Origin of the sequence: Kitasatospora sp. NPDC085464, assembly GCF_044541955.1 — a bacterium.
Lineage (GTDB): Bacteria > Actinomycetota > Actinomycetes > Streptomycetales > Streptomycetaceae > Kitasatospora.
On sequence record NZ_JBITTM010000057.1, the window covers coordinates 1 to 55,816 of the forward strand.

28 protein-coding genes are annotated in these 55,816 nt (G+C 74.0%); 25 read left to right on the forward strand and 3 right to left on the reverse strand.

Annotated features, from left to right (window positions below):
* The first annotated feature begins 95 nt into the window (after positions 1-95).
* The 11 genes from ACIGG8_RS36080 to ACIGG8_RS36130 all read left to right on the forward strand — a co-directional run bounded on the left by ACIGG8_RS36080 (position 96) and on the right by ACIGG8_RS36130 (position 31,721).
* Positions 96-305: an MbtH family protein gene (locus tag ACIGG8_RS36080; protein ID WP_396552850.1), complete on the forward strand. Its 210-nt coding sequence runs from the start codon at positions 96-98 to the stop codon at positions 303-305.
* A gap of 91 nt (positions 306-396) precedes the next feature.
* The gene (locus ACIGG8_RS36085; RefSeq protein ID WP_396552851.1) at positions 397-5,769 is read left to right on the forward strand and encodes an amino acid adenylation domain-containing protein; all 5,373 of its coding nucleotides are present in this window, start codon (positions 397-399) and stop codon (positions 5,767-5,769) included.
* A complete protein-coding gene (locus tag ACIGG8_RS36090) occupies positions 5,766-7,085 on the forward strand; it encodes a cysteate synthase (RefSeq protein ID WP_396552852.1) in 1,320 nt (439 codons plus the stop codon). Before ACIGG8_RS36085 ends, ACIGG8_RS36090 begins: the two co-directional genes overlap by 4 nt.
* A 2-nt stretch (positions 7,086-7,087) precedes the next feature.
* Positions 7,088-8,809, forward strand: coding sequence for a condensation domain-containing protein (locus tag ACIGG8_RS36095; protein ID WP_396552853.1), 1,722 nt, complete (start codon positions 7,088-7,090; stop codon positions 8,807-8,809).
* A complete protein-coding gene (locus ACIGG8_RS36100; RefSeq protein WP_396552854.1) occupies positions 8,806-13,494 on the forward strand; it encodes an amino acid adenylation domain-containing protein in 4,689 nt (1,562 codons plus the stop codon). Before ACIGG8_RS36095 ends, ACIGG8_RS36100 begins: the two co-directional genes overlap by 4 nt.
* A complete protein-coding gene (locus ACIGG8_RS36105; RefSeq protein WP_396552855.1) occupies positions 13,491-20,009 on the forward strand; it encodes an amino acid adenylation domain-containing protein in 6,519 nt (2,172 codons plus the stop codon). The genes ACIGG8_RS36100 and ACIGG8_RS36105 overlap by 4 nt, the downstream gene beginning before the upstream one ends.
* Positions 20,010-20,088: 79 nt before the next feature.
* Complete coding sequence (locus tag ACIGG8_RS36110) at positions 20,089-20,898, forward strand: hypothetical protein (RefSeq protein WP_396552856.1); 810 nt, start codon at positions 20,089-20,091, stop codon at positions 20,896-20,898.
* Complete coding sequence (locus tag ACIGG8_RS36115; protein ID WP_396552857.1) at positions 20,895-22,187, forward strand: MFS transporter; 1,293 nt, start codon at positions 20,895-20,897, stop codon at positions 22,185-22,187. Before ACIGG8_RS36110 ends, ACIGG8_RS36115 begins: the two co-directional genes overlap by 4 nt.
* Positions 22,162-23,271, forward strand: a complete 1,110-nt coding sequence (gene vioD / locus ACIGG8_RS36120; protein ID WP_396552858.1) for a capreomycidine synthase — start codon at positions 22,162-22,164, stop codon at positions 23,269-23,271. The genes ACIGG8_RS36115 and vioD overlap by 26 nt, the downstream gene beginning before the upstream one ends.
* Positions 23,272-23,315: 44 nt before the next feature.
* Entirely contained in the window at positions 23,316-24,347 is a 1,032-nt protein-coding gene (gene gntD / locus ACIGG8_RS36125) for a guanitoxin biosynthesis L-enduracididine beta-hydroxylase GntD (protein WP_396552859.1), read from the forward strand.
* A 51-nt stretch (positions 24,348-24,398) separates the two neighbouring features.
* On the forward strand, positions 24,399-31,721 hold the full coding sequence (locus ACIGG8_RS36130; RefSeq protein WP_396552860.1) for an amino acid adenylation domain-containing protein: 7,323 nt from the start codon (positions 24,399-24,401) through the stop codon (positions 31,719-31,721).
* A gap of 166 nt (positions 31,722-31,887) precedes the next feature.
* Here ACIGG8_RS36130 and ACIGG8_RS36135 read toward each other — a convergent pair whose 3' ends face one another.
* Positions 31,888-34,428, reverse strand: a complete 2,541-nt coding sequence (locus ACIGG8_RS36135) for a penicillin acylase family protein (RefSeq protein WP_396552861.1) — start codon at positions 34,426-34,428, stop codon at positions 31,888-31,890.
* Positions 34,429-34,968: 540 nt separating this feature from the next.
* Here ACIGG8_RS36135 and ACIGG8_RS36140 point away from each other — a divergent pair.
* Positions 34,969-35,928 (forward strand): GNAT family N-acetyltransferase, encoded by a 960-nt coding sequence (locus ACIGG8_RS36140; RefSeq protein ID WP_396552862.1) that lies wholly within the window; start codon positions 34,969-34,971, stop codon positions 35,926-35,928.
* A 66-nt stretch (positions 35,929-35,994) separates the two neighbouring features.
* Here the strand turns inward: ACIGG8_RS36140 and cas3 are convergent, their stop codons facing one another.
* Complete coding sequence (gene cas3 / locus ACIGG8_RS36145) at positions 35,995-39,054, reverse strand: CRISPR-associated helicase Cas3' (RefSeq protein WP_396552863.1); 3,060 nt, start codon at positions 39,052-39,054, stop codon at positions 35,995-35,997.
* Positions 39,055-39,181: 127 nt separating this feature from the next.
* Here cas3 and ACIGG8_RS36150 point away from each other — a divergent pair, with 127 nt between their 5' ends.
* The 12 genes from ACIGG8_RS36150 (at position 39,182) to ACIGG8_RS36205 (ending at position 53,418) form a co-directional block, all read left to right on the forward strand.
* Entirely contained in the window at positions 39,182-40,798 is a 1,617-nt protein-coding gene (locus ACIGG8_RS36150) for a type I-E CRISPR-associated protein Cse1/CasA (RefSeq protein ID WP_396552864.1), read from the forward strand.
* Entirely contained in the window at positions 40,795-41,511 is a 717-nt protein-coding gene (casB, locus tag ACIGG8_RS36155) for a type I-E CRISPR-associated protein Cse2/CasB (protein ID WP_396552865.1), read from the forward strand. Before ACIGG8_RS36150 ends, casB begins: the two co-directional genes overlap by 4 nt.
* The gene (locus ACIGG8_RS36160) at positions 41,508-42,935 is read left to right on the forward strand and encodes a type I-E CRISPR-associated protein Cas7/Cse4/CasC (protein WP_396552866.1); all 1,428 of its coding nucleotides are present in this window, start codon (positions 41,508-41,510) and stop codon (positions 42,933-42,935) included. The genes casB and ACIGG8_RS36160 overlap by 4 nt, the downstream gene beginning before the upstream one ends.
* Positions 42,932-43,780 carry a type I-E CRISPR-associated protein Cas5/CasD gene (gene cas5e / locus ACIGG8_RS36165; RefSeq protein WP_396552867.1) on the forward strand — a complete coding sequence of 283 codons (849 nt, stop codon included), beginning with the start codon at positions 42,932-42,934 and terminating at the stop codon, positions 43,778-43,780. Before ACIGG8_RS36160 ends, cas5e begins: the two co-directional genes overlap by 4 nt.
* Positions 43,777-44,490 (forward strand): type I-E CRISPR-associated protein Cas6/Cse3/CasE, encoded by a 714-nt coding sequence (locus ACIGG8_RS36170; protein ID WP_396552868.1) that lies wholly within the window; start codon positions 43,777-43,779, stop codon positions 44,488-44,490. The genes cas5e and ACIGG8_RS36170 overlap by 4 nt, the downstream gene beginning before the upstream one ends.
* A 609-nt stretch (positions 44,491-45,099) precedes the next feature.
* A complete protein-coding gene (locus ACIGG8_RS36175) occupies positions 45,100-45,918 on the forward strand; it encodes a DUF6424 family protein (RefSeq protein WP_396552869.1) in 819 nt (272 codons plus the stop codon).
* 4 nt (positions 45,919-45,922) lie between these two features.
* Positions 45,923-46,237, forward strand: coding sequence for a hypothetical protein (locus tag ACIGG8_RS36180; protein WP_396552870.1), 315 nt, complete (start codon positions 45,923-45,925; stop codon positions 46,235-46,237).
* A gap of 47 nt (positions 46,238-46,284) precedes the next feature.
* On the forward strand, positions 46,285-47,775 hold the full coding sequence (locus tag ACIGG8_RS36185) for a S8 family serine peptidase (RefSeq protein ID WP_396552871.1): 1,491 nt from the start codon (positions 46,285-46,287) through the stop codon (positions 47,773-47,775).
* Between the two features lie 416 nt (positions 47,776-48,191).
* Positions 48,192-50,327: a SpoIIE family protein phosphatase gene (locus ACIGG8_RS36190; RefSeq protein WP_396552872.1), complete on the forward strand. Its 2,136-nt coding sequence runs from the start codon at positions 48,192-48,194 to the stop codon at positions 50,325-50,327.
* A gap of 215 nt (positions 50,328-50,542) precedes the next feature.
* The gene (locus ACIGG8_RS36195) at positions 50,543-51,304 is read left to right on the forward strand and encodes a MerR family transcriptional regulator (RefSeq protein ID WP_396552873.1); all 762 of its coding nucleotides are present in this window, start codon (positions 50,543-50,545) and stop codon (positions 51,302-51,304) included.
* A gap of 231 nt (positions 51,305-51,535) precedes the next feature.
* Positions 51,536-52,990, forward strand: coding sequence for a SagB family peptide dehydrogenase (locus ACIGG8_RS36200; RefSeq protein ID WP_396552874.1), 1,455 nt, complete (start codon positions 51,536-51,538; stop codon positions 52,988-52,990).
* Positions 52,991-53,064: 74 nt separating this feature from the next.
* Positions 53,065-53,418 carry a hypothetical protein gene (locus ACIGG8_RS36205; RefSeq protein ID WP_396552875.1) on the forward strand — a complete coding sequence of 118 codons (354 nt, stop codon included), beginning with the start codon at positions 53,065-53,067 and terminating at the stop codon, positions 53,416-53,418.
* 84 nt (positions 53,419-53,502) lie between these two features.
* Here ACIGG8_RS36205 and ACIGG8_RS36210 read toward each other — a convergent pair whose 3' ends face one another.
* Positions 53,503-54,432 carry a JmjC domain-containing protein gene (locus tag ACIGG8_RS36210; protein ID WP_396552876.1) on the reverse strand — a complete coding sequence of 310 codons (930 nt, stop codon included), beginning with the start codon at positions 54,430-54,432 and terminating at the stop codon, positions 53,503-53,505.
* A 248-nt stretch (positions 54,433-54,680) separates the two neighbouring features.
* On the opposite strand from ACIGG8_RS36210, the gene ACIGG8_RS36215 reads away from it, so the two are divergent.
* Positions 54,681-55,769, forward strand: coding sequence for a phosphotransferase enzyme family protein (locus tag ACIGG8_RS36215; RefSeq protein ID WP_396552877.1), 1,089 nt, complete (start codon positions 54,681-54,683; stop codon positions 55,767-55,769).
* Positions 55,770-55,816: the final 47 nt, after the last annotated feature.

The following is a 55,816-nucleotide window of genomic DNA, read 5'->3' on the forward strand; positions in this document are numbered from 1 at the left end:
CTGGGGTCGGAATTCTCTCCGAGCCCCGGGCGATCGATGCCCTGAGTCGGTCGATCTCCTTCTGATCCTGAAATCCCTCTCATTCGGAGCGGACTTTGAGCAATTCTGACGATTCCCGTCGTTACCGTGTCGTGATCAACGACGAGGAGCAGTACTCCATTATTCTGACGGACCAGTCGAATCCGCTGGGCTGGCGCAACGAAGGCATTTCCGGAACCAAAGAGGAATGCCTCGCGCACATTGACCGGGTGTGGACGGACATGCGGCCGCTGAGCCTTCGGTCGAAGGTGGACGGCGCCGTCTAGGCGCATTTCCCGGAGAAGTTTGTCCAGGGGTTGACCGGCGCGGCCGGGCCGGCCTGCTTTTTCCCCAATGTGCGAAGGTGTCGTCGCAGCAGTGACCGAGAACTGGATCGATGTCGTCGCCGGGGCGGCGGCGCGATGTCCCGACAAGCCGGCGTTCGAGTACGGCGGCGAGCAGGCGGACCGCCTCACCTACGCAGAGCTCGACCGGCGGGCCCGGGCGATCGCCGCCAACCTCCAACGGCTGGGGTACACGGACAAGCCCGTCCTGCTCGTCCAGCCGCCGGGCCTCGACTTCCTGGCGACCTTCCTGGGGTGCCTCTACGCGCGGGTGATCGCCGCGCCGGCCAGTGTGCCGTCCGGCCCCCGGCGCGGAGTCGACCGCCTTGCCGGCATGGCCCGGGACAGCGGGGCGGTCGCCGTCCTGACGACGCGTCGAGTCCTGGCGCGGTTGGCCACGCTGACCGCCGGTGCGGGAGAGCTGGCGGCCCTGCCCCTGGTCCCGGCCGACGAGTTCCCGACCGCCGACGCCGCGGGCTGGGAGCGCCCGTCGGTGGGGCCCGGGACGACCGCGTTCCTGCAGTACACCTCCGGGTCGACGGCCGAGCCCCGCGGCGTGGTCGTGACCAACGGGAACCTCCTGCACAACTCCCGTCTCATCCGCCGGGCGTTCGGCACCTCGGGCGAGACCCGGGCGGTGTCATGGCTTCCGCTTTACCACGACATGGGACTCATCGGCGGCGCCCTGCAGACGATCTTCAGCGGCGCGACCTGCACGCTGATGGCCCCTTCGGCGTTCGCGCGCGATCCGCTGGAGTGGATCCGCGAGATATCCCGGACGCGGTCGACGGTGAGCGGCGGACCGAACTCCGCATTCGATCTCTGTGCCAACCGCGCCGCGGAGGCGACCGACCTGGCATCACTCGATCTGAGCAGCTGGAAGGTCGCGTTCACCGGTGCCGAGCCGGTGAACGCCGACACCATGCGGCGATTCACCCGGGCCTTCGCGCCGTACGGCTTCCGTGCCGAGGCGTGGACGCCGTGCTACGGCCTCGCCGAGGCATCGCTCATGGTCGCCTCCACCTCGCACGACGAATCCCCGGTCGTCGAGCTGGTCGACCCGGCGTCACTCGCCCAGGGACGTCCCGAACCTGCGGACGGCCCGCACGCGCAGGCCGTGGTCGGCGCGGGGCGGGTGTGCGCCGGGCAGCGCCTGGAGATCGTCGATCCGGCGACCGGCACGCCGAAGGCCGACGGAGAGGTCGGCGAGATCTGGCTGACCGGGCCGAGCGTGGCGCAGGGCTACTGGGGCCGGCCCGAGGAGAGTGCCCGGACCTTCGACGCCGCCCTCTCCGGCGAGCCGGCGACGCGCTTCCTGCGGACCGGCGACCTCGGATACCTGAGGGGTGGCCAGCTCTTCGTCACCGGACGGGCCAAGGACGTCATCATCGTCCGCGGCGCCAACCACTATCCGCAGGACATCGAGCGCACGGCGCAGTCCGCGCACCCGGCCCTCGACGGGCTCGGCGGTGCCGCCTTCACCGTCGACCAGGACGGCGGGCAGCGCCTGGTGGTCGTCCACGAGGTGCCGCGCCACCACCCGGCCGAGGAACTGGCCGGGCTGGCCGGGCTGATCCGCGCCGCCGTCGTGCGCGAGCACGAGCTGGCGGTGCACGCGGTCGCCCTCATCCGGGCCGGCCTGCTGCCGCGGACCTCCAGCGGCAAGGTGCAGCGCTTCGCCTGCCGGGACGGTTACCGCGCGGGTGAGCTGGCCCTGCTCGCCCACGACACCGGGGGGCTGCCGGCCTTCGGGCCCCGGTCGGCTGACACGGTGCCGGTCGACCCGGCGGCCGATCCGGTCCGCGCCCAGCTGGCGCTCGTCACGGGCCGGCACGACCTGCCCGTCGACGTGCCGCTGATCCAGCTCGGACTCGACTCGCTGTCCGCGGTCGAGCTCTCCCACCGCCTGGAGAAGGCGCTGGGGATGACGCTGCAGAGCGTCGACCTGTTCTCCCGCAGCATCGCCGAGCTGACCGAACTCGCCGCCGCGACCGCAGCGGCCGACACGGCACCGGCCGCGACTGCACCGGCGGACGCGTCGAACGGGCCCGCCGCGGACCGCGCGCCGCAGAGCGGGGACTTCCCGCTCTCCTTCAACCAGCGGGGGATCTGGCTCAGCGAACAGCTGGCACCCGGAAGCCCGGCCTACCTCATCTCCGCCGCAGCCCGGGTCCACGGGCCGGTCGACCCGGCCGCGCTGCGGCGGGCCCTGGACCGCCTGGCGGACCGGCACGCGGCGCTTCGCACCACCTTCCCGATGGTGGACGGCACGCCGGTGCAGCGCGTGCACGGGTGCCTGAGCCCGGTGCTGACCTGCCAGGACGCCACCGGCTGGGCGGACGACGTCCTGCAGGCGCGCGTCGAGGCGGCGGCCGTCGAGACCTTCGACACCGCCGGCGAGCCGCTGCTCCGGCTGACGCTGTTCGGCTGCGGTCCGGACGACCACCGACTCGTCCTGTCGGTCCACCACCTGGTGGCGGACATGTGGTCGCTCTCGGTCCTGACCTCCGAGCTGGACGTGCTGTACACCGCCGAACTGGCCGGTGACGGCGAGGCCGCACAGGCCGCCCTGCCGCCGGCCCTGCCGTACCCGGAGTTCGCCCGGCGGCAGTCCGACCTGATCGAAGGCCCCGGCGGTCAGCTGGACTGGACGTTCTGGCAGGAGCGGCTCGCGGACGCCCCCAAGGAACTCGAACTGCCGACCGACCTGACGCGCCCGGCGGCGCGGAGCCTGCGCGGGGCCGGCGTGCCCGTCACCGTCGCCCCCGAGGTCACCGCGCGCCTCAAGGCGATCGCGGCCGAGAGACAGGCCACCCTCTACCAGGTCGTCCTGGCCGCGTTCCAGCTGTTGCTCTGGCGGCAGAGCGGGCAGCGCGACGTCGTCGTCGCCAGCCCGGTGCACGGCAGACAGCGCGCCGATCTGGCCCGCAGCATCGGCTGCTTCGTCAACACCGTCGCCCTGCGCACCCGGATCGAGCCGGCCGAGGACTTCCCGGGCCTGGTCGCCCGGGTCCGGGAGACCAGTGACACCGCCTTCCGGCACGCGGACTTCCCCTTCACCCGGCTGGTCGAACTGCTCCAGCCCGACCGGGACGCGACCCGCTCGCCACTGGCCCAGGCGATGTTCACCTTCCACCAGCCTCCCGGGGAGTCGGGCACCGGACTGGCGGCCTTCTTCGCCGGACGGGCCGATGCCGCCCTGGCCGTCGGGCCGATGACGCTGCGGCCGCTGCCGCTGCCCACACGCGCCGCGCAGTTCGACCTGCACCTGCACCTGGTCGAGTACGGCGACGAGCTGACGGGTGAACTGCGCTACGGAGAAGAGCTGTTCACTCCGGCGGGCGCAGCCCGGCTGGGCCGCCAGCTGACCACCCTGCTGGGCGCGGTGGCCGATGCGGCGGACCGGCCGGTCGCCGAACTGTCGCCGCTCGCGGCCGACGAGTGGACCACCGTGCTCGACCGGTGGAACGCCACCGGACTGGCCTACGACCGCGACGGGTTCGCGCACCGGCTGTTCGAGGCCCAGGCGCGGCGCACGCCGGACGCCTGCGCCATCCGCTCCCAGGACGGCGGCGGCGAGCTCGACTACGCGGAGCTCGACCGGCGGTCGACCCGGGTCGCCCACCGGCTGGTGGCCCTGGGCGTGGTGGCGGAGACGGTCGTCGCCGTCCACGTGTCCCGCTCGCCCGGGATGGCCGCGGCCGTCCTGGGCGTGCTCAAGGCGGGTGGCGTGGTGCTCCCGCTCGGTGACGGCCTGCCCGCTCGGCGCGTCGAGCTCATGCTCGCGGACGCCGGTGTCACGGTCGCGGTCACCGACCGGGCGCACCGCCCGTACCTGCCCGCCGACCTCCGGGTCGTGGACGTCGACGGGCCCGACCCGGACGGGACCGGTACCGACGGTCCCGAGAGCCGCGAACTCCCCGACCCGGGGACGGACGCCGACCGCGCCGCCTACCTGATCTACACCTCGGGCTCCACCGGTCGGCCCAAGGGCGCCGTGCTCACGCACCGCAACGTGGTCAACTTCCTGGCGGGCGCACGGGAGCTCTTCGCCCTCAAGCCCGGCGACCGGTGGCTCGCCGTCGCCACGCTCTCGTTCGACCTGGCCGTCTTCGAACTGCTGGCACCGCTCACCAGCGGAGCGACCGTGCTGGTCGCCGGCCGGGAGCTCGCCGTCGACGGCCGGGCGCTGCGGGAGGCACTGGAGGACGGCGGTGTGACGCACCTCCAGGGGACCCCGGCGACCTGGCAGCTGCTGCTCGACGCCGGCTGGGAGCGGGCACCCGGGCTCACCATGATCACCGGTGGTGACGCACTGCGGGCTGCCGTCGCCCGAAGGCTGCTGGACACCGGCGGCAGCCTCTGGAACATGTACGGGCCCACCGAGACCACCGTCTACTCGACCGGCGGCCCGGTGGACCCGGGAGCCGGGACACCCCGGACGATCCTGCCGCTGGGCCGGCCGATGGCGAACCAGACCGTCTACCTGCTCGACCAGGACGGCCGGCCGGTCGCCCCCGGGGCGATCGGCGAGATCCACATCGGCGGCGACGGCGTCACCCGCGGGTACTTCGGCCGGCCCGGTCTGACCGCCGAGCGCTTCGTGCCCGACCCGTTCTCCCCGGTGCCCGGACGGAGGCTCTACCGCAGTGGCGACCTCGGCCGGCACCGGCCCGACGGCACCCTGGAGTTCGCCGGCCGGGCCGACAACCAGGTCAAGCTCCGCGGATACCGGATCGAGCCCGGCGAGATCGAGGCGGTGCTGCGCGACCTCGACGGCGTCGCCCGCGCCGCCGTCAAGGTGTTCGGCACCGAACTGCTGGCCCGCCTGGTCGCCTACGTGGAACCGGACGGGGAGCCGGTGCCCCGCACGGCGGAGCAGCTCCGGCGGGCCCTGGGCGAGCGGCTGCCGTCCTACATGGTCCCGTCCGTCATCCAGGTCGTCGACCGGATGCCGATGACGGCGCGCGGCAAGATCGACCGGAGCGCGCTCCCCGAACCGTACGGCGAGGCGACGGACCGGGTGGCCGACCGGGACGCCATACCCCCGGCATCCGCCACCGAACGTGCGCTGGCCGAACTGGTGGCCGGGATGCTGGAGATCCCGGGCGTCGGCCGGGACGAGGACCTGTTCGCCCTCGGCGCGCACTCGCTGCTGATGTCAAGGCTGGTGGCGAGGATCCGGGAGGACTTCGGGACGGAGCTGCCGCTGAGCCGGCTCTTCACCGCACCCACCGTCGCCGGGATCGCCGAACTCGTCGACCGCGACCGCGCTTCCGCCGACCGGGCGGCCGTGGCGGCCCCGGTCGTCCGGCGGGCCGACCGCTCCCAGTACCGGGCCGACCGCGGCCGCAGCGGTGCAGCGCCGATCCCCGGCGCCCGGCAGAAGAACGAGGACGAGGCATGAGCGGTACCCACTACGAGCTGGTCTGCACCCTGTGCGGAGCGCGCCACCCCGACGACGGGCTGAGGCTCGACTGCTCCGAGCCCCACGCACCGGCGCTGCTGCGCACCGACTACACCGCCAAGACGATGACCGTCCAGCCCGACGACGGGATCTACCGGTACCGCCAGTGGCTTCCGGTGGCCCGTTCGGTACCCGGCGCCGGCCGGCCGGCCGTCTACCGCAGCACCGGCCTCGGCCGTGCGCTGGGCCTGGAGGACCTGTGGGTCGCCTTCAGCGGCTACTGGCCGGAGCGGGGGGCGGACCTGCCCACGGGCACCTTCAAGGACCTGGAGGCGTTCACCCTGCTCGGGCGGCTGCCCGAGCAGGCCCCGACCCTGGTGCTCGCCTCGGCCGGCAACACCGCCGCGGCGGTCGCACGCGCGTGTTCCCGGTACCGCCGGCCGTGCCTGATCGTCGTGCCGCAGGCGGCATTGCCGAGCCTGCGGTTCGCCGGGGAACTCGACCTGTGCGTGCGCGTCGTGGTCCTCGACGATCCGGCGGACTACGCCGACGCGATCGCCCTGGCCGACCGGATCTCCCGGCTGCCCGGCTTCGTGGCCGAGGGCGGCACCCGCAACGTCGCCCGCCGGGACGGTCTCGCGACCGCGATGCTGCTGGCGGCCGACACCATCGGCGCCCTGCCCGACTGCTACGTGCAGGCGATCGGCAGCGGCGCCGGCGTCCTCGCCGCGCACGAGGGCGCGGCCCGCATCGCCGCCGCCACCGGCGAGCGGCTGCCGCGGATGCTCGCCTGCCAGAACCTCCCGTTCGCGCCGGTGCACGAGGCCTGGCAGGCCCGGTCCGCCGTGGTGCGCGAACGGGACCCGCTGGACGCGATGCGGGCGGTCCGGGCGACCGCGGCGGGCGAACTGACCAACCGCCGACCGGCGTACTCGATCCGCGGCGGACTCCATGACGTGCTGACCGCCACCGGGGGCGACGTGCTCGTGGCGGACAACGAGGAGGCCCGGGAGGCCTGCGAGCTGTTCCGCTCGGTCGAGGGGATCGACGTCGAACTTCCCGCCGGTGTGGCGCTCGCCGCGCTCCGCCGTGCGGTGGCCGAGGGCCTCGTCCCGTCCGACGCCGTCACGCTGCTGCACGTCAGTGGCGGAGGCCGGGCAGCACTCGGGCGCGCGTGCGCGTCCGTCGTCGTGGAACCCCACCTGCGGGTGGCCCACGGCGACCTGGAGTCCCCCCACGTGACCGATCAGGTCCTGGAGCTGTGCGCCGACCTGGCGCCGAGCGTGAACGTCCCTGCCCTCCGAGCCGAGCGGTGACCATGGCTGCCGATCACTACGTTTTCCCTGCCACGCACACCCAGCGACAGATGTGGTTCGCCGAGCGGATCACCCCGAACACCTCCGCCTTCCACCTGCCGTTCGCGGTCCGCCTCGTCGGCCCGGCCGACGAGGCGGCGCTGACCGCCGGTCTCCGGGCCGCCGTCCGACGGCACGAGGCGCTGCGCACCACCTTCGACGAGGTGGACGGCGAGGTCGTGCAACTGGTCGCGCCGTCGGGCACCGTGGACGTGCCGGTGCACGACCTCACCGGCGCCGACGAGGCGGCCCTGGCCGACCGGCTCAGCGAGGACGCCGCCCGACCCTTCGACCTCCGGAACGGCCCGCTGGTCCGGTTCGCGCTGCTGCGGCTCGGTCCGCAGGAGCGCGTGCTCGCGGTGACCGCCCACCACCTGGTCTTCGACAGCTGGTCGGCCGGCGTTCTCCTGCACGAGCTGGCCGGGTTCTACGCCGCGGACGCCGCCGGGCGGGAGGCCCTGGCAGCCGGAGCGGACCTGCAGCTCGCCGACTACACGATCGCCTCCCACGAGGCCCTGGACGGCGAGGCGGGCGAACGCTCGCTCGGCTACTGGCAGGACCGCCTGCACGGCCTGCCACCCGCGCCGGCGCTGCCGCTGGACCGGCCCCGGCCGACGGTCCCCTCGCTGACCGGCGGATCGGTCCCGGTGCGACTGTCGCCCGAGCTGAGCCAGGCCGTGACCGGCACCGCCGGTCGGTACGGCGTCACGCCGTTCGTCGTCCTGCTGGCCTCGCTCCAGGTGCTGGTCGGCGGGTACGGGAACACCGAGGACGTGGCGATCAGCACCGCGGTCGCCGACCGGCCGGCCGGCACCGAGGCGGTGGTCGGGTGCCTGGTGAACGAACTGCTGCTGCGCACCTCGCTGGCCGACGACCCGTCCGTCGCCGAACTGCTCCGCCGGGTGCGGACGGTGATGCTGGGGGCGATGGACCATCAGGCAGTCCGGCTCGACGAGGCGGTGGCCCGGGCGCTGCCGGGGCGGGACCCGTACCGTGCTCCGCTCACCGAGGTCGCGCTCGTGCAGAACGCCTCGCTGAAGGTCCCGGCGCTGCCCGGTCTGACGGCCAGCCGGGTGGACGTCGCCCGCCGGGCCGCCCAGCTCCCGCTGAGTTTCCAGCTGTGGGAGGAGGACGGCCGCTTCGTCGGTACGGTCGAGTTCAGTGCGGACGTCCTCGACGCAGCAACGGTCTCCGGCCTGCTGGAGGACTGGCTCGCCCTGCTGGCCTCGGTGGTGGCCGACCCCACGCTGCCGCTCTCCCGGCTGACCAGGCCCGCTGCCGTGCTCGGGGCGCACCTGCCGGGCGAGGGCGAACGCGGCACCGGCGGCCGGCCCGCCTCCGAACCGCCGGTCGGCCCCGTCGAGACCACGCTGGCGGCGCTGTGGCAGGCCCTGCTCGGCCTCGACGACGTGGGCCGGGACCAGAACTTCTTCGAGTCGGGAGGCAACTCCATCCTCGCGGCGCGCATGATCGCGCAGATCCGCGAGGTGCTCCAGGTCGAGGTCGAACTCCGCACCCTGTTCGAGGCGGTGACCGTCGCCGACCTGGCCGCGGAGATCCGGCGGCAGGCGCGGGAGACCGGGACCGACGTCGATCTGATCGCCGAGACCGCGATGCGACTGCTGTTGATGGACGAGGACGAGGTGCGCGCCGAACTGGCCGCGCGGGAGGCGAACCGAGCGTGAAGCAGGCTTTCTCGGCGGACAAGGTCCGGCTGCTGGCCGAACTCCTCAAGGAGCGGGGAGTGGCGGCGCAGGGGCCGACGCCCATTCCGAGGCACCCGGACGAGGGCCCCGTCCAGCTGTCCTTCGCCCAGCAGCGGCTCTGGTTCCTCCAGCAGATCGAGGGCGGCGCGCTGTACAACATCCCGGCGGTGGTCCGGCTGCGCGGCGTCCTGGACACCGGGGCGCTGGAGGCGGCCCTGGGCGAGATGGTCGCCCGGCACGACGCGCTGCGCACCGCCTTCACCGTCGGCGAGGACGGCTTGCCGCGGCAGACCGTCGCCGACCGGGTGGACCTCACACTGCCGCTGACGGACCTCTCGCAGGTGCCGGCCGACGAGCGCGAGCGGGAGGTCACGCGGATCGCCCGGGCGGACGCGCACACCTCGTTCGACCTCGCCGAGGCACCCCTGCTGCACATGCGGCTGCTGCGGCTGGCCGCCGAGGAGCACGTCCTGGTCTTCGTCGTCCACCACATCGTGGCCGACGGCTGGTCGTTCGACGTCCTGCTGCCCGAGTTGGCCCGGGCCTACCACCGGCTGGTCCGCGGCCTGCCCCTCGACCTCCCGGAACCACCCGTCCGCTACCGGGACTTCGCGCTGTGGCAGCGGGCCGGAATGCAGGGGGAGCGGTTCGAGGCCGAACTCGCCCACTGGCGCGCCGAGCTCGACGGGGCGTCGCCGTACGTCAGCCTGCCGACCGACCGTCCGCACGCGCACCGGCGCACCTTCCGCGGCGCCATGCGCACCTGGGAGCTCCCCGCCGACCTGCTGGAGCGGCTCAAGGAACTCGGCCGGGCCGAGGACGCCTCGCTGTTCATGGTCCTCATGGCGGGCTTCAACGCCCTGCTCCACCGGTACAGCGGCCAGACCGACATCGTGGTCGGCTCCCCGGTCGCCAACCGGAGCCACCCGGACCTGGAGAACCTGGTCGGGTTCTTCGTCAACACCCTGCCGATCCGGACCGATCTGAGCGGACGCCCGAGCTTCCGCACGCTCCTGCGCAGGGTGCGCGGAACCACCCTCGCCGCGTTCGAGCACCAGACCGTCCCGTTCGAGCGCATCGTCGAGGAGATCGCGCCCGAGCGGGCCGCCTCCGGCCACACCCCCCTGTTCAACGTCATGCTGGTGCTCCAGAACACCGCGCGAGGCCAGGCCGAACTCCCGGACCTGGCGATGGAGATCGAGCCGGTCGACAGCGGCACCGCGAAGTTCGACCTGCACCTGCAGATGTGGGAGACGGACCACGGGCTGCGCGGCATGGCCGACTTCAGCACGGAGCTGTTCGACGAGCCGACCGTGCTGCGGATGCTCCGGCACTTCGAGGAGCTGCTCGGCGGCGCCGTCGCCGACCCGGACGCTCCGGTCGACGCCCTGCCGCTGCTCACCGGTGAGGAGCGGTCCGCGATCCTGGGCGACTGGGCCGCGCGCCGGGTGGTGGAGCCGCAGGCCGCGAGCCTGTTCGAGGCGTTCGCGGCCCAGGTGCGGCGGTCCCCGGACGCGGTCGCGCTGCGCTTCGAGGGGCGTGGCGTCAGCTACGCCGAACTGCACGACCGGGCCGTCCGGCTCGCCCGTGGCCTGCGGGCCAAGGGCGCCGGCCCCGAGGTTCCCGTCGCCCTCTACGCGGAACCGTCGGTCGACCTGATCGCGGGGATCCTCGCCGTCCTCGCCACCGGATCCGCGTACGTGCCGATCGATCCCCGGTACCCCGACACCCGGCGCGACTTCGTCCTGGCGGACAGCGGATGCCGGCTGGTGCTCGCCGGCCGGGAGCAGGTCGTCGCCCTGGCCGACGCCGATGCCGAGGTGCTCGACCTGGACGGCGCGTGGTGCGACGAGCACCGGGATCCGCCGCTGCCCGCCGCCGCCGCCTCGGCGGACAACCTCGCCTACGTCATCTACACCTCGGGCTCGACCGGAACGCCGAAGGGCACCCTGGTCACGCACCGCAGCGTGCTGCGCCTGTTCGCCGCCACCGCCGACTGGTACGGCTTCACCGAGCGGGACGTCTGGGCCCTCTGCCACTCCACGGCCTTCGACGTCTCCGTGTGGGAGATCTGGGGCGCGCTGCTGCACGGTGCCGCGCTGGTGGTCGTCCCGCACGCCGTGAACCGGGCGCCGGACGAACTGCACGCCCTGCTCCGGGCCGAGGGCGTCACCGTGCTGAACCAGACTCCGTCCGCGTTCCAGAACCTCGTGCACGCCGACAGCCGCCACGACGGCGCGGGCCGCCTGGGCGTGCGGCACGTCGTGCTGGCGGGCGAGGCGCTCCAGCAGCAGCTGCTCAGGCCCTGGTTCGAGCGGAACGGGGCGGACCGGACCCGGCTGACCAACATGTACGGCATCACCGAGACCACCGTCCACGTGACCTGCCACGAGGTCGTCCCCGAGGACCTGGACGGCTCCCGCAACCTGGTCGGACGGGCCATGCCGGACCTCACCGTCCACCTGCTCGACGACCGCCTGAACCCCGTCCCGGTCGGTGTCCCGGGCGAGATCCACGTGGGCGGGCCGGGGCTCGCACGGGGCTACCTGGGCCGGCCGGGCCTGACCGCCGAGCGGTTCGTGCCGAACCCGTTCGCCACCGAGCCGGGCGACCGCCTGTACCGCAGCGGCGACCTGGCCCGGTACCTGCCCGACGGCAGCCTCGAATACCTCGGCCGGATCGACCACCAGGTCAAGATCCGCGGCTTCCGGGTGGAACCGGCGGAGGTCGAGGAGGCCCTGCGGCGGCACCCGGCGGTCCGGCACGCCGCGGTCATCGGCCGTGAGGACACGCCCGGCGACCGCCGCCTGGTGGCGTACGTCGTAGCCGAGACCGACAGCGACGCGGTCACCGGGACGGACGGTGAACCCGCCGCGGTCGAGGAGCGGGTGGCCCAGTGGCGCGAGGTCTTCGACGCCGCCTACGCCGGCCGGGCGGAGGCGTCCGGGGCGCCGGACCGCTCCGCCACTCCGGTCTTCGAGACCGCCGGCTGGAACAGCAGCTACACGGGCGAGCCCATCCCGCAGGAGGAGATGGGCCGCTGGGTCGACGACACGCTGACGGCGATCGGCGACGCCCGGGCGAAGCGCGTGCTGGAGATCGGCTGCGGCACCGGCCTGCTGCTGTTCCGGCTCGCCCCGGACTGCGAGCGGTTCGTCGGGACGGACATCTCGGACGAGGCGCTGGAGCACGTCGCAGGACACCTGCCGGCCGACTGGACGCACGTCTCGCTGGCACGCCGGGCCGCGCACGAGCTGGACGGCTTCGCGGACGACGAGTTCGACCTGGTCGTCCTCAACTCGGTCGCGCAGTACCTGCCGGACGGCGACTACCTGGCCGGGGTGCTCCGCGAGGCCGTCCGGGTCGTGGCCCCCGGCGGGCGGATCTTCGTCGGGGACGTGCGCCACCTGGGGCTTCTGGAGGCCTTCCACGCATCGGTGCAGGCCGCGCTCCTCGACGAGGAGGGCACGGCGGCCGAGCTCCGGCACCGGACGCTGCAGGCCATGGCGCAGGAGGAGGAACTGCTGCTCGACCCGGCCTTCTTCACCGCCCTGGCTGCCGCGGTCCCCGGTGTGGCCGGCGTCGAGGTGCGGCCCAAACCGGGCCGCGACCGCAACGAGATGGTCATGTTCCGCTACGACGTGGTGCTGACCATCGGCCCCGCCGCCGCGGCGGAGCCGGAGGGGTCCTGGGAACGCTGGGACCGGCACCGGCCGGACGCTGCCGCGATCGGCAAACACGTGGCGGGGCTGCTCGGCGGGGCGTCCCCGACCGCGGTCGGCTACACCGGCGTCCGCAACGCCCGGGTGGACGACGCCGTCCGGACCGCGGCCAGGATCCTCGGTGACCAGGCCCCGGAGGGGACTCGTGATCCGGATGTCGACGCCCCGTCGGCGGTCGACCCGGGAGAGCTCCTGGGGTTCGCGGACGCGCTGTCCTGCTCGGTCGAGCTGAGCTGGGCCGCCGGTCACCCGGACGGTGCCTTCGACGTCGCGTTCCTGCCCCGGCCGACCGACGGCCGGCCCGGGCCGACGCCGGTGTTCCCCGCACCCACCGAGGGTGGCTCCGCACCGCGGGCGCTCGCCAACGACCCGGGCACCGGCCGCCGACTGCGCCGTCTGGTCCCCGAGTTGCGCTCGGACCTGAGTGCGCGGCTGCCCGAGTACCTCGTCCCCGACGCGTTCGTGCTGCTGGACCGGCTGCCGCTGACGTCGAACGGGAAGCTGGACCACCGCGCCCTGCCCGCGCCGCACGGCGTGCGGCTCTCCGCCGGGGTCGGCTACGTCCCGCCGGCGGACCCGGCCGAGAAGGCCGTGGCCGACGTCTGGTCGACGGTCCTCGGCGTGCCCCGGGTCAGCATGACCGACGACTTCTTCGTCCTGGGCGGCCACTCGCTGCTGGCCGTCCAGGTCATGAGCCAGGTCAACGCGTCGCTCGGCACGGACCTGCCGCTCCGGGCGCTGTTCGAGGCCAGGACCGCCGCGGGGCTCGCGGCGACCGCGCGCCGGGCGGCCGCCGACGGCGGCGGGTCGGCCGCTCCCTCGGCCGGTGCCGCGGTGACCCGCCGGGAGCACACGGCGGTACCGCTCGACCAGGTCGTCGGCGGCTTCGACGACCTCACCGCGGAAGAACTCACTGCACTGATGGACGGGATCGAACCATGATCGCTGGCAGCAGCCCGACCGAGTCCTCGGGCGCGGCCCCGACCCCGTCCGGGACGACCGGCGCCGGGGCGCCGCAGGTCCGCATGATCCCGCTGTCGTCGGCCCAGGAACGCTTCTGGCTCCTCCAGCGGATCTCGCCGGAGTTCGCGGTGTCGAACATCGCGGTGGGCCTGCGGCTGCGGGGCAGGCTGGACGTCGACGCCATGCGCGCGAGCCTGCAGGAGCTGGTCGACCGCCACGAGGCCCTGCGGACCGTCTTCCCGTCGCGCGGCGGCGAGCCGGTCCAGCTGGTGCTGCCCCGGCGCGCCGTCGAGCTGCCGCTCGTCGACGTCGGCCCGGGGGAGGAACGCTGGGTCCGGCATGCCCGGCAGGTGATCAACCAGCCGTTCGACCTGGGCCGCGGGCCGCTGCTGCGGGCCGAACTGCTGCGGCTGGGCCCGGAGGAGCACCTGCTGGTGCTCGCCGTCCACCACGTCGTCGCGGATCGCTGGTCGCTCGGCGTGCTGATGCGGGACCTCACCGGCGGGTACCTGGCGCGCACCGGCGGGTACCTGGCGCGCACCGGCGGGCCCGGCGCCACCGGGGTGCGGCCCGCCGCGCCGTCCGTCGGCGTCGCGGACTACGTGGCCTGGGAGCAGGAGCGCTGTGCGGGCCCCGACGGGGAGCGGCTCACCGCGTACTGGCGCAAGCAGCTGGAGGCGCTGCCGGGCGACCTGCAACTTCCCTTCGAGCGCACCCGCCCGGCCGCACGCTCGTACCGCGGGGCCGAGGTGCCCTTCGACCTGCCGGCGGCGCTGTCGAGGGCCGTGCGGGAACTCTGCCGGAACGAGGGCGTGACCCCGTACATGGCGTTCCTCGCCGCCTTCCAGGCGCTGCTGGGCCGCTACACCGGTTCCGACGACATCGTCGTCAACACCAGCCGCGCCACCCGACCTGCGGGCACCGAGGACCTGGTCGGCTGCCTGATCAACACCCTGCTCATGCGGACCTCGCTGGCCGGCGACCCGACCTACCGTCGGCTGCTCGGACAGGTCCGCCAGGTGGCGCTGGAGGCGTTCGAGCACCAGGACCTGCCGTTCGAGCGGGTCTGGGCCGCGGTGGCGTCCCCGGAGCGCCAGGGCAACCCGCCGCTCCAGGCCGGGCTGGTGGTGCAGAACGCTCCGCTGCCCGCGCTGGAACTCGACGGCCTGGAGGTCGAGCCGGTCGCCCTGCCCTACGAGTGGGCCCACATGGACCTCAACCTCGAACTCTGGGAGGACGGGGACGGCTTCTCCGGGCGCCTGGAGTACGACCGCGACCTGTGCGACGCCACCGTCGCGCAGCGGGTGGTGACGCACTGGCAGACCCTGCTGGCGGCGGCGGTGGCGAACCCTGACGCCCCGCTGGCGCGGCTCTCGCCGCTGCCCGAGGCCGAGCGGCGCCGGCTGCTGGAGGACTGGAACGACACCGCCGTCGAGCTGCCCGCCGTGACCACGCTGTCCGGCCTGTTCGAGCAGCGGGTCGCGCGGGGCCCGGACACGGTCGCGCTGGTCCACGACGGCGGCGAGGTGTCGTACGGCGAGCTGAACTCGCGGGCCAACCGCCTGGCGCGGCGGCTGGTCGGCCTCGGGGTCGGGCCGGAGACGGGCGTCGCGCTGCTGATGCACCGCTCCGTCGACCTGGTGGTGGCGATCCTGGCCGTCGTGAAGGCAGGCGGGTTCTACGTGCCGCTGGACTCCCGCTACCCGGCCGCCCATCGCAGGCTGATCCTGCAGGAGACCGCGGCCAGGGTGCTGGTGACCGACCGCGGGTCGGCCGAGGAGGCCGCGGAGCTGGTCCAGGACGGCACCGTCCCGACGCTGTTCGCGGACGACGAACACGACCTGCTCGCCCTCGACCCGTCGGACCTCGGTCTCGCCCACGACCCGGACGCCCTCGCGTACGTGATGTACACGTCCGGCTCGACCGGCCGGCCCAAGGGGGTGGCGGCCACCCACCGGGGTGTCGTCGCGCTGGCCACCGACCGTCGTTTCACCGGCGGCGGGTACGAGCGCGTGCTGCTGCACGCGCCGTACTCCTTCGACGCCTCCACGGCGGAGCTCTGGGTGCCGTTGCTGGGCGGCGGACAGGTCGTGGTCGCCCCCGACGGCGTCCTCGGCGCCCGGGAGATGGACCGCCTGCTCGCCGAGCACACCGTGACGGGCGTGTTCGTGACGGCCGGTCTGTTCGCGCTGATCGCCGAGGAGAACCCGGCCTGCTTCCGCGGCGTGCGGGAGATCCTGACCGGCGGTGACGTCGTCTCCCCGGTCGCGGTCGCCCGGGTCCGGGAGGTCTGCCCCGATACCCGGGTCGTCGTCGGCTACGGCCCGACCGAGGTCACCATGCTCGCCACCACGCACGCGGTCGAGGGCGGCGAGGCGCGGCACGGCGCCCTGCCGATCGGCCGACCGCTCGACAACACCCGGGTCCACGTGCTGGACGCCGCTCTGCAGCCGGTGCCGGTCGGCGTCGTCGGCGAACTGTACGTCGCCGGGGTCGGGACGGCCCGGGGCTACCTGGACCGGCCCGGACCCACCGCCGAGCGCTTCCTGCCGGACCCGTACGGTCCGCCCGGCTCGCGGATGTACCGCACCGGTGACCTGGTGCGGTGGCTGGAGGACGGTGCGCTCGCCTTCGTCGGGCGGGTGGACACGCAGGTGAAGATCCGGGGCTTCCGGATCGAGCCGGCCGGGATCGAGGCCGTGCTGGCCGGGCACCCGGCGGTCGCCCAGGCGGTGGTCGTGGTCCGCGAGGACCGGCCGGGCGACAAGCGGCTGGTGGGCTACGTGGTTCCGGCGCCCGGCGCGGTGTTCGACGCGGCGCAGCTGCGCGGCCACGTGGCGGCGGCGCTGCCCGAGTACATGGTCCCCGGCGTGCTGGTGCGGCTCGACGAACTGCCGTTGTCGCCCAACGACAAGGTGGACCGCGCCGCGCTGCCGGCGCCGGAGCCGGTCGGTGCGGACCGGCCGGCTCCCACCGACCCGCCGGCCACCGAGCTGGCGGTCCGGCTCGCCGAGGCGTGGACGCAGGTCCTCGACGTGGCCGCCGTCGGGATGGACGACGACTTCTTCGAACTGGGCGGGCACTCGCTGTCCGCCAGTCGGCTCGCGGCGCGGATCAAGGACGCCGTCGGCGTCGACGTCCCGTTGCGAGTGCTCTTCGAGGCGCGGACGCTGGCCGCCCAGGAGGACGCCGTCCAGGAGCTGCTGACGGGTGCGCCGGCCGGCCCGGCGTCGCCCGCGCCGCGCCGCGTCGAGCGGGGCGAGCGGGCCCCGCTGTCCTTCGCCCAGCAGCGGATGTGGTTCGCCGACCAGCTCGAACCGGGCAGCGCCGTCTACCACGTCCCCCTGCCGGTCCGGCTGGCCGGTCCACTGGACGCCGACGCGCTGCGCGCAGCGCTCGGCGCCCTGGTCGCGCGCCACGAGATCCTGCGCACGGTCTACCGCCTGGACGGTGACCAGCCCGTTCAGCAGGTCCTGCCGGCCGCCGACGTGGCCCTGCCGCTGATCGACCTGACCTCCGCCGGATCGGACGCCGAGCGCGATCAGGCCCTGCGGGACCGGGTCGCGGCCGCCGCGACCCGGCCGTTCGACCTGGCCGCCGAGCCGCCCGTGCGGTGGGAGCTGGTCAGGCTCGGGCAGGAGGACCACGCCCTGCTGGCGGTGCTGCACCACATCGCCGTGGACGGCTGGTCGACCGGTGTCCTGCTGCGGGAGCTGGCGGAGTTGTACCCCGCCGTGGGCCGGCCCGGCGCGCTGCCCGAACCGCCCCTCCAGTACGCCGACTACGCGCTCTGGCAGCACGAGCTGGCGGACTCCGGGGCCCTGGACGAGCAACTGCGGTACTGGCAGGACCGGCTGTCCGGGGTTACCGAGCTCGACCTGCCCACCGACCGGCCGCGGACGGCCGGCGCCTCCTTCCGCGGAGGCCAGGTCGATCTCGTGATCGGCGCCGAACTGGCCGCCCGCGTCCGCGCACTGGCGGCGTCGGGCCGCACCACGTTGTTCACGGCCGCGTCGGCCGCCTTCCAGGTCATGCTGGGGAAGCTGTCCGGCCGGACGGACGTCGCGGTCGGCACCCCGGTGGCGGGCCGTTCCCGATCCGAACTGGAGGGGCTGGTCGGCTGCTTCGTCAACACCGTGGTGCTGCGCGCCGACCTCGCCGCGGACCCGCGCTTCCGCGACGTCCTGGCCGCGGCAGGGGCGGACGCACTGGCCGCGTTCGCCCACCAGGACGTGCCCTTCGAGCGGGTGGCGGACCTGGTGGCCGTCGACCGGCACAGCACCCGCACTCCGGTGTTCCAGGCGATGTTCGCGCTGCAGAACGCCCCGATGCCCGAGCTGGCCATGGGGGCGGTCCGGATCGCTCCGCTGGCGGCCGGCACCTCGACCTCGCTCACCGACCTGGTCTGCACCGTGGTGGAGCAGGGTGACGAGCTGGCAGTCACCTTCGAGTACGACGCCGACCTGTTCGACGCGTCGACGGTCGACGGCTTCGCCCGGTGCTACCGCCACGTCCTGGACCAGGTCAGCGCGGACCCGGAGATCCGCCTGTCGGGCGTCGACCTGCTCGACGCGCAGGAGAGGCACCGGGTCCTGGTGGAGCTCAACGACACGGACCGGCCCGTCCCGGAGCTCCCGGTGCACCGGCTGATCGCCGAACTGGCCCACCGCTCGCCGCAGTCGGAGGCCGTCGACGGCGGGAGCACCGTCCTCAGCCGGGCGCAGCTCGACGATCGCGCCGGGGCGCTCGCCCGGAGCCTGTCCGCAGCGGGCGTCGGCCGCGGCTCGGTGGTGGCACTGGTGTCGGCGCCCACGGCCGACCTGGTGGTCGCGATCCTCGCCGTCCTCAAGGCCGGCGCCGCCTTCCTTCCGCTGGACCCGGCGTACCCGGCGCAGCGGATGCGGCGCATCCTGGAGCACTCGCGCGCCCGGCTCGTCCTGGCCGATGCCGGTTCGGCGCCCGCCCTCGCGGACGCGGTGCCCGATCCGGGGATGATCCGTCCGATCGACGTCACGGACACCCGGGCCGACCGGGTGGAGGAGCCCGACGTCGACGGCGACGACCTGGCCTGCGTGTTCTACACCTCCGGTACGACGGGCGTGCCGAAGGGCGTGGCGGTGACCCACGGAGCCCTCGCCAACTACACCCGCACCATGGTCGACGCGATGCGGCTCACCGCCGACGACCGGTTCCTGCAGCTGGCCTCCATCGGCTTCGACGTGCTGCTGGAGGAGGTCTTCCCCGCGCTCGCCGCCGGGGCGACCGTGGTGATGCCGGGCGAGCCCCTGCTCGCCCGCGGCGCCGACCTGGCCGAGCACGTGGAGGCCCGCCGGGTCACCTGCCTGGAGCTCACCACCGCCTACTGGCACGCCTGGGTCGAGGAGTTGGAGGTCTCCGGCCGACGTCCGCCGCAGTGCCTGCGGCTGATCGCGATGGGCGGAGAGCGCGTCCTGCCCGACCGCCTCGCCACCTGGCGCGGCTTCGGGGTGCCGCTGCTGCACGTCTACGGGCTGACGGAGGTCACCTGCACCTCCACCGTCCACCTGGTCGAGGGCCCGGCCGCGGACGACGACGTGCCGTCCGCCGGGCTGCCCATCGGCCGGCCCGTGGACAACACCCGGATCTACCTGCTCGACCGCGACCTGCGGCCGGTGCCGCCCGGCGTGCCCGGCGAACTGTGCATCGGCGGCCTGGGACTGGCCCGCGGCTACCTGCACGACCCGGCCCGGACGGCGGACCGCTTCGCGCCCGACCCGTTCAGTGCCGTGCCGGGCGCGCGGATGTACCGCACCGGCGACCTGGCCCGGCTGCGGCCGGACGGCACGATCGACTTCATCGGCCGCGCCGACAACCAGGTGAAGCTGCGCGGGTTCCGGATCGAACTCGGCGAGGTGGAGGCGGCGATGGCTGCCCACCCCGAGGTCACCGCGGCGGTGGCGGTGCTGTACGGCGACCGGCCTGCCGACCGGCGACTGGCCGGGTACGTCACGTTGGCCCGTACGTCCTCGACCGAACCCGTCGGCACGGCCGAGCTGCGGTCGTTCCTCCGGGACCGGCTTCCCGGCTACATGGTGCCCTCGGTCGTCGTGGTGCTGGACGCCCTCCCGCTGACCGCCAACGGGAAGATCGACAAGGCGGCTCTCCCGCACCCCGGCGGCGGGGGCGACGCCACCGGGCCCGGCCGGGCCCCGCAGACGCCGGTGGAGGAGCGGTTGGCCGAGCTCTGTGCCGAGCTCCTCGGCACCGGCCCGGTCGGGATGGACGACGACTTCTTCGAACTCGGCGGACACTCCCTGCTCGCGACCCGGTTCATCACGAGGGTCCGGGCCGAGTTCGCGGTCGACGTCCCGCTGCGGGCCTTCTTCGAGGCGCCGACCCTCGGCGAACTCGCCGTGAACGTCGTCGCACTCCAGGCGGCGGCCTTCGATCTCGACGAACTGACCGCCCTGATGGCCGAACTGGGCGTTCCCGAGCCGGGCGCCGATCAGCCGTGACGGCCCTCTCGCGGCGGTCCGCCGCCCGCCCACCGCACCGACCGAACGCACGGCCGCACCGGCCGAGGAGGAACGACCGATGAAGACCAGGACAGCGGACTTCACCATCACCGTGGACCTCACCAACGACGGGTTCCTCCGGACCCCGCGCGAGGAGCAGCACAACTGGCTCGTCGGCCGGGCGACGGAGGAGCTGGCCGCCGACCTCACCCACCTCGACACCGTTGCCCGCCGCCTGGTGACCGGTACCGACCGGCCGGCCATCCGCAACACCTGGTCCGACAGCCGGGCCGAGTACGACGACTCCCAGCTGATCATCGAGGACCAGCAGGTGATGCAGGACTGGGAGACCCCGCTGATGGCGGCGATGGCCCGCTGCGTCACCCGCGGCGGCGGGGACGTGCTCGAACTGGGTTTCGGCATGGGCATCTCCGCCACCCGCATCCTCCGGGAGGGGGTGCGCTCCTACACCGTGATCGAGGCCAACGCCGACGTTCAGGAGCGCTTCGCCGACTGGGCGGCCGCCCGCCCCGGCCAGGAAGTCCGGCTGGTGCCCGGCAGGTGGCAGGACGTCCTGGACGGGCTGGGAGAGTTCGACGGCATCTTCTTCGACACCTATCCCGCGGACGAGGAGGAGTACCTCGCGTACGTCGTCGACGACGTGACCTTCGCCGCCCACTTCTTCCCGCACGCGGCGGCCCACCTGCGCCCGGGCGGCGTCTTCACGTACTACAGCAACGAGATCGACTCCCTGGGCCGCGGTCACCAGCGGGCGTTGCTGGAGCACTTCAGCTCGTTCTCCGTCGAGGTGGTCCGGGACCTGAAGCCGCCGGCCGACTGCCACTACTGGTGGGCCGACTCGATGGTCGTCGTCAAGGCCATCAAGTGACCGGCGGCGCGGCCCGGGCCCGGGGGCTGGGGGCGGAGTTCCACCGGCTCTGGGCGGCCGGCGCGCTGTCGGCCGCCGGGGACGGGGTCACCCTAGCCGCCGCACCGCTGCTGATGGTGCGGCTGACCTCCGACCCGCTGGTCGTCGCCGGCGCGGTGTTCGCCCAGCAGGTGCCGTGGCTGCTGTTCTCCCTGATCAGCGGCGTGTACGTGGACCGGCTCGACCGGCGGAAGCTGGTCGTCCTGGTCAACCTGGCGCGCGCGGTGCTCATCGGGGCGCTCGCGGCCGCGGTCTGGACCGGGTCCGTCGGCGTCCTGACCGTGTACACGGCACTGTTCCTGCTCGGGACGGCCGAGACCCTGGCCGACGGCGCGGCCAGGGCGCTCGTCGTGGGATCGGTGGCGCCGGACGACCTGACCCGGGCCAACTCCCGGGTCTCCGGGGCGGCAGTGGTGGGCAGTCAGCTCATCGCACCGTCCCTGGGGGTCTGGCTCTTCCTCCAGGGGGCCGGGCTGCCGTTCGCCTTCGACGCCGCCACCTTCCTCGTGGCGGTCGCGCTCGTCCTGCGGCTACGGCCGCGGCAGGGCGTCGCGCGACCGCGGCGCAGCCTCGGTGCGGACGTCCGGACGGGCGTGCGCACGATCCTGGGACACCCGGCCCTGCGGCTGCTGACCTTCTCGCTCTGCCTGATGAACGCCACCTTCGCCGCCATCGCGGCGATCTTCGTGCTCTACACCCGGCAGCGGCTCGGGCTCTCCGACTCCGGGTACGGTCTGCTGCTGTCGGTCGGAGCGGTCGGCGGCGTAGCCGGCGCCGTCGCGGCCCCCGCGGTCCAGCGACGGCTCGGCGACGCGGCCGTCCTGCGGATCGGACTGCTCGTCGAGTGCTGCGCGCCGGCGGCCTTCGCGGCCGTCCGGCAGCCCTGGCTCGCCGCCTGCGTCATGGCCCTGTTCGGTGCACACACCGTCGTGTGGGCCGTCGTGGCGACGACGCTGCGCCAGCGGGCCCTGCCGGACGCCCTGTACGGCCGGGCGAACAGCGTGCACATGGCCCTGGGAGTGGGCGGCTCCGCCGCCGGCGCGCTGCTCGGCGGCCTGTGCGCCCGCGGGCTCGGCGTCACCGGTCCGCTCTGGTGCGCCTGCGCGGCCATGACCGTCTTCACCGCCGTCACCTGGTCCCGGTTCTCCGCCGGGACCCTCAGCCTTCCCGGCGTGCCGGACCCAGACCTCCCCCCACCCACCCCTCCGACCTCGGGACGCACCGATGACCATCACGCCCGCACTGCTTGAGGACTGGCTCCGCGAGCGGTACTTCACCACCACCTTCGACATCAGCAGCAGCGGCGTCGAGAACTACACCGTGGACGAGGTGCTCGCACTGGCCGGCACCAGCGCCGCCTCGCTCGGCGGCATCATGTTCCGTGACAGCCACTCCCTGGGCGGCGAGCCGCTGCGGGCCGCCCTCGCCCGGCGCTACGGCGTCGACCCGGGCTCGATCATCGCCACCCAGGGTTCGAGCGAGGCCATCTACCTGGTCATGCACGCCTTGCTGGAGGCCGGCGACGAGGTCGTCGTCCAGGCCCCCGCCTACCACGCGCTGGTCGAGGTGGCCGCCTCCGTCGGCGCCCGGATCGTCCCCTGGGCGATGCGCACCGAGGACGGGATCGTCACCAACGAGGACGAGCTGATCGCCCTGATCGGACCGCGCACCAAGCTGGTCGTCGTCAACTTCCCGCACAATCCGACCGGGGCCACCGTCACCCCCGGCCAGCAGGACGCCATCATCGAGGCCTGCGCCGCACACGGCACCCGGCTCGCCTGGGACGGCGCGTTCCGCGAACTCGTCTACGACCGGGAGCCGTTGCCGGATCCGGTGCTGCGCTACGAGCGGGCCGTCTCCTTCGGCACCCTCTCCAAGGCGTACGGCCTGCCCGGTCTGCGGGTGGGCTGGGCGTTCGCCGCACCCGAGGTGCTGGCCGGCTGCGTCCGCCGCCGTGACTACCTGAGCCTCGCACTGTCGCCGCTGGTCGAGGCGGTCGCCACGCACGCCGTGGAGCACGCCGACGAACTGCTGCGCCCGCGCCTCGCCCAGGCCACCGCCAACCGGAAGCTGCTGGCCGACTGGCTGGCCGCGCACGCCGACCGGGTCGCCGGGGACCTGCCCGCCGGCGGGGTCACCGCGTTCCCGGCCCTGACCACCGTGCCGGACGTGACCGCCTTCGCCGACCGGCTCGACCGCGAGCACGGCGTCCTGGTCGTCCCCGGGAACTGCTTCGGCCGCCCGGAGCACGTCCGGGTCGGCTTCGGCGGCCCCGCCGACGAGCTCACCGCAGGCCTCACCCGGCTCGGTGACCTGCTGCCGGACCCCAGCTGAACCCCGGTACGCCACGACCTGCCCGACCACCCGAGGTGACATCGATGCACGCCCTGACCCTCGACCACCTCGACGCCCTCGCCGTCGAGGACCTGTTGGACGAACTGACGGAACTCCACCAGGACGTCGAGGACGCCGAGTTCCAGCGCGAGATCGCCGTGCAGTCGCACCGACTGCCGATCGCGTTGCGCCGCTTCCTGACCGACTTCAAGCTGCGCGAGCCCGCCGGCGCCTGCGTGGTCTCGGGCTACCGGCTCCGGGAGGATCGGATCGGCCCGACGCCGGCGCACTGGCGCGAACGCGACGGCGTCTCCCCGGCTCTGCGCGAAGAACTCTTCCTGCTGCTCTGCTCGGCCCTGCTGGGTGAGCCCGTCGCCTGGTCCACCCAGCAGGACGGCTACCTCGTGCACGACGTCCTGCCGGTCAGGGGACACGAGCACGAGCAGATCGGCACCGGCAGCGAGCAGACCATCTGGTGGCACGTCGAGGACGCCTTCCACCCGTACCGGGGCGACTACGTCGGCCTGATGTGCCTGCGCAACCCTGATCGGGTGCCGACCACCTTCGCCTCGGTCACCGACCTGGAGATCGCCCCCGAGGACCGCCGGGTCCTCGCCGAGTCCCGCTACTTCATGCTGCCCGACAACTCCCACCTGCAGATGCTGGACAGTGGGCCCGGCCGTCCGCTGGAGGGCGCGCCCGAACTGCTGGACGCCGCCCACGGGCGGCTGAAGCGGATGCGCGACGCCGCCGAACCGGTCCCCGTGCTGTTCGGCTCGCCGACCGACCCGTACATCTGCCTGGACCCGTACTTCATGGACCTGGACCGGCTCGACCCGGAGCCCCGTGCGGCGCTGGAACGGCTCTCCGCCGAGATCGACCGCAGGCTCGGGGGCGTCAGCCTCGCCCCCGGTGACATCGTGTTCGTCGACAACTACCGTGCCGTGCACGGCCGCAGTCCGTTCAAGGCCAGGTTCGACGGCACCGACCGCTGGCTGAAGCGGGTCAACGTGGTCCGCGACCTGCGCAAGTCGCGCGACGCCCGCTTCAACGCCGAGTCCCGCGTCCTGTTCTGACCGGCGCCCCGCGTCGTCCAGCAACGCCTCCACCCCTCCGGAGAGAACATCGTGAACATCCCGACCAGCGGCACCGGCGCCGCACAGCCGTCCGACCGGGAGGCCGAGGTCGCCCGGATGATCGCCGCCCTGCCGCCCCAGCAGCGTGCCCTGCTGGAGGCCAAGCTGCGCGAGCGCCTGGTCGGGCGGGCCCCGCAGGCTGCCGCAGGGGTACGGCCGCGAACCCCTGGCGTCCGCGTGCCGCTGTCGGCCGGCCAGGAACAGATCTGGCTGGCACAGCAGTTCGACCGGGCGTCGGCCGCCTACCACGTCCCGGTGGCCGCGCGGTTCGAGGGCGAACTCGACCCCGCGCTGCTGCTGGAGGCCTTCCGTACGGTGATCGCCCGGCACGAGGCGCTGCGGACCACGTTCACCGTCTCGGACGACGGCGTGCCGCACCAGGAGGTACGGGCCCGGATCCCGTTCGAGCTGCCGGTCGTCGACCTGCGCCGGCTCGAACCGCACGCCGCCGAAGCGGAGGTCCGGGCCCGGCTGGCGGCCGAGGCGGCCGAGCCGTTCGACCTCGTCGACGGCCCGCTGCTGCGGGCGCGGCTGCTGCGCACGGGGGACCTGGACCACGTCCTGGCCGTGACCCTGCACCACATCGTCTGCGACGGCTGGTCGATGAACGTCCTGCTGGAGGAGGTGAACGAGGCCTACCGGGCCGCGTTGCTGGGCCGGCCGGCCCGACTGCCGGACCTCCCGGTGCAGTACGGCGACTACGCGCTCTGGCAGCGCGACAGGATGTCCGGCCCGGCCTTCCAGGAGGGGCTCGACCACTGGCGCGAGCGCCTGCAGGGGATCGAGGACGCCGCGCCGCTGCCCGAACGCACCGGCCCGCCCGTCCTCGGCGCCGGCAGCGGGAAGAGCAGCGTCCGCCGCCTGCCGGACGGCCTCACCGCCGGCCTGCGGGCGCTCGCCACACGGCACCGCACCACCCTGTTCACCGTCGCCCTCGCCGGACTGCAGACGCTGCTGCACCGCTACACGGGCTCCACCGGGCCGGTCGTCGGCACGCCCGTCGCCGGCCGGGAACGGATCGAACTGGAAGGCCTGATCGGCTGCTTCGTGAACACCCTGGTGCTGCGCGGGGACGTGTCCGGCGACCCGGGCTTCGGTGAACTCCTCGACCGGGTCCACGAGGCGAGCCGCCGCGACCTCCAGTACCAGGAGGTGCCCTTCGACGCCGTCGTCCGTGCCGTCCGGGCCGACCAGGACGACCGCACCGCCCCGCTGTTCCGCACCATGCTGGTGTTCGACGAGGGCACCGCGCCGGCCCCCGGCTCGGCCGACGGGCCGGTGCTGCGCCCGCTCGACGGCCCGCGGTCCCTGGACGTCAAGCGCGACCTCACCTTCACCCTTTCGGAGGAGGCGGACGGCCTCAGCGTCACCCTGAGCCACCGCACCGACCGTTACGAGGACGCCGTCGCCGAGCGCATGCTCGACCACTACGTCAACCTGCTGGCCGCGGCGGTCGCCGACCCGGACCGCCCGATCGGCCTCCTGCCGCTGCTCACCGAGCAGGAGCGCCGGCTGGTGCTCGACGAGTGGAACGCCACCGACCTCGACACCGGGCCCGCCGACACCTTCCACGGCCGCTTCGCCGCCCAGGCCGCGCGGACCCCGGACGCCGTCGCCGTGGTCGGCGTCGACGGCCGGTACACCTACGCGGAACTGGACGCGCGGGCCAACCGGCTCGCCCACCGGCTGATCGGGCTCGGCGTCGGCCCCGAAACCCCGGTCGGCATCTGCCTGGAACGCAGCGCCCGAACGGTGGTGGCCCTGCTCGGCGTGCTGAAGGCGGGCGGCTGCTACGTCCCCGTCGACCCGGCACAGCCGCGCGAACGGCTGGCGCTCATCCTCGGCGCCACCGGCGCACCCGTGGTGGTCAGTTGCACCGGGCCGGCCGACCGCCTTCCGGACGCGCCGGTGAAGGTGCTGCTGGACGAGCCGGAGCCGCAGTTGCCGGACACCGCCCCGCCGACGACGGTGACCCCGGACCGGGCCGCGTACGTCCTGTTCACCTCGGGCTCGACCGGGCGCCCCAAGGGCGTGGTGGTCGAGCACCGTCAGGTGCTCAACTACGCCGCCGCCGTGGTCGACGCCCTGGACCTGGCCGCGGGTGCGAGCTACGCGATGGTGCAGCCGTTCACCTTCGACTCCTGCGTCACCTTCCTCTGCGCTGCCCTGCTCGGTGGCGGCACCCTGCACATGGTGCACCCCGACACGGCCGCCGACGGTCGTGCCCTGGCGGCGTACTTCGCCGAGCACCGGATCGACTACCTCAAGATCAGCCCCTCGCACCTGGCCGCGCTGGAGGGCCCTGGCGCCGAGTGCGACGTCCTGCCGCGTCGCGGGCTGGTGATCGGCGGCGAGGGTTCGGCCGGCGAATGGGTACGCGGTCTGCTGGCCCGGGCCGGCTGCACCGTCGCCAACCACTACGGCCCCACGGAGACCACGGTCGGCGTCACGACGCACCCGCTCAGCGCCGCCGAACCGCCGACCACCGCGATCGTGCCGATCGGCAAGCCGCTCGGCAACACCCGCACCTACGTGCTGGACGGCAGGATGCAGCCCGTCCCGCCCGGCGTCCCGGGCGAGCTGTTCATCGGCGGCGCCAACGTCACGCGCGGTTACCTGGGCCTGCCCGCGCTCACCGCCGAGAGGTTCGTCCCGGACCCGTTCGCGACCGTCCCGGGAGCGCGGCTGTACCGCACCGGCGACCTCGTCCGGCACCTGCCGGACGGCGCCGTCGAGTTCCTCGGCCGGCTGGACGATCAGGTGAAGATCCGCGGCTTCCGGATCGAACTCGCCGAGATCGAGGCAGCCCTGCTGGCGCAGGACGAGGTGTCGGCCGCCGCCGTGGTGGTCCGCGAGGACCGGCCCGGCGACCGCCGGCTGGTCGGCTACCTGGTCGGCGCGGCGGGCATCGCACCGGACCCCGTCCGCCTGCAGGACCGGCTCGCCGCCGTCCTGCCGGCCTACATGGTCCCCACCGCGCTGGTGGTGCTGGACGAACTTCCGCTGACGGCGCACAACAAGCTCGACCGACGCGCCCTGCCCGTGCCCGGCCCGGTGGTGTCCGGGCCACGCCGACCGCCGAGCGGCCCCCGCGAGGAGGCGCTCGCCGGAGTGTTCGCCGACCTGCTCGGGCTCTCCGACGTGGGGGCCGACGACGACTTCTTCGCCCTCGGTGGGCACTCGCTGATCGCGATGCGGCTGGTCAGCCGGGTCCGTGCGGTGCTCGGCGCGGAGCTGTCCGTCCGCGACCTGTTCGAGGCGCCGACCGTCGCCGGCCTGGCCCGACTGCTGGACGGCGCCGCGGTCGCCCGGCCGGCGCTGCGGCCGGTGCCCAGGCCGTCCCTCGTGCCCGCCTCTTACGCGCAGCGCCGACTCTGGTTCCTGGAGCGGCTGGAGGGACCGGGCGCGACCTACCTGATGCCGTTCGCCGTGCACCTCTCCGGCGCGGTGGACGTGCCCACGCTGGAAGCCGCGCTGCACGACGTGACGATCCGCCACGAGGCGCTGCGCACGGTGTTCGTCGAGGGAGCGGACGGCCTCCCGTACCAGACCCTGATGGACGCTGCCGAGCTGCCCCCGGCGCTCACGGTCACCGAGACCTCCGAGGACCGGCTGACGGCCGCCCTGGAGGCGGAACTCGATCACGGCTTCGACCTGGCGGCCGAACCACCGCTGCGCGCACGGCTGTTCGTCCTGGGGCCGGAGGAGTCCGTCCTACTGCTCGTGCTGCACCACATCGCCGGCGACGGCTGGTCACTGGCCCCCCTTGCGGACGACGTCTCGGCTGCCTACGCGGCCCGCCGCCGCGGCACCGCGCCGTCCTGGCAGCCACTGCCCGTGCAGTACGCGGACTACGCGCTCTGGCAGCGGGAACTGCTGGGCAGTGCCGAGGACGGCGACAGCCTGCTGGCCCGGCAGGTGGACTTCTGGCGCGGCGCGCTGGCCGGGCTGCCGGAGGAGCTCGCCCTGCCCACGGACCGCCACCGTCCGGCCCTGCCGAGCCATCTCGGCGGGACCGTCCCGGTCACGATCCCGGCGGAGCTGCACGGGCGGCTCGTCGAACTGGCCCGTGCCCACGGGGTGACGCTGTTCATGGTGCTCCAGGCGGGCCTGGCCGCGTTGCTGGCCCGCTCCGGTGCCGGCACCGACATCCCGATCGGCACCATGTCCGCCGGCCGCACCGACGAGGCGGTCTCCGAACTCGTCGGCTTCTTCGTGAACAGCCTGGTGCTGCGCACCGACGTCTCCGGCGACCCGAGCTTCGTCGAACTCCTCTCCCGGGTACGGGAGACGGACCTGGCGGCGTTCGCGAACCAGGATGTCCCGTTCGAGTACCTGGTGGAGACGCTGAACCCGCCGCGGGCCCTGGCCCGGCACCCGCTGTTCCAGGTGCTGCTGATCCTCCAGAACAACGCCGCCGCCACCGTCGACCTGCCCGGCGTCACGGTCACGCCGAGGCCGCTGGGGACGGCGACCGCGAAGTTCGACCTTCTGGTGGGCGTCGCCGAGGCCACGGACGAGGACGGCGCCCCCGCCGGGATCCACGGCGGCGTCGAGTACGCCGCCGAGCTGTTCGACCGGGGCACGGTGGAGGCCTTGGTGGCCCGCTGGGTGCGGCTGCTGACGGCCGCGGCGGCCGGCCCGGAACAGCCGGTCGGGCGGCTCGACCTGCTCGACCCGGCGGAGTCGGCGTGGCTGCTGACGACCTGCAACGACACGGCACTGGAGATTCCGGACGCGCTGCTCCCGGAGCTCTTCCGGCAGCAGGCCGCCGACTCGCCCGACGCGATCGCCCTGGTGGCCGACGGAGCCGAACTGTCCTACCGGGAGCTTGACCGGCGGGTGAACCGCCTCGCCCGGTTGCTGATCGCGCGGGGTGTCGGCCCGGAGACCGTCGTGGCCCTGTGCCAGGACAGGTCCGTGGAGCTGGTTGTGGCGATGCTGGCGGTGGTCCAGGCCGGCGGCGCCTACCTGCCGGTGGATCCGGAGCACCCCGCGGAGCGCATCGCCTACGTGCTGGCGGACTGTGCGCCCGTGCTGGTCGTCACCGACAAGGCGACCGCGGACCGCCTGCCGGCCGGCTCCGACCTGCCCCGGCTGGTGGTCGACTCGACGGAGACGGCCGCCGCGCTGGCCCTCCTGCCGGCCGAGGCGGTCGAGGCGGAGGAACGCACCGGCGTCCTGCAGCCGGCCCACCCCGTGTACGTGATCTACACCTCGGGGTCGACCGGGGCGCCCAAGGGCACGGTGGTCACCCACGCGGCGTTCGCGAACCTGCTCGCCGCAGTCCGGGAGCACGTCCCGACGGACGAGCGGGACCGGCTGCTGGCGCTGAGCACCGTCGCCTTCGACGTGGCCGCGGTGGAGCTCCACCTGCCCCTCGTCACGGGAGCCGCGGTGGTCCTGGCCCCCCAGGGGACGGCGCAGGACCCGGCCGGGCTCGCGGCCCTGATCCGGCGGACCGGGGCCACGGCGGTCCAGGCCACCCCGTCGCTATGGCGGGCTCTGCTGGCGGACCGGGCCTTCACCGCCGACAGCCTGCCCGACCTGCGGATCCTCGTGGCGGGCGAGGCGCTCGGCTCCGAAGTGGCCGCATCGCTGCGGCGCCTCGGCACGGTGACCAACCTGTACGGGCCCACGGAGGCCACGGTCTACTCGACGGCCGCGCGGCTCGACGACCCGTCCGACGGCACCCGGCCCACGATCGGCCGCCCGGTCGCGAACACCCGGGCCTACGTCCTGGACGCCGCCCAGCGGCCCGTCCCCGTCGGCGTTCCTGGCGAGCTGTACCTCGCGGGCGCCGGGCTCGCCCGCGGCTACCTCGGCCGGCCGGGACTGACGGCGGAGCGCTTCGTGCCGGACCCGTTCGGGCCCGCCGGGTCCCGGATGTACCGGACCGGGGACGTGGCGCGCTGGACGGCGGCGGGGGAGCTGGACTTCCTCGGCCGCGCCGACGACCAGGTCAAGATCCGCGGGCACCGGATCGAACCGGGCGAGGTCGAGGCCGTACTGGCCCGCCACCCCGGGATTCGGCAGGCGGTGGCGGTGCTGCGGAAGGACCTGCCGGGCGGCGCCGGGCTGGTCGGCTACGTCGTGCCGGCGGGCGGGCGGGTGGACCCCGCCGAGGTGCGCCGCCGGGCCGCGGCCTTCCTGCCCGAGTACATGGTGCCGGTGGCCGTGGTGGCACTGGAGGCCCTGCCGCTGACACCGAACGGCAAGCTGGACCGCTCGGCGCTGCCGGCGCCCGACTTCCTGACGCCGAGCGGAGGACGGGCGGCGCACGGCCCCGGGGAGGAGGTGCTGGCCGGCCTGTTCGCCGAGGTGCTGGGCCTGCCCGCGGTCGGCGCCGAGAGCAACTTCTTCGACCTGGGCGGCCACTCCCTGCTGGCCGTCGCCCTGGTCGGCCGGATCCGGGCCGTCCTCGGACGGGACGTGACGGTTCGCGACGTGTTCCGGCACCCGACGGTGGCGGCCCTGGCCGAGCGGTCGGCCACCGGGGGCGACGGCACCGGATCGGACGGCCTGGAGCCCCTGTTGGCCCTGCGCACAGGCGGTGCGGGTGTGCCCCTGTTCGCCGTGCACCCGGTCGGTGGCCTCGGCTGGTGCTACTCGGGCCTGGTCCGGTACGTCGGACAGGACCGGCCGGTGTACGCGCTCCAAGCGGGCGGCCTGGCCGGGGACGCGGAACTCCCCGCCGGGGTCGGCGAGATGGTGGACGACTACGTACGGCGGATCCGCTCGGTGCAGCCGTACGGCCCCTACCAGCTGCTGGGCTGGTCGTTCGGGGGCGCGGTGGCTCACGCGATCGCGTGCCGGCTGCAGGAGGAGGGGGAGAAGGTGGCCCTGCTGGCGATGCTCGACTCCCGTCCCACCGGCCCGGGGCGGGACGAGGAGCCGCTCACCGCGACGGAACTCCTCTCGCTCGCACTGGACGGACTGGACCTGCCGGAGCCGGACGGAGCGGTGAGCGAACTGGGCGCCGGCCTGCCCTCGGCCGCGCAGGTGTCGCAGGCCCTCCGGGACCAGGGCAGCGTGCTGGCCGGGCTCGACACCGACGCGCTGGCACGCCTGGTGCGGGTGACGGCCAACAACCTCGCGCTGACCGACCGGGAGGTCCCCGGCCGGTTCGACGGCGACGTGCTGCTGTTCGAGGCGCTGCCCGGCCGGCGGGGCGACGTCGCCCTGTCCCGGTGGTGGGAGCCCTTCGTGGGGGGCGAGGTGTCGGACCGTCCGCTGGACGTACCGCACCACCGGCTGACCGGCCCCGAGGCGCTCGCGGTGATCGGTCCGGTGCTCGCCGACCGGCTGCTCTGATGTGCGGCGACGAGCCGATCCGGTGCTCGTCGACGGATTGATCCGGTCCGGTTCGGTCCGGCGGCTCAGGCTCAGGTTCAGGCCGCGGTCAGGGAAGGCGAGAGGTGCGTGGGTCCGGCAAACCGCCGGACCCACGCACCTCTTCGTACGGGCCGTGCTCAGGGGGTCAGGGGGTCAGCCGGAGCTCGTCCTTCCGGCCCGCCTCGACGGCGGCCGGCCCGAAGGCCCACGGCAGGGTCTCGCCCTTGAGCCAGCGGGCGGTCTGGTCGGTGTAGGTGTCGGCCGTGGTGTGCCCCGACGCGCCCGTGAGGTTGATCCAGCGGGAGCGTTCCAGGTCCGCGAGGTCGACGACCATGCGCATCGACGGCACCCAGATCACCTGGAAGCCCTTCTGCGGGTCCCAGCTGTTCGCGTTCACGCTGTCCGGGCCGCCGCCGACCTCGTAGGAGTCGCTGTTGAGCAGCCACTGCACGGGGGCGGGGCCCGCGGTGCCCAGGGTCTGGTTCTCCAGCGTCAGCGTGTGCAGAGCGCCCCAGCGCCACGACTTCGGGTCGGCGCCCAGCCGGTCCTTCAACGTGGCGGCAGCCCGTTCCATCGCCTGGCGCAGCATGGCGTCGCGGCCGTGGACCGACGGATCGGCAGTGCTGGTCCACCACGTGTCGTCGGGGCGGTCCAGCAGACCGCGCACGACGTCCCACCAGCGGCCGCCGGCATCCGGGTACGCGTAGGCCTTCAGACCCGCGCGGGAGAGCCGGTCGGTGAAGGCGCTCTGCTGCAGTTCGCGCCACACGGCGTTGAAGTACGCGGCGGGCGCGGAGTCCGCCGGCTGCTGGAAGTCCCAGCCGCGCAACAGGTCCTGGGCAGCCTTGGCCTGCGGGCCGACCTCGGTCCGCAGCAGGTAGGGCACGAGCGTGGCCGCGTTACCGCTGTAACTGTCCTGGGTGATCCGCTCCATGGCGGCCTCGTCGAGCTTGCCGCCCTTCTCGATGAGGTCGGCGATGCGCCGGCTCCGGTAGCCGGTGCCCCAGTCCTTGCTGATCAGGTGGGGGTAGTCGGGGCCGACGACCGCGTTGTTGGCGGTGACGATGTACCCCTCCGGCGGGTTGAAGGCGGTGGGCAGTTCGTCGAAGGGCACGTAGCCCGTCCAGTCGTAGTCGCCGGTCCAGCCCGGCACCGGGTAGGTGCCGTCGCCCGCCTTGCGGACCGGGATCCGGCCGGGCGTCTGGTAGCCGATGTTCCCGGCCCGGTCGGCGTAGACCATGTTCTGCACGGGTGAGGTGAAGGTTTCGGCGGCAGCCCGGAAGGTCGCCCAGTCGGAGGCCTCGTCCAGGGCGAACAGCGCGTTCATGGTGGGGGCGGGGTCGAGGGCGGTCCAGCGCATGGCCACGGCGTAGCCGTCACCGTGCTCGGGGACGTCCGGCTCCTTGCCGTCCGTGGACACCTGCTGGGCGGACGGCAGGGTGTCCGAGATCAGCGGACCGTGGACCGTCGACCGCACCGCCAGGGAGACGGTCCTGCCCCCGGCGACCTTGATCTCCTCCTGGCGCGTGGTCAGCGGTACTTGGCGCCCCTGGTACTCGTAGGAGTCGCCCTTCACCCGCTCGACGTACACGTCCGAGTCGGCCGCGCCGAGGTCGGTGAAGCCCCAGGCGATGTCGGCGTTGTGGCCGATCACCACGCCCGGCATGCCGGCGAAGGTGAAGCCGGTGACGTCGAACGGGCAGTCGGTGCTCGGCTTGGTGCAGTGCAGCCCGACCTGGTACCAGATGCCGGGGAGCGAGGGTGCCAGATGCGGGTCGTTCTCCAGCATCGGCTTTCCTGTGGTGGTCCTACTGCCGGCCACCACCCACGAGTTGGAGCCGATGCCGGTGCCCGTCTGGCCCAGGACGGCGGTCAGCGCGGCGCGCACGGACGCGGTGCCGGCCAGCGCGGGGGCGGCCTCGGCCGGCAGGGCGGGCGCGGGCGCGGGCGCGGGCGCGGGTGCGGTGGCGGTCGCGGCAGGTGCGGCGGGCGCCGTGGCCGGTGCCTGTTGTTCGCCCGCGGGGTCGTGGACGATCGGCGCCCAGCGGCCGTAGTCGTAGCCCGGGAAGAGCTCGGCCGCCGCGTCCGGCGGAAGCTTGGCGGCGAGCATCGCGTGCTGGAACTGGTCGATCATGCTGGTGTTCAGGTTCCAGGCCATGGCCTTGAGCCAGGAGACCGAGTCGGCCGGCGTCCACGGGTCGGGCTTGTAGCCATCGGCGACGAAACCGAGGACGGCGTACTCGACCGAGAGGTCGGCGCCGCTGTGCCCGGAGAGGTAGGCGTTGACACCGTCGGAGAACGCCTGCAAGTACTCGCGGGTCTGCGGGGACAGCATCGTCACCTCCTGTTCGGCGACGTGGTACCACCCCATGGTCCGGGCGGTCTTGTCCGTCTTCACCTCGTCGGGGCCGAACATCTCGGCCAGTCGGCCCGCGGTGATGTGCCGTTGGGTGTCCATCTGCCAGAAACGGTCCTGCGCCTGCGCGTAGCCCTCGGCGGCGAACAGATCGTGCGCGGTGCCGGCGTAGATCTGGGGGATGCCCGCGGCGTCACGCACGATCCGGACGTCACCGGACAGCCCGGGGACCTTGACCTGCCCGGACAGTTGGGGCAGGGACGCGCGGACCGCCCAGAACGCGTATCCCGCGGCGCCGCCGGAGACGACCAGGACGAGTGCCAGCAGCACCACGGCGGTCCGCAGGAGGCGCCGCCGCCAGCGTCTTGGCCGGCGCGGGCCGGTCTTCGTGTTCCCGGCGGTGCCGGTGGTCCCGTTCCCGTCGGACTCCGGTGCTTCGGCACCGCCCTCCGTCGTGTCGGCCTCCGCCGCACCGGTCGCCGCGGGGACGGGGGTCGGGGGCTCCGGGTGCTCCGGTGCTGGGACCGAATCGGTCGCAGGGTCCATCCTGGTCTCGCTCTCTTGGCACGGCCACCCGGTTCGCGGTGGCGGGACGGGACATGGCCGGCCGCGACGCGCAGCGGTGTGTGGCTGCGCGTCGCACGAGGTGAAGGCTGTGGCGGGCCGGTCCCCCTCCGGCTGTTGGTGATCAGCCTAGGGCCCGGCCCCACCACGTGATCAAGAGGTTCGGCGTGTGATTCGATCCTGGACACCGCCCCGTTCCGGAAGCGGAAGGGCGACGTAGAATCGTGCCGGTGCTCCCGCGGGCGTCGGAGTCGCCGACCGCTCCGGACCGGGCTGCGCCTCCAGCTTCACCGCCCCGGAGGCACCGTGATCTTCCGCCCCACCGTCGAGGCCGACCTCGACCGCCTTCTCCCGCTCCTCGGCACCGACCCGGTCGGCGGCCCGACGGCCGACACCTACCTGGCCCGGTTGGCCGACGGCGGGTACCGGCCCGACCGGACGTGGATCGCCGAGGACCCTTCCGGTGCCGCTCCGCTCGCGCTCGCCGTCTGGTGGGGCGAACCGGGCGCCGATCGGCCCGCCGCGCTCGACGGCGTGTTCGCCCACCACTCGGTGCGGTCGACCGCCGACCGCACCACCCTGGCCGCCGAGTTGCTCGCCGCCGCGCACGCGGCGTACGCCGACGCCGGCGTGAGCGTCGCCCCCGAGTACCACCTCCCCCTCCCCGGCGACTGGCACGACCGGCCTGACACGGTGGCGGCCGTGGCCTGGCGTCAGGAGGCGGCCCGGCGCGCCGGGCTCCCCACGAGTCGCGAGCGACTGCGCTACGAGTGGACACCGCAGGCCGGACGCCCGGAGCCGTCGGAGCGACTGTCCTTCCGTGCCGAGCCCGACGACGAAGTCTTCGTCGACCTGTTCCGCCGGGTCTTGACGGGCACCCTAGACGCCGCGTCGCGCAGGGAGGCCGACCGGATCGGCGCCGACGCACAGGCACGCTACGACGTCGCGTTCTACCGCGAGACGATGCTCGGGGAGCGCTCCTGGTGGCGGACCGCCCGGAAGCCGGACGGAGAGGTGGTCGGCTTCGGCGTCCCGTCGCGCAACCACGCGTCCCCCGTGGTCGGTTACCTCGGGGTGCTGCCCGAACACCGGGGCCGCGGATATGCGGACGACATCCTGTCCGAGATCACCCGGATACTGGCGTCCGAGACCGACCCGGAGCAGGTCCGCGCCGACACCGACCTGACGAACACACCGATGGCCACCGCCTTCGAGCGCCTCGGTTACCGCAACACCGCCCGTCGTCTGGTGCTGTCCGCCCACTGATCCGCGGACCGGTGGTCCTGTCCGCAACGGCCCCGCCGCCCTGCCGCCGTTCCGTCCCGTCCCCGGCTACCGGCGAAGGCCCTCCTCCGGGGTGTAGGTGATGCCGTGCGGCCCGCTGGTGCACCGGCCGGTCGCGGGGTCGAGGAGGGCGGTGAAGCGGTGGCGCAGGGCGGGGCGGTCGGGTGGTGTGGGCCAGGTGCTGGGCCGCGGGACGCCGTGGCGCTCCGACACCCAGGTCACCGGGATGGACAGGGTGTTGAGGAGGAAGTCCTGCTGCTGCCTCCGGCGCTCGCCGCTGTCGCCCGGGTGGTGGCGGGTGTCCGCGAACAGCGTGCCGGCGCGGTCGTAGGTGAGCGCCCCGTCGGGCTGTCGGTAGAGGGCGAGGAAGTCGATCGACGGCGTGCCGAGACGGGAGAGGGCGGCGATGCCCGGGGCGCCGATGTCCCGGCCGCCGCCGTGGGCCCTGCCCGACGCGAGGTCCGGGGCGGTGGCGGGGGTCCGGCCCCGCCGGCCGTACGGGCGGAGCGGGCGGGCGGTCGTCTCGCCGTACTCGTCGTCGAGCGCGGCCCGCCAGTGCTCCCCGGTCCGGGCGAGGAGTCGCCCGAGCGCGCCGGGTCGCGGGTCGGCGGGGCCGTGGTCGGCGGGTCCGTAGACCTCCTGGACGAGGTCGCCGTGCTCGCGGGCGTCCAGGGCGAACCGGCCCGCCCCGCCGCCCCGCCGGTCGAGCGCGTGCCAGGTCGCGGCCAGCGTGTACGGCGCGTAGACGGTGCCGTCGGGGTTTCCGTACGGCCTCCCGCCGGCCGGGTCCGGCGGGTCGACGACGGGCAGCCCGGCATCGTCGGGTTGCCACAGCACGGTGAGGGCGGGCTCGCGGAACCACGGAGGCCGGGCGGTGTCGCGGTGCCGGTGGAGGCGTCCGGCGCGCTGGATGAGCAGGTCGATCGGGGCGAGGTCGGTGAGGAGCCGGTCGAAGTCGACGTCGAGGGACTGTTCGATGATCTGGGTGGCGATGACCAGGAGTCGGCGGGGGCGTTTCGGGTTGGGCCCGCCGCCGTCCGGGCCGGGGCCGAGCGCGTCGACCAGCCGGGTTTCGAGGGGGAGGCGGTCGCGGCCCATCAGCCGGCCGTGCAGCAGGACGATCTCGTCCGCCCGCCACCCGTTCCGCCGCCCCAGATCGCTTGCGGTGCGGTGCAGTTCGACCGCGGAGGCGACCCGGTTGCGGACCACCGCGGTGACGCCGCCGCCCGCGGTCTCGCGCAGCAGCCGGGTGGCGAGGCCGGTCGGTCCGGGCAGCGGCCGGAGGCGGACGTCCGGACCGGCGCGACGGGACGGTCCGGCGGCCACGGTGTCGTCCTCACCGGCGCGGCGTACGGTGCCGCGCTCGTCGACGACGGTGACGGGGCCGGCGCCCCCGGGATCGCGGAGAACGGTGCGGTGCCCGGTGCACCAGGCGTGGACGAGCGCCTCCCGCACCGCCGTGGGGAGCGTCGCGGAGAGGACCACCACCGACGCCCCGGCGTCCGCGAGCCATTCGACCGCCGCGCCCAGCATGCCCTGCTGGAAGAGCTGGTACGCGTGGGCCTCGTCGATGACGACCGTCTTTCCGGCGAGCCCGAGCAGGCGCAGCATCCAGTAGCGGTTGCGCTGCGGGGTGAGGACGACCTGGTCCACCGTGCCGACCCCGAACGTCGAGACCAGGCCGAGGCAACTGCGCAGGTACCAGGGGTTGAGGACGACCTGGTCGGGCTTGCCGCCGCCGGGCGTGCCGCCACCCGATCTGCCGCCGCCGGGCCTGCCGGGCTCACCGGAACCGCCCCCGCCGGAACCGCCCCCGCCGGGCTCGCCGCTGTCGTGCGAGGCCGCGGCGACGGAATCGGACAGCGAGCGCAGGGCGTTCTGCTGCCGGGTGGCCGAGGCGTCGATCAGCCGGTGGACCAGCTCGGTGGCCCCGGCGGCGGCGTGGACGACGGCGAGGTTGCCGGTGGTGGCGCCGTCGGTCGAGCACCCGATGAACTTCTCAAGCTCGCCCGCCGCCTGGTTGGTGGCGGCCCGGGTCGGCAGGGCCATGAACAGGCCCTGGTGGCCGCAGGTCCGGGCGAGGTGGTGGGCGACGGCGAACGCCAGCCGGGTCTTGCCGGAGCCGGTGCCGGACTCGATGACGACCAGGGCCGGGCCGTCGGTGGGCAGGGCGGCGAGGGCGGCGCGCTGGAACGGCCGGGGTGCGGTGCCGGGGAACAGTTCGGCCCAGGCCCGGGGTTGCGGACGCCACCGGTCGAGCGCCACGGCGGAGACCGCGTCCCGGGCCTGGCACAGGGACGCCGCCCACCAGTCGGCCGGCGGGGTGTCGAGCCGTCGGTAGGTGAAGTGGTCCTCGTCGGAGGCGATCCAGTCGGCCAGGATCACGAGACCGGTGAACAGCGGTAGTACGGAGGGGCGTTCGGGCCTGACGAGGGCCGGCAGCGCCGTGAGGTCGACGCCGACGAGTCCGGCCGCCTCCGTGACGAGGTCGCGGTGCACGGGCTCCCACGCCTGCGTCGGGGCGGCACCGGCGGCCCGCTCGACGGTGTCCGCGTCGGGGATGTGGCCGTGGTGGCCGCCCAGCAGCAGGGCGACGGCGTGCAGGCCGGGGAACTCCTCCCCGCCCCCGCCGCAGCGCTCGCAGCCGCAGCCGAGGATCCGCGGCAGGTGCGCCGCCGTGATGTGCTCGTGCCGGGCGTCGACCTGTCCGTCGGGGTGGGCGTCGTACGGGAGTCGGGCCGCGGCCGCCCGGGCCCGCCAGGCGTCGGCCTCGCGGCCCCTGAGCAGCGGATCGTCGTATCGGCCCGTGCCGAAGGAGCGCAGGAAGCAGCCGGAGGCCTTGCCCAGGTCGTGCAGGCCGGCCAGCAGCATCACCGTGCGGCGCGCGGTCTCCTCCTCGCCGGCCCCGAACGCCTCCGCGAGCCGCAGCCGCACCCCGGGCGTGAGGTAGCGGTCCCACAGCTGCCCTGCGCACGCGGCCGTGTCGAGGACGTGTGCCGTCAGCGGGTTCCAGGCCGGACCGCCGGTGCCGCGGGATCGGCGCCGCCGGTCGGTCTTGCCCCAAATCACTTGGTGCGCAGGCGTGTTGTAGAACTGACGATCTGTCAAGACCCACCTCCAGGGCCTGCTAGTGTCGTGCCGCGACGACGGGCCCAACGGAGTATGTGGGGCCGGTGACGTCGCCCGTGCGCCGCTTCGCCGGTGCGGCGCGACCTCGCGGAGGGGAGGAGCGGACATGCCATGGGATCCACGCCACCAAGCATGCATCCCGGTACTGACAATCCACGGCGGCCCGGTCCGGCCGGGCCCCGCGGGCGGGGGAGAGCAGCCGCCGGCCACCCCGGCGGACGAGGGCGAGCCGGCCCGGCCGGGGCTCGCCAAGGTCTCCGTCGTCCGGGCGCTGCGGGACGCCGACCGGATCGCCACCGTGTACGGGAGCACACCGGGAGAGACCGTCGCACTGCTCGAATGGCTGCTCGGCGTGCTGTACGCCGCCGGGTGCCACCCGGAGTCGCACGGCGAGTGGTCGGCCTGGGTGGAGGAGCGCCGACCGCTCACCGATGCCGCGGACTGGCTCGCCGACCACCCGGGCGTGTGGGACCTGTTCGACGCCGAGCGCCCGCTGGGCCAGAACGCCGCCCTGCTGCGGCACGTGGACGAGTTCGGCGTCGGGCCGGCCCAACTGGTGATCGAACACGCCGGTGACTACAACCAGCACTTCGACCACCGCCACCTCCACCACCCCGAGCCGCTCCCGGCCGATGCCGCCTGGCGCGCCATGCTGACCCAGCACGCCTTCGGCCAGGGCCGCCGGGCCCGGATCCCCGCCAAGGAGATGGGCCTGCCCGCTCCGTTCACCAACCTCTCCACCTGCCGCCTGGGTTCGCGCATCCGGGTCCTCGCGCTCGGCCCCACCCTCGGCGACACGCTGCGGCTCAACCTCGCCCCCTGGGACGGTGACGATCCGGGTACCTTCAACCTGACCTGGGGCGACCGTTCCTGCCGCCGGTCGTTCCACCGCACCGGCGCCCACGAGGTCCGCCGTCCCGACGGCCCCGCCGACCTCCACACGGTCCTCGGCCGCTCGGTCGCCCTGCGCGCCGCGGCCCTGCCGAACGGCGAGCCGGGAGTCGACCGGGTCCTCGTGGGCCCGGGGGAGACGCTCGTCGAACTGCCCGACGTCTACCGCCAGGACGAGGTCATGGTCCTGCGGGCGGGCAAGCCGGTGACGCTCAAGCCGCAGGCCTCCCGGGAGCTGTGGCGCGAGTCGCACGCGCTGTACGCCGCCGTCGCCGAACGCGTCAAGGGCAACGACCTGTACGGGCGCCTCGCCATGCTGCGCAGCGTCCGCCCGGAGCTGTGGGCGGTCGGCCTGCTGGCCGACAAGGGCAACCCGATCGCCTGGGTGGACGACCGCTTCCCGTTCGTCCCAGGCCGCGAGGCCGGCCTCCGGCAGGCCTCCGAGCAGGGATCGGCGGTCGCCGAGTACGCGGCGGCCGCACTCCGCGCCGCCGCCGCGACCGCCTGCGAGCACGTCTACCCGAACGCCAGACCCACCGACCGCTCCGCCCAGTCGGCCCGCTTCGACGGCGAGCCCGAGTTGTGGGCGGGGGCCGGCACGGAGTTCCACGCCATGCTCGACGCCGTCGCCGACGGCCACCCGGTCGGGCCCGCGCTGGACCGCTTCGGGGCCGCGATCAGGGCGCTCGCCACGGACGCCCTGAAGGCCAGGCTCGACAGCCTCCGCCTGGCCGGCCGCGAGCTGAAGGCGCACACGATGGCCCTGAAGCGCCTCCAGGACGTCCTGGACCACCCCGACGCGCCGAACCCGCTGAAGGAGACCGCCGCGTGACCGACTCCGTGACCGACCTCGTGACCGGCTCCGTGACCGACCTCGTGACCGGCTCCGCGCCGCCGCCCGGAGGCCCGCCCGCGGGCCCGACCGCCAGCCCGCCCGCCGGGACGGAGGGCCCCGCCGAGCCGTCCGCCCGGCAGCCGGCCCCTGCGGACCCGACCCCGGGGAAACAGCTCACTTCCTGGCTCTGCGGCCTCGTCCGCGCCCGGCAGACCGGGCAGTTGGCCGACCTCCGCCGCCCGGCCGCCGTGACGCGGGCCCGCCTCGACGCCGCGGACTTCGCGCCGTCCGAGGAGACCCGGCCGGTCTTCGAGCACGTCGCCTTCCTCTTCGCCCGCTACCACGCCGGGCGGCTGGATCCGTCCCCGGGCGCGGGCGACATCGGGGCCGCGCTCCGGCGGATCGGCTCGGGAGAGGGCCGGGGCCCGGCCAACCCGGGCGCGGTACGGCTGCTGGACCGCGTCGTGGCCTCCCGCAGGGTCCCGTGGCGCCACCTCCAGCACGTGATCGAGCGAGCCCGGTCCTGCGACACCGTCCCTCCCTCCTGGGCGGTCCTCGCCGAGGACCTCGCCGGATGGTCCGGCCGGGGGCGGCCGGTCCAGTACCGGTGGGCCCGCTCCTTCTACACCCCGACCTTCACACCGGACACCCGGACCCCCGTACCCGGGTCGCGCGGGACCGAAGCCGACCCGATCGGAGACAGCAAGTGACCAGCCCTGCAAGGCCCATGCCCACCGAGGCCGCCTCCGTGGACAGCGCCGCCGCCCCCGATTCCAGCGCCCCGCAGTACCTCTCCCTGCACCTCCTGGAGACCATGGTCGCGGTGCTGCCGGTGCGCGACGAGAACGGCATGCCCAAGGCGATCAGCCTCGGCGGCGACCTCCGTACGATGATCACCTCGCAGGCCCGCCGACGCGCGGAGCGCACCTACTCCCGCAACCGTGCCAACAGCGGGGACGGGCCCCTCGCCGGTCACACGATGGGCCTGCGTACCCGCGAGTGGGCGAAGATCACCGCCGCCGCGCTGGAGGCCGGAGGGTGGGAGCCGGGGACGGCACTCGCCACCGCCAAGGCCGTCCTGAGCGGCATCGGGCTGAAGTTCGGGGACAAGCCCAACACCGCCGACCTCACCAAAGTGCTGCTGTTCGCCCCCGAGAACGCCGGGAAGGTCCTCGCCGACCGGCTCCTCGAACACCGCGCGGACGTCGCCGAATGGGCCGACGCCTACCTCACGGCGCAGGACGCCGCGGCGGAACGGAAGGCGAAGGCCGCCGCCAAGCGCCGCGCCCCGGCCAAGGACCGCAAGGAGGGGCGGGCGCCCGCCGACGAACCCAGGGAGACCGGCGGCGAGACCGCCGACGAGAAGCTGCCCGGCCTGCCGAAGGAGCTGCGGTCCGCCGTCCTCACCGCCCTGGCCCCCGGTGACGCGATCGACATCGCCCTCTACGGACGCTTCCTCGCCGAGATCGCCGACTCGCCCAACGTCGACGGCGCCGTCCAGACCGCGCACGCCTTCACCGTCCAACCCGCCGAGCACATCGACGACTTCTACTCGGCCGCCGACGACGCCAAGCTCGACCGCAGGAACCGCTCGCGCGCCAACGCCCTGGACCACCTGGACGCCGCCGAGGACTCCGGCGCCGGCATGACCGGGTACCAGTCGCTGATCTCCGGCACCTTCTACCGCCACGCCGTCCTGGACCGCCACAAGCTGCGCGCCAACCTGAAGGCGGCCGGCATGACGGCCGAGCGGATCGAGGCCGCGGCGGCCGCGGCCGAGCTGGAGGTGGTCGACGCCTTCGTCAACTCCCAGCCCCGCGCCAAGACCAACACCACCGCCTCGACCGGCTCCCTGCCGAAGCTCGTGATGGCCTTCGACGGCAAGCGCCCGTTCAACTACGGCCTGGCGTTCGAGAACGCCGTCTTCGAGGAGACGGACGGCCCGGCCTCCCTGGCGGCCACCCGCCGCCTCCTCGCCCAGCACGCCCTCGTCCTGCGCAAGCGCGACGACATCAGCCCGGCCCGTCTCCTCACCTACGACCTCGCGGTCGAGCGGCTGCTCGGCGAGGAGGCGGCGAACGACCGGCTGCCCGGCGTCGAGGTCGACACCGTCGAGGAGCTGACCCGCCGGTGACGGAGTCCGTCCTCCTCGTACGGCTCGCCGCGCCCCTCCAGTCCTGGGGGAGCGGCTCGCACTTCGACCGGCGCGACACCCGGCTGCACCCCACCAAGTCGGGGTGCGTCGGGATGGCCGCCGCCGCCCTCGGCCTCGACCGCACCGACGACATCGGCCGGCTCGCCGCCCTGCGGTTCGGCGTCCGCGCGGACCGGCCCGGCAAACCCGTCCACGACTACCAGGTCGTCGGTGGCGGACCGATGCCGCTCCGGCCGCGCGACCTGATCACGGACCACCGGCGCGCCGAGGCCGCCGCCGCACACCTCGACGACGAGCGCGGTCCGAGCTTCGGCCGGGCCGCCGGCACCGCGCTCGCCGCCTGGTACGGCGCGCCGAAGGAGATCGCACCGGACGAGCGGACCGGTGCCCTCACCGCCGGGAACGTCCGCCGCGACCCGATGCAGACCCACCGCTGGTACCTGGCGGACGCCGCCTTCGTCGCGGCGTTCGAGAGCCCGGACCGCGCCCTGCTGGAGCGGATCGCCGACGCGCTGGAGCAGCCGAGGAGGCTGCTCTGGCTCGGGCGGAAGTCCTGCCCGCCGTCCGGCACCATCACCGGCGGGGTGCACCCCGGCACGCTGGAGACGGTCCTGCCGTCCACCGCCCTGCTGCCCAACGCCACCACGCGGACGCCGTGGCTCTGGCGCGAGGTCCCGCCGGGCACCCGCGGCGCGAGCCGGACCACCGACCAGCCCGTCACCTTCGCCCCCGAACACCGCATGCACGCGGCCCGCTGGGAGACCCGCACCCGCCTCACGCCCGACCCGGAACCCACCATCCGCTGGGAGGACCTGATCCCGTGACGGCCCGACTGATCACCTGCCACAGCATCATCGCCCTGGACACCCGGCACCCCGTCGCCGCCCGCAGCCTCCTCGACGCCCAGGACATGCACCGCCTGGTGATGAGCGGCTTCCGCGGCTGGGTGGAGGACGGCGACCCGGACCCCCGGGCACAGATGGGCATCCTGTCGACGTGGACCGTCGACCTCCGGACCGACACCCTGCTCCTGGTCGTCCAGTCCAAGGTCGCCCCGGACTGGTCGCTCGTCCCCCGGGACGCGCTCACCCGCAGGATCGAGACCCTCAGCGTCGACCAACCCCTGCGCAAGGGCGACCGGTTCACCTTCCGCACCGTCCTGAGCGCCCTGACCGCCCGCCCGGACCGCCCGACCGCGACGGGGCGCTCCCGCAAGGTCCCGGCGACCAACCCGGACCAGGTCCGCACCTGGCTGATGAAGCGGTCGCAGCCGACCGTGGAGGACCAGGGCACGCCGCCGGACAGCGGTGTGCGGTTCATCGGAGCCGAGATCGACCGGCGCTCGCTCGCGATCCGCATGCTGCCGCCGGTGACGAGCCGCCACCACGCCGGCCTGAAGATCACCCGCGCCGAGGTGCGGGGACACCTCACGGTGTGCGACCCCGAGGCCCTCCACCGCACCCTGACCGACGGCCTCGGCTCCGGCCGGGCGTACGGCTGCGGGCTGGTTCTGGTGCGCGACGGGCAGGGGTAGCATCACCCTGCCCCGCCCGCGCGAGGATGACCCCGGAGTATGCGACACCGATGCTCCCCGCCCGGCCCCGGCCGGGACCGCGCCGTGCGGCGTACGGCTCGACGCGGCCCGTGGGCGGCCCTGCGGTGCTCCCACGGTTGTCGGCCCCGCAGATGCGGGGATGGCTCCACGATGGACGCCGTCCGCGGCATGCTCGTCGAGTCGGCCCCGCGGATGCGGGGAGCGCACAGCGTCGCGGCTGATGCCGGGTCGGAGGCGCGGTACCCGCCCGGCCCGGGGAAGTCGGGCCGGGCGGGCCCGGCGCGGCCGGATCGATCTTGAACTGCAGGCCGGCATCAGGATCCACGCCCCCATGCGTTCGGCACTGCTGCCCAAGGCCGGCCCGGGGTAGGCAGGGGAAGCTGACAACGTACACAGGAATCCGTCGGGGTCGCGTGGCTGATCCCCTCGTGATCGTGGCCGGCGCCCGCCGCAGTGCCCGGCCATTGCCGGTACGTGTCCGTACGGTCTTGACCCGTCACGGCGCAGCGCGCAGTCTGGAGATACAACGTAAATGTGGCATGTAAATCTTGCCCCGACGTGTACAGGCTCAGCTCATGGGAGGTTTCCATGACTGCCGCAGCGAACAGCGATCCGACCCAGCCCCACACCGAGTCCGAGGACCTCGGCTGGACGATCAACATCCCCGGGCACCCGCCGCGTGCCGACTCTGCGGAGTACCGGGTCGCGCGGGCCACGATGCACCGGCTGGCCGACACGCTCGACAGGCCCTTCTACGGCGCCGAGCCGGTGGAGGACCACCACGGCGGCGGCCTGTGGCTCAAGGACTCCGACGGCTGGTACCTGGTCCGCAACCTGGTCGGGATCGAGTGGTCCGCGCAGTTCTGTGCCGACCCCGCCAAGGTCGACCTGCTGCGGCAGAACGCGAAGCGGCTGTACGCGCTCTGTCCGGAGGCGGTCGAGGAGCTCGGCATCAGGGAGCTGCTCGACACCCCGATCACGGATGCCGCCGGGGTGCAGCGGTGGACCGACTCGATCTGCAACGCCAGCGTGCCGCTTCCCCACGAGGTGCACTCCGCGGCGCTGCCGCAGGGCGGCGGCGTGCACCACTACCCGAGCCCGGTGACCGAGATCGTCTTCTTCAAACGGGACGACTTCGAGTTGTGGGTCGTCGACGCGGTCGGCCAGGCCGTCGCGGTGGCCCCGGTGGCGAAGCGCGGTTCCGGTGACGGGCGGGTGCAAGTGCTCTTCGCGGCGCAGGAGTCCGCGCTGCACCCCGAGCTGGAGCGGGCGCGCGCCAACGGGGACGTGCTGCTGCTGGGAGCGGACCATCCGATGGCCCTGACGGCCTTCGCACAGCAGTACGGCCGGCCGGCCCCGGGTGCGGCGGCGCCGGGTGCGGCGGCGCCGCCCCGGGCGGCCGCGTAGAGCCATGGACACGGCACACGGCCGCGGACCGGGCGCCGTCGAGGCCGTGGTCGAACTGCGGGCCGGCGGCGGGGCGCGGCTCGACGCCCTGCGGGACTGGTGCGCCGGGCGCGGGATCTCGGTCCTGCCGATGGCGGCCGGTGCGCTGGTCACCGGCCCGGCGGCGCGGTTCCGGGAGGCGTTCGGGCACGGTCCGGTCGACCCCTCGGGTGCGGAGGCGCTGCCCGTCCCGGACGAACTCCGGGAGGCCGTGCGGTCCGTCACCGTGCTGCCGGTGCCCGAACCCCATTCCCCCATTCCCCCGACGACTGACGACTGACGACGGTTCTCCCGGGTGCCGAGGCCCGGTTCATCCACTGAGGAGACATGATGCTTCCCAAGACAACGCAGAACGGGCAACTTCCTCCCGACCTGGTGTTCGGCTACGTGTCGGCGCGGTCGGAGGGCGGGACGCCGATGACCGAGGCGGTCGACCTGACCTCGGCCGCACCCTTCCGGGCCAGTGAGTCCATCCGCGCCCGGGCCAAGGAGCGGGCGGAGGAAGCCGGGCTCACGGTCACCGCCGAGAGCCGACTGGGCTTCACGGTCTACGGATCGCCGGCGGCCTACGAGCAGTTGACCGGCGGCCGGGTCACCTCGTACGAGGCCCTCCAGCACGTGTCGATCGGGCGTCGCCGCTACGTGACGCACCTCGACCTGGAGGGTCCGGGCCAGCCGGAGGCCCGGGGAGTGGGGGCCGCGCCGGACGCCGACGACATCGAGGCCGTCGTGCTCGAACAGCCGCGTTCCTGCTACCGGTTGTCGCCGAGCCCGCAGCCACCGAACGTGACCAAGTTCCACCTGCGGCTCCCCGGCGACGTGGCCATGCTGCTCGGCGCCACCGCTGCGCACGGACAGGGCGCGGTGGGCGCGGGCGTGGACGTCGCCATGGTCGACACCGGGCACTACCGGCACCCCTTCTTCACCCTCCAGGGCTACGACGTCGATCCCGTCGTCACCGTGGTGCCGGGGACCAGCCCCGCCAAGGACCCGATCGGACACGGGACGGGGGAGTCGGCCAACATCTTCGCCGTGGCCCCCGGTGCCAAGTTGAAGTTCTTCCGGGCCAGCGACGCCAGTGGCAACCTGACCAGCGCCGTGGCCGGCTTCCTCAAGGCGAAGGCCGCGCACCCGAGGGTGCTCACCAACTCCTGGGGCGGCGACCTCGACTTCCCGCCGTTGTCCGCGCAGCCGCCCGCGGCGTCCCGGGTCTGGATCCTGGAGATCAAGGACGCGGTGGAGAAGGGCATCGTGGTGGTGTTCTCGGCCGGCAACGGCCACTTCTCGGTCGAGCCGCAGGTCCCCGGGGTCATCGCGGCCGGCGGCGTGTTCGTCGACCGCGGTCTCGGCATCCAGGCGTCCGACTACGCGAGCGGGTACGCCAGCCCCTGGTTCCCCGGCGAGGTCGTCCCCACGGTCTGCGGGCTGGTGGGGATGCTGCCGCGGGCCCAGTACCTGATGCTCCCCGTGCAGCCGGGCTGCGAGCTCGACGTCGAGCAGAGCCAGGCGAGCGACGGGCAGATGCCGGACACCCCTGACGGCACGGCCGTCGACGACGCCTGGGCGCTCTTCTCGGGCACCTCGGCGGCCGCCCCGCAGATCGCCGGCGCCGCCGCCGTCCTGCTCGGCCAGAACGGCCGGCCGAACATGACGGTCGAGCAGGTGACGGAGGCGCTCGTGAAGACCGCCACCGACGTGACCGCCGGCCACAACCACCCCCGGTTCAACAATCCGGCCGGGCCGGGCCCGGACAAGGCCACCGGGCCGGGACTCGCCAACGTGAGCGCGGCCCTGGCGTTCGCGAAGGCCAACTTCTGAGAAGGCCAACTTCTGGGAAGGGCGGCTTCTGGGAAGGCCAACTTCTGGGAAGGGCGGCTTCCGGGAGGGACGGCTTCTGCCCTGACGTGCACGAGTGGTTCCGGAGCACGGAGAGGCCCGCGCAGCTCCCGGCGCGGGCCTCGGCCCTTCGGACCCGACCAGCCCCCGCCCCCGCCCCCGTCCCGCGTCGGCTGCGGTCGCGTGGGCCGGTCCCACCGCTCACCTGCGTCGATGCCGAGCCGTCGCCCCCTGGATAGACTGACCAGGCGTTCCAGGAACGGACCCGGCGCCGGCGACGGAGCACCCGATGTGCCCCGTGGTCGCGCGTGCGCCACCCTCCGTGACCGCAGTGGCAGGGGGCGAGCCGGTCGCGGACGATCCGGCAGCGGGGCCATCGATCGGACGGGAGCCCTGCCATGGCGAACACGTCCAGGTCTCCGGGCGGCGACCACCCCGAGGCCGTCCGCCCCGTGTCCGCCCGCGCCCCGTCCTCGCCCTCGGCCCCCCGGGACGACACCGAGCCGACCGCGGCCAACGACCGGCTGGCGCTCAACGGCATGGGCAGCTTCGACTGGGACCTCGACAAGGGCACCTACCACCTCGACGACGTCGGCCTGGACGTCTTCGACCTGCGGGCCGACGAGTTCGACGGGGAGCCCGCGTCACTCTCCGCGAGGGTCCTGCCGACGGACAGCGAGCGGCTCGACGAGGCCGTGTCGCTCGCGCTGCGGGAGGGCCACCTGACCTTCGCGTCCTACTTCCGCCTGGTCTGCCGCGACGGAACCCTGCGCTGGGCCCACACCCAGGGGCGCATCCTGCGCGACGCGCAGGCGCGCCCGTACCGCATCGTCGGCATCGTCCGCAACGCCGAGGAGGAGCTGGCCCACGCCGAGGGGATGCGGACGCTCGCCGCCGACCGGCGCCGCCAGACCGACTCCGTACGCGCCACCACCGACGCCCTCGCCCGCGCCGTCACCGTCCACGACGTGACCAGCGTGCTGACCGACAGCGAAGGCCTGCGGCGCTTCGGGGCGGACGGGCTGGCCCTCGGGCTGGTGGACGGGGACGTCATGCGCGTCGTCGCCGCGACCGAGCAGCCGTCGGCGGAACTCAGGGCGCGGGACGACCTGTCGCTGACCCACCTGGGGGACGGCCTGCCCCTGTCCGAGGCCGTGCTCACCCGGCGCGCGCGGTTCCTCGGCACCAGGGAGGAACTCACCACCCGCTACCCCCGCCTGCTGCCCTACGCCGAGGAGATGGGGATCGAGGCGGCGGCCTTCCTGCCGCTGGCCGCCCAGGCCCGCTCCATCGGCGCGCTGGGCCTCTTCTACCGGGACAGGCACCAGTTCTCCACCGAGGACCGCAACATCTGCATCGCGCTCAGCAGCGCGGTCGCGCAGTCCCTGCAACGCGCCATGCTCTTCGACCAGGAGCGCGAGTTCGCGACCACGCTCCAGACCACCATGCTGCCGCGCCGCATCCCCGAGATCAACGGCGGTGAGGTGGCCGTCCGCTACCGGGCCGGCCGCAGCGGACGCGAGGTGGGCGGGGACTGGTACGACGTCATCCCCCTGCCGGGCCGGCGGGTGGGCCTGGTGGTCGGCGACGTGGAGGGGCACGACAGCCACGCGGCCGCCATCATGGGGCAGTTGAGGATCGCCCTGCGGGCCTACGCCACCGAGGGGCACACCCCCGCCACGGTCATGGCCCGCGCGTCCAGGTTCCTCGCCGATCTCGACACCGAGCGGTCCGCGACCTGCATCTACGTCGACGCCGACCTGGAGACCGGAACGCTGCGCCTGGTGCGGGCCGGCCACCTCGAACCACTCGTGCGGCACAGCGCCGGCCCGACCGGCCGGCCCGCCGTCCGCGGCGGCCTGCCGCTGGGCGTGGCCACGGTGTTCGGCCAGGACGGCTACCCGGAGACCCGCCTCGACCTCAACCCCGCGGACACCCTGCTGCTGTGCACCGACGGACTGGTCGAACACCCCGGCCGGGACATCACGGACGGCATCGAAGCCCTCGCCGACGCCCTGCGCGACGGCCCGCGGGACACCGAGGCGCTCGCCGACCACCTCTGCGGCGGCCATCCGAGCCGCCTCGGCAGCAGCGACGACGTGGCACTCCTGCTGCTGCACCGCGCAGCCGTACCCGGCGCCCACGCCACCCGGCAGATGACCCAGCACGTCCACCAGGCCGACCCGGAGGGGCTGGCGGAGACCCGGGCCATGCTCCGCCAGGCCCTGGCCGCGTGGGGTGCGACCGACCTGCTGTCCGACGTCGAACTCACCGCGGACGAACTGATCACCAACGCCCTGGTCCACACCGACGGCGGCGCACTGCTGACCATCGAACTGCGGGCCGGGACCGCCCCCTGCATCCGGCTGGAGATCCGGGACCGCTCCAGCGTCCTGCCGCGCCGCCGGGCTCCCGGCGAGACCGCCACCTCCGGCCGCGGCCTGCTGCTGGTGGACGCCCTCACCGGGAGCTGGGGCGTGGAGCCGCTCGGCAGCGGCAAGAACGTCTGGTGCGAGTTCCCGCTGGCGGCTTGACCCTCCGACAGCAGCAGCCGTCCAGGTCGAGACCGGCTCCGACCCGACGAAGCACTACCGGCGCTGCCGGTGTTCGCGTACCTCCACGGGGTCACTGCCGTGCCCGGGCCGGTGAACCCGGGGGCGTTGCGGGCCGTCAAACACACTACCGGGGCGTGATCTTCGCGGATCTCGACGCAGCCCCGTCGCGCCATGGAACCACCGAGGAGACATAGATGGAACCGACTCCGCCGCAGGGCGTGCCCCGATCGGATCGTCCGGACGCGTCCTACACGGTCGAGGAGGTCTCCCGGTTGCTCGGTATGTCGCCGCGCAACATCCGGGCCCACCAGTCCCGCAAGCTGCTCCCGCCGCCGGTCCGCCGGGGGCGGGTCGGGTACTACGACGAGACCCACGTCCGTCGGCTGCGGCACATCGTCCACCTGCAGCGCCAGGGCTTCAACCTGGTGTCCATCGCGGCCTTCCTCGGGGTGGGGGACCGCGACGACGAGGAGGCCCTGCTGGCTTCCGCGGTCAACCGCGCGGTGCGCGACCAGCCTGCGGTGTTCTACTCCCTGAACCGGCACGGCATGCTCGGATGGGAGGCCGACGGCACCGTGACCGTTGCACGGCCGGCGGTGCACCGGGCGACGATGGAGCTCGTCCGGACAGGCGTCCCGCCGAAGGCCGCCCTGCGGTGCCTGGCCCGCTCGCTGGACCGGATCGCCAGCGCCGCCGGCGAGTTGGTCGCCTCGTCGAGTGCGGAACTCCTTGTCCGCGCCGCCGAGGAGCAGGGTGGGTCGGCATCCGTGGCGGCGCCGGGACCGGCAGGCGGGCCGCACACCGCGCGACTGACCGAGGGACTGGTGGAGCTGCTGGTCAGCACGTTCCGGGCCGCCGCGGAGGACCGGGGCCGTGAACTCGTCACCGAGTTGCTCATGGAGGCCGGTGGTTCGGACAGTTGGGTCGAGGAACACCTGGTGGTCGAGAACGGGTGAACGCGGCCTCGGCCGGGGCCGCAGCGTCCAGTCGGCGGCAGGGTTTCGTGCAATCGTGAGCCGATGACGGGCCGAATCCTGTTCTTCTCCGTGAACGGTCGAATCGCAGGCACCCCGTCAGGGTGCTCCGTCACCTGCAGAGTTGCAGTGTGACGGCCGCGAGGCCTCGATCACCACAAGCCCTGCCGACGTGCCGTACGGCCGTCCCAGTACCGGAAGCACGAAGAGCCAGTGAACCGAACAACTCCCCTGCCGGGCACGGTGAAGACCGAGAGCTACCGACTCCGCGGCGACGCTCGGCTGACCGAGGAGGCGGGCGGCTCGCTCGTCCTCGAACAGTCCCGCTACCGACTGCGCCTGCCCGGACTGGAGGCAGGGCGCCGCGCGGTGCTGCTGCGGATGGTGGAGAACTGGCTGAGTGACCTCCAGGTCGCTCAGCTCGTCGCCGGGTTGGAGGGAGACTCGCGGCTGCTGCCGACCCAGTTGCTGGTGCGCCGACTGCTGCTGCACTCCTGGCTGGAACGCCGGGTCTCCACCGGAGCCGGAGTCCTGATGGACGTCGTGCCCCGCCGCATCGGCGCCCAGAGCGTACCCCCGCAGCGCCGCCACCGACCCGGAGCGGTCTACCGGATGTCCAGGTTCGCGGTTCTGCGTGCCGAGCGGGGCCGGATGGTGGCGTACTCTCCGCTCAGCACCGTCGGGATCAGCTGCCCCCGGTTTCGGCTGGCCGCCGTCCTGGCCCGCGCCTGTGCGGAGGAGATCGGCCTCGGCGAGGTGGCAGGGGAGGCGGGGGTCGACGAGTCGGCAGCGGGGTTCATGCTGGACGAGTTGTTCTCCGCTCGCCTCCTGCTGACCCCCGAGGAAGCCGAGGCCGAGGCCGGTGCGGCACCGATGGCCCTCTGGTCGGCGGAGGAACTCTGGCTGCACGACCGCTCCCGCCCGGAGCGCCACGCGGCCCCGATCGGTGCCACCGACCGCTTCCGCGGTCTGCCGGCGGCGGACCTCGGGCGGACGGCCGCCGCTGAGGACCGCTCCTCGATCGCCCTGCCCGCGCCCCCGTACGAGACTCGCGAGTCCGGTTCGTTGTCGACGGTCATGGCGCGGCGCCGCAGCGTGCGAGGACACGACGACAGCCGGCCTGTGACCCTGGCCCAGCTCGGCGAGTTCCTCCACCGGGTGCAGCGCCTCGAACGCCGCGACCGCGACGGCGAGACGACCGGCGTCCGGCCCTATCCGGGCGCGGGCGGCCTCGGTGAGCTGGAGGTCTACCCGCTGGTCTCGCGGTGCGCGGGCCTGCCCGGCGGCCTTTACCACTACGACTCGGTGCACCACCGGCTCGCGCCGGTGGCCTCGCCCGGCCCGGAGACCGAACGGATGTTGTCCTTCGCCCGGGGGACGGCCACCATGCCGGGCCCGCCGCAGGTCCTGTTCGTGATCACGGCCCGGGTCGGACCGCTGATGCGCAAGTACGAGGGGATCCCGTACACCCTGGCGCTCAAGGACGCCGGAATCCTGACCGCCTGGATGTACCTGGTCGCCACCGACATGGGCCTCGCCCCCTGTGCCCTCGGTGCGGGGGACACGGCCTCCTTCTCCGCGCTGGCGGGCCTGGACACGCTGGCCGAGCCGGCCGTCGCCGAGTTCGCCCTCGGCTCCTGCCTGCCCGACAGCCGGGAGTCGGCATGAGCTTCCGTGTACGAGAAGTCCCGACCCGGTAGAAGCACGCACCCCCATCGCACCCGAGAGCAGAGGACCGCGCCATGCACTCCACCGAACGCACCGCTTTCGCCTCCGGCTACAGCGCGGCGGTGGCCGCCGTCTGGTCCGATCCGGGCCAGGAACGGCTCCTGGCCCAGAACCCGCGCGTCCTGCTCGCCGAGCACGGAATCCGCGTGCCGGCGGGAACGACCGTGGTCGTCGACCGTGACCGGCCCGCGGCACCGGAGGTACTGGACGCGCAGATCCGGTCCTGGGAGGAGGCGGCCGTCAGCGGGCGGCTCACGCTCTTCGTGCCCCGCCCCGACCGGTACGAGGAGCGGGACCTCTCGGAGGAAGAACTGGACGCGCTGGTGGCCGGCGTGGGCGTTCAGGGCTTTCCGGAGATGCCCTACTGATCAGGCGGGGGACGGGGGGACGGGCGGCGAGCGCCCGGGGACGGACCGTTGCGGACCCGGCCCCGGCGCTCACCGCCACGGGCCTCAGTCGCCCGGCGCCGCCGCCAGGTCCGCCAGGTCCGCCAGGGTACGGTGCGGTTCGGTCGAGGCGGCACCGACCTTCGGGGACGGGACGGTCTCCACGGCGGCGCACAACTCCTCCGGGGTGAGCTCGGCCAGCCGCTTCCGGTAGTGGTCGAGCAACTCCGCCGCGGTCCGGCGCAGTTCTGCCGGGTCCACCGGCAGCGGAGGCAGGTCGAGACCTTCCTCGAAGCGGCGGGTGAGGGCTGTGCGCAGGTCGGCGGTGCCGGGCTGCCGGACGGTCAGCGACAGGTGGAAGGACAGGCCGTCGGTGTGACCGACGGCCGAGTGCGGTGCGCCGCGCGGGACGTAGAGGACCTCGCCCGCGTGCACCGTGGTCTCCAGCTGGGCGGGCCCGGGCTCCGGTTCGAAGCCGGTCCGCCAGTGCCCGTCCTCGGGGGCCGGGTGCACCTGCCACCGCTTGCTGCCGTGCAGTTGGAGCACGAAGACGTCCGCGTCGTCCCGGTGGGAACCGAACCCGTTCCGGCCGGGCGGGGTCACGAAGAGGAAGGCCTCGACATCCCGGTTCAGCTCGGCACCGAGGCGGCCGGCGAGCGCCGCCACCCCGGAGTGCCAGTGCTCGACATTGCGCATCAGCAAGGTGGCGCCGCCACCGACGTGGCGCATCACCTTGGCGGCGTCGGCATAGCCGCGGAAGCTGCGGTCGACCAGGTGGTGGGCGCTGGTGTACTCCCCCTGGTCCAGTGCCTTGCCCCGGCTGACGAGTTCGAGGTACGGGACGCGCAGCATGCCCGAGGCCAGGACGTCGTCGACGTCCGCCAGGGTGACCGGCGTGGCGAGCGGTGCGGGCGGGTGCAGCAGACGGGCCCGGCGGCGCCACACCGTCTCCAGGAACGCTGCGGGGTCGCCCACCAGGGAGCGGAGAATTTCCATTCGGGGGAGTGGCCTTCCGAAGCGGGACGAGCTCACGGGCGCCGAATCTAGGGTCCGCCGACGGGCGGCGCAAGAATTCCCCGACACTTGCGCAGGTAACGGCACGGGTCGTTCCGGACCGTTCCACCGAATCGTGTCACGCCCCTTTTCAGGCCGCCTCGCCTTTTGGACCTCCGCCCGGCAGGCCCCGGAGAATGACGGCCCCGGAATCGTTTCCGGCACCGACCCGACGAGTACTGGAGCAGGCGATGCCCGTGTCGCTTCCGGCCGTGCCCCTGCCGGCCGTCCCCCCACCGGACAGCGGGCTCCCGGACGCGGTGCTGCGCCGGCTCGGCCTGCGCGGTGTCCGCGAGGTGCGGCCCGTCATGGTGGGCCTGACGAACCGGTGCTGGCAGGTCGAGACGGACCGGGACGGGCGTCTGTTCGTCAAGCAGTTCCTGGGCGCGGAGCCGGACCGGCTGCGGGACCAGCACCGGACGGTCCTGGCCCTCCGGGAGCGCGGTCTGGCGGTCGCAGCACCCCTGGTGACGCCGGAGGGGCACACCCTGACCGACGCGGCGGGCGGCCTGTTCGCGCTCTACCCCTGGGTGGAGGGGCGGCATCTGCCCGGCTGGCGGATGAGCCGCGGGCAGGCGTCCGCCCTGGGCCGTCAACTGGCGGTCCTCCACCGGGAGCTGGCGCAGCTCCTGCCTCCGGGCAGTCCCGGACCCGCTGCCCCGACGGACCGGGAAGCGGCCCTGCGCGCCATCGACGCCTTCCTCCTCAGGGTCACCCGCAGGTCCGACTGTGACGCCTTCGACCGGTTCGTCCGCGCGCACCTGCCGGGCCGCCGGGCCCTGCTGGAGGCGGCCCGCCCGCTCCGGCCGTCTCCGGCGGCGGCGGAGGGCATGGGCTGGACGCACGGGGACTTCCACATGGCGAACGTGCTGTGGTACGGCGGCCGGATCGCCGCCGTCCTGGACTTCGACGCCCTCACCGTCCGGGCCTACGCCCAGGAGGTGGTGCGGTCGCTGATGCTGTTCTTCCCCTCCCGCGACCGCAGGGGGCTGGCCACCGCGCAGGCGGCGGCCTTCGTCGCCGGATACCTCGCCGTGTCACCGCTGTCCGAGCGGCAGTTGGCCTGGGCGGCGGAGCTCCTCTGGTGGGAGCGGGCCTGCGACCTGCGCCACCTGGAGCGGCACTACGGACGCGGGGACCGCACCCGGGACCACCTGTTCGTCATGGACGGACTGCTGCTCTCCTGGTGGTCCGGACACCCGGACCAGGTGGCCGCCGTGCTGGCCGGGGACGTCTCCCCGGCACCGATCGATGCAATCCCCGGGGGAATTCCGGCATGAATGCGTGCGGCCGGTCCGATTTCTTGTGGGCCTCCGGACGGCCGCAC

Coding starts and splice junctions, on each gene's coding strand:
- ACIGG8_RS36090 (WP_396552852.1), top strand. CDS start 5,766: ATGAGCGGTACCCACTACGAGCTGGTCTGCACCCTGTGCGGAGCGCGC.
- ACIGG8_RS36095 (WP_396552853.1), top strand. CDS start 7,088: ATGGCTGCCGATCACTACGTTTTCCCTGCCACGCACACCCAGCGACAG.
- ACIGG8_RS36105 (WP_396552855.1), top strand. CDS start 13,491: ATGATCGCTGGCAGCAGCCCGACCGAGTCCTCGGGCGCGGCCCCGACC.
- ACIGG8_RS36110 (WP_396552856.1), top strand. CDS start 20,089: ATGAAGACCAGGACAGCGGACTTCACCATCACCGTGGACCTCACCAAC.
- vioD (WP_396552858.1), top strand. CDS start 22,162: ATGACCATCACGCCCGCACTGCTTGAGGACTGGCTCCGCGAGCGGTAC.
- gntD (WP_396552859.1), top strand. CDS start 23,316: ATGCACGCCCTGACCCTCGACCACCTCGACGCCCTCGCCGTCGAGGAC.
- ACIGG8_RS36150 (WP_396552864.1), top strand. CDS start 39,182: ATGCCATGGGATCCACGCCACCAAGCATGCATCCCGGTACTGACAATC.
- ACIGG8_RS36175 (WP_396552869.1), top strand. CDS start 45,100: ATGACTGCCGCAGCGAACAGCGATCCGACCCAGCCCCACACCGAGTCC.
- ACIGG8_RS36180 (WP_396552870.1), top strand. CDS start 45,923: ATGGACACGGCACACGGCCGCGGACCGGGCGCCGTCGAGGCCGTGGTC.
- ACIGG8_RS36185 (WP_396552871.1), top strand. CDS start 46,285: ATGATGCTTCCCAAGACAACGCAGAACGGGCAACTTCCTCCCGACCTG.
- ACIGG8_RS36190 (WP_396552872.1), top strand. CDS start 48,192: ATGGCGAACACGTCCAGGTCTCCGGGCGGCGACCACCCCGAGGCCGTC.
- ACIGG8_RS36195 (WP_396552873.1), top strand. CDS start 50,543: ATGGAACCGACTCCGCCGCAGGGCGTGCCCCGATCGGATCGTCCGGAC.
- ACIGG8_RS36205 (WP_396552875.1), top strand. CDS start 53,065: ATGCACTCCACCGAACGCACCGCTTTCGCCTCCGGCTACAGCGCGGCG.
- ACIGG8_RS36210 (WP_396552876.1), bottom strand. CDS start 54,432: ATGGAAATTCTCCGCTCCCTGGTGGGCGACCCCGCAGCGTTCCTGGAG.
- ACIGG8_RS36215 (WP_396552877.1), top strand. CDS start 54,681: ATGCCCGTGTCGCTTCCGGCCGTGCCCCTGCCGGCCGTCCCCCCACCG.